53 protein-coding genes (1 of these 53 cut by a window edge) are annotated in these 56,098 nt (G+C 71.8%); 24 read left to right on the plus strand and 29 right to left on the minus strand.

The genetic code is table 11. The features are described 5' to 3' along the window. Positions 1 to 189 precede the first annotated feature (189 nt). Complete coding sequence (locus GA0115234_RS37580; RefSeq protein WP_093550747.1) at positions 190 to 696, minus strand: flavin reductase family protein; 507 nt, start codon at positions 694 to 696, stop codon at positions 190 to 192. Between the two features lie 196 nt (positions 697 to 892). After that, positions 893 to 1,219, minus strand: coding sequence for a TlpA family protein disulfide reductase (locus tag GA0115234_RS37585; protein ID WP_256088911.1), 327 nt, complete (start codon positions 1,217 to 1,219; stop codon positions 893 to 895). Between the two features lie 218 nt (positions 1,220 to 1,437). Here GA0115234_RS37585 and GA0115234_RS37590 point away from each other — a divergent pair, with 218 nt between their 5' ends. After that, positions 1,438 to 2,160 (plus strand): lysophospholipid acyltransferase family protein, encoded by a 723-nt coding sequence (locus GA0115234_RS37590; protein WP_093550751.1) that lies wholly within the window; start codon positions 1,438 to 1,440, stop codon positions 2,158 to 2,160. 77 nt (positions 2,161 to 2,237) lie between these two features. On the opposite strand, the gene GA0115234_RS37595 is transcribed toward GA0115234_RS37590, so the two are convergent. From GA0115234_RS37595 to GA0115234_RS37610, 4 genes are all read right to left on the minus strand, one after another. Further along, complete coding sequence (locus GA0115234_RS37595) at positions 2,238 to 2,837, minus strand: transglutaminase domain-containing protein (protein WP_093550753.1); 600 nt, start codon at positions 2,835 to 2,837, stop codon at positions 2,238 to 2,240. Between the two features lie 75 nt (positions 2,838 to 2,912). Further along, positions 2,913 to 3,992 carry a threonine aldolase family protein gene (locus GA0115234_RS37600; protein WP_093550755.1) on the minus strand — a complete coding sequence of 360 codons (1,080 nt, stop codon included), beginning with the start codon at positions 3,990 to 3,992 and terminating at the stop codon, positions 2,913 to 2,915. Beyond that, positions 3,971 to 4,738 carry an SDR family NAD(P)-dependent oxidoreductase gene (locus tag GA0115234_RS37605; RefSeq protein WP_093550757.1) on the minus strand — a complete coding sequence of 256 codons (768 nt, stop codon included), beginning with the start codon at positions 4,736 to 4,738 and terminating at the stop codon, positions 3,971 to 3,973. The genes GA0115234_RS37600 and GA0115234_RS37605 overlap by 22 nt, the downstream gene beginning before the upstream one ends. Before the next feature lie 26 nt (positions 4,739 to 4,764). Next, entirely contained in the window at positions 4,765 to 6,162 is a 1,398-nt protein-coding gene (locus GA0115234_RS37610; RefSeq protein WP_093550759.1) for a DUF6421 family protein, read from the minus strand. Positions 6,163 to 6,448: 286 nt separating this feature from the next. Between GA0115234_RS37610 and GA0115234_RS37615 the strand changes: the two genes are divergently transcribed. After that, complete coding sequence (locus GA0115234_RS37615; RefSeq protein WP_093550761.1) at positions 6,449 to 7,132, plus strand: glycerophosphodiester phosphodiesterase; 684 nt, start codon at positions 6,449 to 6,451, stop codon at positions 7,130 to 7,132. Between the two features lie 27 nt (positions 7,133 to 7,159). Here the strand turns inward: GA0115234_RS37615 and GA0115234_RS37620 are convergent, their stop codons facing one another. Then, the gene (locus GA0115234_RS37620; RefSeq protein ID WP_093550763.1) at positions 7,160 to 7,711 is read right to left on the minus strand and encodes a GNAT family N-acetyltransferase; all 552 of its coding nucleotides are present in this window, start codon (positions 7,709 to 7,711) and stop codon (positions 7,160 to 7,162) included. Positions 7,712 to 7,789: 78 nt separating this feature from the next. On the opposite strand from GA0115234_RS37620, the gene GA0115234_RS37625 reads away from it, so the two are divergent. Further along, entirely contained in the window at positions 7,790 to 8,176 is a 387-nt protein-coding gene (locus GA0115234_RS37625; RefSeq protein WP_093550765.1) for a VOC family protein, read from the plus strand. A gap of 29 nt (positions 8,177 to 8,205) precedes the next feature. On the opposite strand, the gene GA0115234_RS37630 is transcribed toward GA0115234_RS37625, so the two are convergent. Further along, entirely contained in the window at positions 8,206 to 9,618 is a 1,413-nt protein-coding gene (locus GA0115234_RS37630) for an aminotransferase-like domain-containing protein (RefSeq protein ID WP_161275741.1), read from the minus strand. 106 nt (positions 9,619 to 9,724) lie between these two features. Between GA0115234_RS37630 and GA0115234_RS37635 the strand changes: the two genes are divergently transcribed. From GA0115234_RS37635 to GA0115234_RS37665, 7 genes are all read left to right on the plus strand, one after another. After that, complete coding sequence (locus GA0115234_RS37635) at positions 9,725 to 10,978, plus strand: Tm-1-like ATP-binding domain-containing protein (RefSeq protein ID WP_093550769.1); 1,254 nt, start codon at positions 9,725 to 9,727, stop codon at positions 10,976 to 10,978. A gap of 50 nt (positions 10,979 to 11,028) precedes the next feature. Then, positions 11,029 to 11,853 (plus strand): phosphoenolpyruvate hydrolase family protein, encoded by an 825-nt coding sequence (locus GA0115234_RS37640; protein ID WP_093550771.1) that lies wholly within the window; start codon positions 11,029 to 11,031, stop codon positions 11,851 to 11,853. Between the two features lie 138 nt (positions 11,854 to 11,991). Beyond that, positions 11,992 to 12,573 carry a DUF5134 domain-containing protein gene (locus GA0115234_RS37645; protein ID WP_093550773.1) on the plus strand — a complete coding sequence of 194 codons (582 nt, stop codon included), beginning with the start codon at positions 11,992 to 11,994 and terminating at the stop codon, positions 12,571 to 12,573. An 85-nt stretch (positions 12,574 to 12,658) separates the two neighbouring features. Continuing rightward, positions 12,659 to 13,594: a M56 family metallopeptidase gene (locus tag GA0115234_RS37650; RefSeq protein WP_093550775.1), complete on the plus strand. Its 936-nt coding sequence runs from the start codon at positions 12,659 to 12,661 to the stop codon at positions 13,592 to 13,594. A gap of 33 nt (positions 13,595 to 13,627) precedes the next feature. Continuing rightward, positions 13,628 to 14,320: a phosphatase PAP2 family protein gene (locus GA0115234_RS37655; RefSeq protein ID WP_093550777.1), complete on the plus strand. Its 693-nt coding sequence runs from the start codon at positions 13,628 to 13,630 to the stop codon at positions 14,318 to 14,320. 99 nt (positions 14,321 to 14,419) lie between these two features. Further along, positions 14,420 to 15,121: an HAD family hydrolase gene (locus GA0115234_RS37660; RefSeq protein WP_093550779.1), complete on the plus strand. Its 702-nt coding sequence runs from the start codon at positions 14,420 to 14,422 to the stop codon at positions 15,119 to 15,121. 69 nt (positions 15,122 to 15,190) lie between these two features. Continuing rightward, positions 15,191 to 15,370, plus strand: coding sequence for a hypothetical protein (locus GA0115234_RS37665; protein ID WP_093550780.1), 180 nt, complete (start codon positions 15,191 to 15,193; stop codon positions 15,368 to 15,370). Between the two features lie 177 nt (positions 15,371 to 15,547). Here the strand turns inward: GA0115234_RS37665 and GA0115234_RS37670 are convergent, their stop codons facing one another. Next, positions 15,548 to 17,023, minus strand: coding sequence for an LVIVD repeat-containing protein (locus GA0115234_RS37670; protein WP_202554618.1), 1,476 nt, complete (start codon positions 17,021 to 17,023; stop codon positions 15,548 to 15,550). A 173-nt stretch (positions 17,024 to 17,196) separates the two neighbouring features. On the opposite strand from GA0115234_RS37670, the gene GA0115234_RS37675 reads away from it, so the two are divergent. Both GA0115234_RS37675 and GA0115234_RS37680 read left to right on the plus strand, forming a co-directional pair. Continuing rightward, entirely contained in the window at positions 17,197 to 17,883 is a 687-nt protein-coding gene (locus GA0115234_RS37675; RefSeq protein WP_093550785.1) for a DUF305 domain-containing protein, read from the plus strand. Between the two features lie 78 nt (positions 17,884 to 17,961). Continuing rightward, positions 17,962 to 19,383 carry an FAD-dependent oxidoreductase gene (locus tag GA0115234_RS37680; protein WP_093550787.1) on the plus strand — a complete coding sequence of 474 codons (1,422 nt, stop codon included), beginning with the start codon at positions 17,962 to 17,964 and terminating at the stop codon, positions 19,381 to 19,383. On the opposite strand, the gene GA0115234_RS37685 is transcribed toward GA0115234_RS37680, so the two are convergent. Together GA0115234_RS37685 and GA0115234_RS37690 are read right to left on the minus strand one after the other, a co-directional pair. Further along, positions 19,380 to 19,760, minus strand: a complete 381-nt coding sequence (locus GA0115234_RS37685; RefSeq protein WP_093550789.1) for an ArsR/SmtB family transcription factor — start codon at positions 19,758 to 19,760, stop codon at positions 19,380 to 19,382. The genes GA0115234_RS37680 and GA0115234_RS37685 overlap by 4 nt on opposite strands. A gap of 324 nt (positions 19,761 to 20,084) precedes the next feature. Beyond that, positions 20,085 to 20,501, minus strand: a complete 417-nt coding sequence (locus tag GA0115234_RS37690; protein WP_093550790.1) for an acyl-CoA thioesterase — start codon at positions 20,499 to 20,501, stop codon at positions 20,085 to 20,087. Between the two features lie 271 nt (positions 20,502 to 20,772). On the opposite strand from GA0115234_RS37690, the gene GA0115234_RS37695 reads away from it, so the two are divergent. Further along, a complete protein-coding gene (locus GA0115234_RS37695) occupies positions 20,773 to 23,790 on the plus strand; it encodes a carbohydrate binding domain-containing protein (protein ID WP_093550792.1) in 3,018 nt (1,005 codons plus the stop codon). Here the strand turns inward: GA0115234_RS37695 and GA0115234_RS37700 are convergent. The 5 genes from GA0115234_RS37700 to GA0115234_RS37720 all read right to left on the minus strand — a co-directional run bounded on the left by GA0115234_RS37700 (position 23,783) and on the right by GA0115234_RS37720 (position 29,704). After that, positions 23,783 to 24,793, minus strand: a complete 1,011-nt coding sequence (locus tag GA0115234_RS37700; protein WP_093550794.1) for a LacI family DNA-binding transcriptional regulator — start codon at positions 24,791 to 24,793, stop codon at positions 23,783 to 23,785. The genes GA0115234_RS37695 and GA0115234_RS37700 overlap by 8 nt on opposite strands. Before the next feature lie 69 nt (positions 24,794 to 24,862). Further along, positions 24,863 to 25,900 carry an ABC transporter permease gene (locus GA0115234_RS37705; RefSeq protein WP_093550795.1) on the minus strand — a complete coding sequence of 346 codons (1,038 nt, stop codon included), beginning with the start codon at positions 25,898 to 25,900 and terminating at the stop codon, positions 24,863 to 24,865. Next, on the minus strand, positions 25,897 to 26,871 hold the full coding sequence (locus tag GA0115234_RS37710; protein WP_093550797.1) for an ABC transporter permease: 975 nt from the start codon (positions 26,869 to 26,871) through the stop codon (positions 25,897 to 25,899). The genes GA0115234_RS37705 and GA0115234_RS37710 overlap by 4 nt, the downstream gene beginning before the upstream one ends. Further along, entirely contained in the window at positions 26,868 to 28,505 is a 1,638-nt protein-coding gene (locus tag GA0115234_RS37715; RefSeq protein WP_093550799.1) for a sugar ABC transporter ATP-binding protein, read from the minus strand. The genes GA0115234_RS37710 and GA0115234_RS37715 overlap by 4 nt, the downstream gene beginning before the upstream one ends. 113 nt (positions 28,506 to 28,618) lie before the next feature. Further along, positions 28,619 to 29,704 (minus strand): ABC transporter substrate-binding protein, encoded by a 1,086-nt coding sequence (locus GA0115234_RS37720; protein ID WP_093550801.1) that lies wholly within the window; start codon positions 29,702 to 29,704, stop codon positions 28,619 to 28,621. A gap of 293 nt (positions 29,705 to 29,997) precedes the next feature. Here GA0115234_RS37720 and GA0115234_RS37725 point away from each other — a divergent pair, with 293 nt between their 5' ends. Beyond that, the gene (locus GA0115234_RS37725; protein ID WP_093550803.1) at positions 29,998 to 30,402 is read left to right on the plus strand and encodes a hypothetical protein; all 405 of its coding nucleotides are present in this window, start codon (positions 29,998 to 30,000) and stop codon (positions 30,400 to 30,402) included. Between the two features lie 79 nt (positions 30,403 to 30,481). Here the strand turns inward: GA0115234_RS37725 and GA0115234_RS37730 are convergent, their stop codons facing one another. The 3 genes from GA0115234_RS37730 to GA0115234_RS37740 form a co-directional block, all read right to left on the minus strand. Further along, positions 30,482 to 31,579, minus strand: a complete 1,098-nt coding sequence (locus tag GA0115234_RS37730) for an NADH:flavin oxidoreductase/NADH oxidase (protein ID WP_093550805.1) — start codon at positions 31,577 to 31,579, stop codon at positions 30,482 to 30,484. 169 nt (positions 31,580 to 31,748) lie between these two features. Next, positions 31,749 to 32,138, minus strand: coding sequence for a hypothetical protein (locus tag GA0115234_RS37735; RefSeq protein WP_093550807.1), 390 nt, complete (start codon positions 32,136 to 32,138; stop codon positions 31,749 to 31,751). Positions 32,139 to 32,270: 132 nt separating this feature from the next. Beyond that, entirely contained in the window at positions 32,271 to 33,047 is a 777-nt protein-coding gene (locus GA0115234_RS37740) for a methyltransferase domain-containing protein (protein ID WP_093550809.1), read from the minus strand. Positions 33,048 to 33,207: 160 nt separating this feature from the next. On the opposite strand from GA0115234_RS37740, the gene GA0115234_RS37745 reads away from it, so the two are divergent. Continuing rightward, positions 33,208 to 33,753 (plus strand): GNAT family N-acetyltransferase, encoded by a 546-nt coding sequence (locus GA0115234_RS37745; protein WP_093550811.1) that lies wholly within the window; start codon positions 33,208 to 33,210, stop codon positions 33,751 to 33,753. On the opposite strand, the gene GA0115234_RS37750 is transcribed toward GA0115234_RS37745, so the two are convergent. Continuing rightward, the gene (locus GA0115234_RS37750; RefSeq protein ID WP_093550813.1) at positions 33,741 to 34,457 is read right to left on the minus strand and encodes a cupin domain-containing protein; all 717 of its coding nucleotides are present in this window, start codon (positions 34,455 to 34,457) and stop codon (positions 33,741 to 33,743) included. The genes GA0115234_RS37745 and GA0115234_RS37750 overlap by 13 nt on opposite strands. A gap of 205 nt (positions 34,458 to 34,662) precedes the next feature. On the opposite strand from GA0115234_RS37750, the gene GA0115234_RS37755 reads away from it, so the two are divergent. Further along, a complete protein-coding gene (locus tag GA0115234_RS37755; RefSeq protein ID WP_093550815.1) occupies positions 34,663 to 35,751 on the plus strand; it encodes a WD40/YVTN/BNR-like repeat-containing protein in 1,089 nt (362 codons plus the stop codon). 194 nt (positions 35,752 to 35,945) lie between these two features. After that, positions 35,946 to 38,771, plus strand: coding sequence for a hypothetical protein (locus GA0115234_RS37760; RefSeq protein WP_093550817.1), 2,826 nt, complete (start codon positions 35,946 to 35,948; stop codon positions 38,769 to 38,771). 96 nt (positions 38,772 to 38,867) lie between these two features. On the opposite strand, the gene GA0115234_RS37765 is transcribed toward GA0115234_RS37760, so the two are convergent. Then, positions 38,868 to 39,545 (minus strand): uracil-DNA glycosylase, encoded by a 678-nt coding sequence (locus GA0115234_RS37765; protein WP_093550819.1) that lies wholly within the window; start codon positions 39,543 to 39,545, stop codon positions 38,868 to 38,870. A 122-nt stretch (positions 39,546 to 39,667) separates the two neighbouring features. Here GA0115234_RS37765 and GA0115234_RS37770 point away from each other — a divergent pair, with 122 nt between their 5' ends. Next, complete coding sequence (locus GA0115234_RS37770; RefSeq protein ID WP_093550821.1) at positions 39,668 to 40,786, plus strand: N-acetylglucosamine kinase; 1,119 nt, start codon at positions 39,668 to 39,670, stop codon at positions 40,784 to 40,786. A gap of 72 nt (positions 40,787 to 40,858) precedes the next feature. Continuing rightward, complete coding sequence (locus GA0115234_RS37775; protein ID WP_093550823.1) at positions 40,859 to 41,782, plus strand: sirohydrochlorin chelatase; 924 nt, start codon at positions 40,859 to 40,861, stop codon at positions 41,780 to 41,782. 91 nt (positions 41,783 to 41,873) lie between these two features. Here the strand turns inward: GA0115234_RS37775 and GA0115234_RS37780 are convergent, their stop codons facing one another. The 7 genes from GA0115234_RS37780 to GA0115234_RS37810 form a co-directional block, all read right to left on the minus strand. Continuing rightward, positions 41,874 to 42,947 (minus strand): lactonase family protein, encoded by a 1,074-nt coding sequence (locus GA0115234_RS37780; protein WP_093550825.1) that lies wholly within the window; start codon positions 42,945 to 42,947, stop codon positions 41,874 to 41,876. A gap of 127 nt (positions 42,948 to 43,074) precedes the next feature. Continuing rightward, positions 43,075 to 44,580, minus strand: a complete 1,506-nt coding sequence (locus GA0115234_RS37785) for an FUSC family protein (RefSeq protein ID WP_093550827.1) — start codon at positions 44,578 to 44,580, stop codon at positions 43,075 to 43,077. Between the two features lie 283 nt (positions 44,581 to 44,863). Beyond that, on the minus strand, positions 44,864 to 46,018 hold the full coding sequence (locus tag GA0115234_RS37790) for a glycosyltransferase family 4 protein (protein ID WP_093550829.1): 1,155 nt from the start codon (positions 46,016 to 46,018) through the stop codon (positions 44,864 to 44,866). A gap of 266 nt (positions 46,019 to 46,284) precedes the next feature. After that, positions 46,285 to 46,956, minus strand: coding sequence for a response regulator (locus tag GA0115234_RS37795; protein ID WP_093550831.1), 672 nt, complete (start codon positions 46,954 to 46,956; stop codon positions 46,285 to 46,287). Beyond that, complete coding sequence (locus GA0115234_RS37800) at positions 46,953 to 48,287, minus strand: sensor histidine kinase (RefSeq protein WP_093551074.1); 1,335 nt, start codon at positions 48,285 to 48,287, stop codon at positions 46,953 to 46,955. Before GA0115234_RS37800 ends, GA0115234_RS37795 begins: the two co-directional genes overlap by 4 nt. 25 nt (positions 48,288 to 48,312) lie before the next feature. Continuing rightward, complete coding sequence (locus GA0115234_RS37805; protein WP_093550833.1) at positions 48,313 to 49,476, minus strand: acyltransferase family protein; 1,164 nt, start codon at positions 49,474 to 49,476, stop codon at positions 48,313 to 48,315. Further along, entirely contained in the window at positions 49,469 to 50,446 is a 978-nt protein-coding gene (locus GA0115234_RS37810) for an alpha/beta hydrolase (RefSeq protein WP_093550835.1), read from the minus strand. The genes GA0115234_RS37805 and GA0115234_RS37810 overlap by 8 nt, the downstream gene beginning before the upstream one ends. Positions 50,447 to 50,713: 267 nt before the next feature. Here GA0115234_RS37810 and GA0115234_RS37815 point away from each other — a divergent pair, with 267 nt between their 5' ends. From GA0115234_RS37815 to GA0115234_RS37825, 3 genes are all read left to right on the plus strand, one after another. Beyond that, a complete protein-coding gene (locus GA0115234_RS37815; protein ID WP_093550837.1) occupies positions 50,714 to 51,199 on the plus strand; it encodes an Lrp/AsnC family transcriptional regulator in 486 nt (161 codons plus the stop codon). A 25-nt stretch (positions 51,200 to 51,224) separates the two neighbouring features. Further along, the gene (locus GA0115234_RS37820; RefSeq protein WP_093551076.1) at positions 51,225 to 51,956 is read left to right on the plus strand and encodes an HAD family hydrolase; all 732 of its coding nucleotides are present in this window, start codon (positions 51,225 to 51,227) and stop codon (positions 51,954 to 51,956) included. A 337-nt stretch (positions 51,957 to 52,293) separates the two neighbouring features. Beyond that, the gene (locus tag GA0115234_RS37825) at positions 52,294 to 53,529 is read left to right on the plus strand and encodes a serine/threonine-protein kinase (protein WP_107405845.1); all 1,236 of its coding nucleotides are present in this window, start codon (positions 52,294 to 52,296) and stop codon (positions 53,527 to 53,529) included. A 64-nt stretch (positions 53,530 to 53,593) separates the two neighbouring features. Here GA0115234_RS37825 and GA0115234_RS37830 read toward each other — a convergent pair whose 3' ends face one another. Next, entirely contained in the window at positions 53,594 to 54,484 is an 891-nt protein-coding gene (locus GA0115234_RS37830; RefSeq protein WP_093550841.1) for an aldo/keto reductase, read from the minus strand. 288 nt (positions 54,485 to 54,772) lie between these two features. On the opposite strand from GA0115234_RS37830, the gene GA0115234_RS37835 reads away from it, so the two are divergent. Together GA0115234_RS37835 and GA0115234_RS37840 are read left to right on the plus strand one after the other, a co-directional pair. After that, positions 54,773 to 55,336, plus strand: a complete 564-nt coding sequence (locus GA0115234_RS37835; protein WP_237542076.1) for a hypothetical protein — start codon at positions 54,773 to 54,775, stop codon at positions 55,334 to 55,336. A 243-nt stretch (positions 55,337 to 55,579) separates the two neighbouring features. Next, positions 55,580 to 56,098, plus strand: the start of a protein-coding gene (locus GA0115234_RS37840; RefSeq protein WP_093550843.1) for a M28 family peptidase. Its footprint extends 2,964 nt past the window's final position; only the first 519 of its 3,483 coding nucleotides appear in the window; it begins with the start codon at positions 55,580 to 55,582; the stop codon falls past the right edge of the window.

Raw genomic sequence — 56,098 nt, forward strand, 5'->3', positions numbered from 1 at the left:
TGCATCGTCATTTCCGGGGCTGCCTTGTTGCACGCAGCATAGGCGCCTGATGGGGCGGAATCCGGTCGGGGCGACCGACGCCCCGACCGGAAATATTACTAGCCAGTACACCCAGCCGCTCGCCCATGAGCAAGCGCTTGGAACTGTGATATGCCCAACGTACTGCGCCCCCGTGCCACCCGGGAGGAATCAGTCCCGCAGAGCGTTGAAACGACCCTGGTGATAGATGAGCGGGCGGCCGCCTCCGGCCGGATCGCCGACCACGGCCCGCGCGATCACGATCCGGTGGTCCCCCGCGGGAACACGGGCGACCACGCGGCAGACCAGCCATGCCAGTACGCCGTCGAGCACCGGCACTCCTTCGGGCCCGCTGCGCCAGAAGGTGGACGGGCCGAACCGGTCGGCTCCGCTGCGGGCGAAAGTGGCGGCCAGCTCCTGCTGGTGCTCGCCGAGTATGTGGACGCCGATGTGCTCGGCCTCGGCCATGACCGGCCAGCTGGAGGAAGAGGTACCGACCCCGAAGGAGAGCAGCGGCGGCTCGGCGGCGACGGAGTTGAGGGAGGTGGCGGTGAAGCCGACCGGCCGGTCGCCGGCGGCGGTGATCACGGCCACGCCGGCGGCGTGCTGCCGGAAGACGGAGCGGAGAAGTTCGGGGGAAGCCTGGCGCGGGGTACCGAGCTCGGGCGATGCCGTCATGGAGATGTCCTTCTGCGGAAGAGGCGTACGGGGACGTGGTTGCTCAGACACCCGGACAGCGCGCGCTCGCGTTGCGGGCGAGATCCACGTGGACCCGGCCGTAGAGAAGGAGTTCCGGCGGCATAGCGTCAGACTGACGATGCGTGGTGGGTGCAGTCAAGAGGGTTCCGCGATGTGGGAGATGTGTCACGGTCCGTCACATCGCTTGGCCCAGTGCGGCGACCACGTCCACGGTGCGTGGCTGTCCGGCGGCCCGGCGGACGATCCGGCCGGCGGCGTCGAGGACCAGTACGGTCGGCGTCCGGCTGATCCCCAGCTCCCGTACGAGAGCGAGATGCGCCTCGGCGTCGATCTCCACATGGGCCACGCCGTCCACCGCGCGCGCCACCTCGGCGAGCGTTCGGCGCGTCGCCCGGCAGGGCTGGCAGAACGCGCTGGAGAACTGTACGAGCGTTGCCCGCTCCCCCAGTTCCGCGCCGAGCCGGGTCGCGTCCAGCGACCCCTCCCGCGTCTCCCCGTCCACCCCAGGCCTCCTGTCAGAGCTCATCGCAAGAGGTCAGCACCGTCGGCCCGCGAGACATTCCCGGAGGTTCCACGTGACGAGAATCTCGCGCCCCGAGCCCTCGGAGACTGGCCACCGCGTCGCGCATGGGGCACGATCGGCGCAATGCCGCAAACCTACGGCTGCGTAACTTCCGCCGGGAGAACCCTCCCCAGGCACTGAAGAAGGGTCTTCCCCAGATGGCAGAACTCGTCTATCGACCGGTCATCGGCGCCGCTCGTACGTTTTTCAAGGCGCTTGACCTGAAGATCGACACCCAGGGTTCCGAGCACATCCCGAAGACCGGTGGCGCGGTACTGGTAAGCAACCACATCAGCTATCTGGACTTCATCTTCACCGGACTCGCGGCCCTGCCGCAGAAGCGACTCGTCCGGTTCATGGCGAAGGAATCGGTCTTCCGGCACAAGGTCTCGGGACCGCTGATGCGCGGCATGAAGCACATCCCCGTCGACCGCAAGCAGGGCGAGGACGCGTATGCGCACGCGCTCGCCTCGCTGCGCTCCGGCGAGATCGTCGGCGTGTTCCCCGAGGCCACCATCTCGGAGTCGTTCACGCTGAAGAGCTTCAAGTCGGGCGCCGCCCGGCTGGCCCAGGAGGCGGGCGTGCCGCTGATTCCGATGGCGCTGTGGGGGACGCAGCGGCTGTGGACGAAGGGCCGGCCGCGCAATTTCAAGCGCGACCACGTGCCGGTGACGATCCGGGTCGGCGAGCCGGTGGAGGCGCCCACCGACCAGTACGCGGGCGCGATCACCCGACGGCTGCGGGAGCGGGTCCAGGAGCTCCTGGAGGCGGCCCAGCGCGCCTATCCGGTGCGCCCGAAGGACGCGAGCGACACCTGGTGGGTGCCCGCCCATCTCGGCGGTACGGCCCCGACCCCCGCCGAGGTGCGGGAGAGGAGCTGACGCGGCCGGTCCGCGGCTGAAACGTCACTCCGGGGTGCGGACGGTGGGTCCGTACCCCGGAATGCGGTCGCCGCGGCTCAGAGCGCCGTGGGGAGGGTGCGCCACAGCTGCGGGCGGTCCGCGGCGGACCGCAGGCCGTGCAGCACCGCCGGATGCGGAGCCGCGTAGAGGACCGGGTAGTCCACTTCCCCGAGTTCCGGGCGGACGGGCCAGGCCAGTCGCTCCTCGTCGAGCGAGAACCGCGCGTCGACGCCCGGCTTGTTTCCGCGGGCGTCCAGGCGGTCCCAACGGTCACGGCCGGGCAGCCGCACCGCGATCAGCCCGTGCACGGGACCGGGACCCCCGTCGTCGGCGGCGAGCGCCTGGTAGCAGAGGGCGGTCGGGATGCCCGCCGCGCGCAGCAGGGCGGCCAGGGCGTGGGACTTGGCATGACAGATGCCGGTGCGTGTCGCGAGGACGTCGGAGGCGCGCCAGGTGACCCGCATGTCACCGGAGTCGGCGGAGTGGGCCACGGTGTCGCGCACAAGGGTGTATGCGGCGGCCGCGTATGCATATGCGTCGATGGTGTCACCGCGAAGCTCGGTGACTGTCTCCCGCACCAGCGGATGCTCGTGGTCGATGGCCTCGTCGGCGGCGAGATAGGCGGAAAGTTCGGGGACCTGCGGGATCAGCTCCATGGTCGCCGAGCGTAGATATGCGGTCGGCCGGACGTCAATGACTTTCCGGTTGACCGCATATCTATTCACCTTTGGCTACCTCGCCATCTCTTCCTTCAGGGCGAGGAGGAACGCGTCGACGTCGTCCTCCGTCGTGTCGAAGGCGCACATCCAGCGCACATCGCCGGCCGCCTCGTCCCAGAAGTAGAAGCGGAAGCGCTTCTGCAGCCGTTCGCTCACCTCGCGGGGCAGCCGGGCGAAGACGGCGTTGGCCTGGACGGGGTGGAGGATCTCCACGCCGTCCACCGCGCGCACGCCCTCGGCGAGCCGCTGGGCCATCGCGTTGGCATGCCGGGCGTTGCGCAGCCAGAGGTCCCCGGCGAGCAGCGCCTCCAGCTGTACGGAGACGAAGCGCATCTTCGACGCGAGCTGCATCGACAGCTTGCGCAGGTGCTTCATGGCACGGACGGCGTCCGGGTTCAGGACGACCACGGCCTCGCCGAAGATCGCCCCGTTCTTCGTACCGCCGAAGGACAGCACGTCGACGCCGACGGTGTTGGTGAACGTACGCATCGGTACGTCCAGCGAGGCCGCGGCGTTGGCTATCCGGGCCCCGTCCAGATGGACCTTCATGCCGAGTCCGTGGGCGTGGTCGCAGATGGCGCGGATCTCGCCGGGGGTGTAGACCGTACCCAGCTCGGTGTTCTGGGTGATCGAGACGACCTGCGGCATGGCACGGTGCTCGTCGTCCCAGCCGTACGCCTGCCGGTCGATGAGCTCGGGGGTGAGCTTGCCGTCCGGGGTGGGCACGGTGAGCAGTTTGAGGCCGCCCACCCGCTCCGGGGCGCCGCCCTCGTCCACATTGATGTGGGCCGACTCGGCACAGATCACCGCACCCCAGCGGTCGGTCATCGCCTGGAGGGAGACGACGTTGGCGCCGGTTCCGTTGAACACCGGGAAGGCTTCGGCGGTGGGGCCGAAGTGACTGTGCATCACGCACTGGAGATGCCCGGTGTACTCGTCCTCGCCGTAGGCGATCTGGTGACCGCCGTTGGCGAGGGCGAGGGCCGCGAGAATCTCCGGGTGCGTGCCCGCGTAGTTGTCGCTGGCGAAACCGCGGATCTGCGGGTCGTGGTGGCGCCGCGCGTCGGTCCTTACGGTTGTGGGGTCAGCCACAGGCGCTTTCCGTTCACTTCCGGGGCGGGCCGGTCCCAGACGCCGGCGATGGCATCGGCCAGCTCCTTGACGTCGGTGAAGCCCGCGAATTTCGCATTCGGGCGCTCGGCGCGCATCGCGTCGTGCACCAGTGCCTTGATGACCAGGATCGCAGCCGCGGTCCTCGGCCCCTCCTCGCCCCCCGCCTTGCGGAACGCGTCCGCGAGGGCGAGCGTCCAGGCCTCGGCCGCCGCCTTCGACGCGGCATAGGCCGCGTTTCCCGCGGTGGGCTTGCTCGCCCCGGCCGCGCTGATCAGCACATAGCGACCCCGGTCGCTGCGCTGCAGACCCTCCTGGAAGGCCAGCGAGGTGTGCTGGACCGTGCGGATCAGCAGCTTCTCCAGCAGATTCCAGTCGGCGAGGTCGGTCTCGGCGAAGCTCGGGCTGCCGCGCCAGCCACCGACGAGGTGGACCAGGCCGTCGATCCGGCCGAATTCCTTCTCGGTCCGGTCCGCCCATTCGCGGGCGGCGCCGAGGTCCAGCAGATCGACCGTGTCCCCGGTGACGGTGGCGCCGCCGTGGGCGTAGCGGGCGGCGTCGACCGCCTCGGCCAGGCGCGTGGCGTCCGCGTCGGAGGCGACGACGGTCGCACCGGCCTCGGCGAGCCTCATCAGCGCGGCTCGGCCGGCCGGGCCCGCGGCCCCGGCGACCGCGACCACGGCGCCTTCGAGAGCACCGCTCCCGTTGCCCCTGCCGTTTCCGTTCATGGCCACCGCCTCCTCAGACCCGGCGCTCACGCGGCTGCCCGCTCGGCATCCGCGGCGGTGATCCCCTTGGTCGAGGCGATCACGTTCTTCAGCTTCTTGGACAGCGCCTCATAGAACATGCTCAGGGGAAACTCGTCCGGAAGCACGTCGTCGACGAGCTTGCGCGGCGGCTGCGACAGGTCCAGGGCGTCCGGGCCCTTGGCCCAGCGGGAGCCGGGGTGCGGGGCGAGGTAGGTCGAGACCAGGTCGTACGCGGCGAACCAGTGGACGAGCTTGGGGCGGTCGATGCCGTCGCGGTAGAGCTTCTCGATCTCGGCGCAGAGCTGGTTGGTGATCTGCGGGGCCCGGTCCCAGTCGATCTTCAGCGTGTTGTCGGTCCAGCGGATCACATCGTGCTTGTGGAGGTAGGCGAAGAGCAGCTGGCCGCCGAGGCCGTCGTAGTTGCGGACGCGCTCGCCGGTGACGGGGAAGCGGAACATCCGGTCGAACAGCACGGCGTACTGCACGTCACGGCCCTGGCCGAAGCCGTCGGCCTCCAGCTTCACCGCCTCCTTGAAGGCGGTGAGGTCGCAGCGCAGCTCTTCGAGGCCGTACATCCAGAACGGCTGGCGCTGCTTGATCATGAAGGGGTCGAAGGGCAGGTCGCCGTGGCTGTGCGTCCGGTCGTGGACCATGTCCCAGAGCACGAAGGCCTGCTCGCAGCGCTGCTGGTCGGCGACCATCTCGCGGATGTCGTCGGGCAGCTCGACGCCGAGCAGCTCGACCGAGGCCTCGGTGACCCGGCGGAAGCGGGCCGCCTCGCGGTCGCAGAAGATGCCGCCCCAGCTGAAGCGCTCGGGGGCCTCGCGCACGGCGATGGTCTCCGGGAAGAGTACGGCGGAGTTGGTGTCGTAACCCGAGGTGAAGTCCTCGAAGGTGATGCCGCAGAACAGCGGGTTGTCGTAGCGGGTCGCTTCGAGCTCGGCCAGCCACTCGGGCCAGACCATCCGCAGCACGACCGCTTCGAGATTGCGGTCCGGGTTGCCGTTCTGGGTGTACATCGCGAAGACGACCAGGTGCTGCAGCCCGTCGGCGCGGTCCTTGGCCGGCTGGAAGGCCAGCAGCGAGTCCAGGAAGTCCGGCACGCCGAAGCCGTCCGTGGCCCAGCGGTGCAGGTCCGCGGCGAGGGCGCGGTGGTACGCGGCGTCGTGCGGGAGAAGCGGGGCGAGCTCCTCCACCGCGGCGATCACACGGTCCAGCGTTGAGCGGGCGGCTTGCGGGGACGGCGCACCCTCGGCCTCGAAGTCGATGGAACCATCCTTCGACTGCCAGGGGCGGATCTCCTCCACGGCATTCTTGAGCGCGGGCCAGGCGGGATGATCGACCACCCGCTGGTCCGTGGTTATGCCGCCGTCGGCGGCGTCGTGCACAAGAATTTCCGTCATAACACTTCCTTCACGGGAGAACCTCGCGTTAAGCAACCGTATCCATGTGCGGTTCCTTGAGACAAGTGGGCCCCAGAAAATTATCCTGCCGACCCCCCATGGTCACCGTGATTCTTCCTGTGCAGCACCTCCTCGGCGACCACTTCCGTCGGCGGGGCGCGTACCGCCGGTGTCCGCCCTTCACATCGGCCCGGAGGCCGTTAGGCTGCCGGACTGCCGTAATGCCGTAGCGCCTCGTGGGCAGGAGCCGCATGCGGGAAGACACCGACGACGGAAGCGGGTTGCCATGTCTTTTCTCACCATCGGACATCGCGGAGTGATGGGCGTCGAGCCGGAGAACACCCTGCGCTCGTTCGTCCACGCGGAACGGGCCGGAATGGACGCGATCGAGCTGGACCTTCATCTGAGCAAGGACGGCGCGCTGGCCGTCATGCACGACGCCGATGTGGACCGTACGACGGACGGCAAGGGGCCGATCAACGAGAAGACCCTGTCCGAGCTGCGTGAACTGGACGCCGGGCGGGGCGAGCGGGTGCCGGTCTTCGAGGAGGTGCTCGACGCCGTGCGGTCCCCCGTGCAGGCCGAGATCAAGGACGCGGCGGCGGCCCGCGCGCTGGCCGAGGTGATGGTGCGGCGCGATCTCGCCGACCGGGTCGAGGTGTCCTCGTTCCACGACGAGGCGGTGGCCGAGATCGCCCGGCTGGTGCCGGGAGTGCGGACCGTGCTCATCGCCAGCCGCTGGAAGGGCGATGTGGTGGACCGGGCGAAGGCGGTGGGGGCGGCGACGCTGGCCCTGAACATCCGCCGCCTCACCCTGGAGGTGACCGAGCAGGCGCATGCCGAGGGGCTGAAGGTCATCGGCTGGGTGGTGAACACCCAGGACCATCTGCGGCTGGCGCGCGCCCTGCGGCTGGACGGCGCGACCACCGACTACCCGGAGATCCGCCGCGCCGGCCGCTTCACGGCCTGATCAGGGGCCCCGGAACCGCCGGGCGGGTCAGACCAGGTCCTTGACCAGCAGTTCGAAGGCGAGATCGTCCCGCTGCGGAACACCGAAGCGCTCGTCGCCGTACGGGAACGGGCTGAGCTTTCCCGTACGGCGGTAGCCGCGCCGCTCGTACCAGGCGATCAGCTCCGCGCGTACCGAGATCACGGTCATGTGCATCTCGCTCACCGCCCAGCTCTCCCGGACGGTGCGCTCGGCCTCGGCGATGATCACCTTGCCGAGCCCGGCCCCCTGGAGTTCGGGACGGACCGCGAACATCCCGAAGTAGGCGGCGTCGCCGCGGTGTTCGAGCTGGCAGCAGGCGACGAGCGCACCGTCGCGCTCCACCACGAGCAGTCGGCTGCCGGGCGCTTCGAGGACCCGTCGCACACCGTCCGGGTCGGTCCGCTGCCCCTGGAGGATGTCCGCCTCGGTGGTCCATCCGGCCCGGCTGGAGTCCCCGCGGTACGCCGATTCGATCAGATTCACCAGCGCGGGGACATCGGCGTCGACCCCGTCGCGGAAGGTCAGCTGTCCCGGGTCCTGGGCGGGGGCTATGTCCATGGCGATGGCTCTCCGTTTCTGCGCTGTGGCCGTGCCGGAGCAGCGTAACCCGGGTGTCCCGGAACTAGAGTCGGGCGCATGGTTCATGTGCTGAGCAGCCGGATCCTGTTGCACCCGGCCGATCCCGAACGCTCGCGGAACTTCTACGGGGAGTTCCTCGGGCTGCCCGTCTACCGGGAGTTCGGCACCGGCCCCGAGCGGGGCACGGTGTACTTCCTCGGCGGGGGCTTCCTGGAGGTGTCCGGACGCGCCGCCGCGCCGCCGGTCCCGTGTCTCGAACTGTGGATGCAGGTCGCGGACGTGCGGGCGGCGTACGACGAGCTGTCGGCCCGCGGCGTCGAGGTGCTCCGGGAGCCGGTGCGCGAGCCGTGGGGCCTGATCGAGATGTGGATCCGCGATCCGGACGGGCACCGGATCGTCGTGGTGGAAGTACCGGCGGACCATCCGCTGCGGTATCGGCCCTAGGACCAGGGCATGGTCGGTGCGGGGCGGCTTCAGTGCGCGGCCCGGCTACGCTCCGCGCAGTCGACGAGCACGGGCAGGGCCCTCGCCAGGCCGCCGTCGTGATCGGCGAACGGGAGTCGCACGTGGTGGCGGAAGCCGTCCACGGCGGAGAAGGCCGGGCCGGGGACGATCAGTACGCCCGCGCGGCGGGCCAGCTGGGCGGTGGCCTCGGCGTCGGCGCCGGGGATCTCCACCCAGAGGGCGGAGCCTCCGTCGGGCCGGTCCCATCGCCAGCCGGTGCGCTGGTCCCGCAGCAGCCGTTCGGTCTCCGCCAGACGTGCGCGCAGCCGGGAGCGGCGTCGGGCGCGGGCCTCGGGCAGTTGCCGGAGCAGACGCACCGCGAGCAGCTGGTCCACCACCGGGCAGGACAGGTCGACGGACCTCTTGATGTCGGCCAGGCGGCGGACGACCGGGGTGGAGGCGCGGATCCAGCCCAGCCGCAGGCCGCCCCAGAAGAGCTTGGACAGGGTGCCGACGGTGGCCGTGGCGGCGGGCGGCAGCAGTCCGGCCAGGGCGACCGGCGCCGCGTCGTGGTGCAGGGACAGTTCGGCGTAGGCGTTGTCCTCCACCGTGTACAGGCCCTGTTCGGCCAGTACGGCGGCCCAGGCGCGGCGGGTGGGCTCGTCCATGCCGCGCCCGGTGGGGTTGTGGAGGGACGGCTGCAGATAGACGAGGCGTGGCCGGACGTGGCCGGACAGCCGGGCCAGTGCGCGGGCGCCGTGTGCCCCGTCAGCGGGCAGCGGGACCAGCCGGGCGCCACGGGCGCGGAGCGCTTCGAGGGCGCCCCGGTAGGTCGGGTCCTCCACGATCACCGTGTCGCCGGGCTCCACCAGGCCCTGGGTGATCAGCCAGACGGCCTGCTGGGAGCCCGCGGTCACCAGGATCTGTTCCGGAGAGGTCGGCAGCCCCGCCGAGCGGTGGTACTCGGCGATCGCCTCGCGCAGGTCGGGCAGCCCGTACGGGAGGTAGCCGTCGCCGGTCAGGGCGGCGGTGAGGTCGTCGGCGGACAGCTCGCCGACCGCCGCCGCGACCGAGGGCAGCCCGTCCAGCGCGCCGCTGGAGAGGTCGATGCCGCCGTCCCTGGTCCCGAAGCTGGCCAGCCGGCCCTCGGTCGCGGGCTCGCCCACGCCCCCCGAACCCCGCAGCCGGGAGCCGCTGCCCTGCCGGCTCTCCAGCCGCCCCTCGGCCTCCAGGAGGCCGTACGCGGCCGTCACCGTGGAGCGGCTGACCCCCAGCGCCGTCGCCAGGGCGCGCTGCGAGGGCAGCACCGTGCCCGGTGCCACGTCCCCGCGCTGCGCCAGCTCGCGCAGCGCCTGTGCCAGCAGCAGCGGAAGCGCGCCCGTGCCGTCCCTGGACCACCCGGTCAGCAGCCGGGACAGCCGGGTGGGAGGAATCCGGTCCATGCCCTCCATCATCGCCCGCCGCAGGCCAATTGCCGTCAAGTGGTCTTTGCCGCCCTCGGGCGGCTCGCACATGATCGGGAGAACGCCGTTGCAAAGGAGCAAGAACATGGCGACCGTGGTGCTCGTCGGAACGCTGGACACCAAAGGGGCGGAGTACGCGTGGCTCACGGCGCGGATCCGTGAATCGGGATGCGACGTGGTGCTCGTCGATGCCGGGGTGATGCCCTCGCCCCTCGGCTCCCCCGCGGGCGACATCGACGCCGCAGCCGTCGCGCGCCGCGCCGGGCACGGCCTGGAGGCGCTGCGCGCCGCAGGGGACCGGGGTGCGGCGGTGACCGCCATGGCCGAGGGCGTCGAACGGATCGTCGGTGATCTGCACCGTGAGGGGCAGGTGCACGCGGTGCTGGCCGTGGCCGGGAGCGGTGGGTCGTTCATCGCCGCGCGTGCCATGCAGGCGCTGCCCATCGGCGTGCCGAAGGTGCTGGTCTCCACCATGGCCAGCGGGGACGTGTCGCCGTACGTGGGCAGCAGCGACATCACCATGATGTACAGCGTGGTCGATGTGGCGGGCATCAACTCGGTGTCGTCGCAGATCCTGGGCAACGCGGCGGCCGCGGCGGCCGGCATGGCCATCCACCGCGAGCAGAGCCTGAAGCGGTCGGAGCCGCAGGGCCGTCCACTGATCGGCGCCAGCATGTTCGGCGTGACCACCGCCGCGGTCGACGCCGCCCGGCAGCGGCTGGACGAGCTGGGCTACGAGGTCCTGGTCTTCCATGCCACGGGCGCGGGCGGCCGGGCGCTGGAGAAGCTCGCCGCGGGCGGGTTCCTCGCCGGTGTCCTGGACCTCACCACCACCGAGCTGGCGGACGATCTGGTCGGCGGCGTGCTGAGCGCCGGCCCCGACCGGCTCACCGCGGCGGGCCGGGCGGGTGTGCCGCAGGTGGTCGCGCCCGGTGCGCTGGACATGGTCAACTTCGGCGCCGCCGACACCGTCCCGGAGCGGTTCGCCCGGCGCCATCTCCTCGTGCACAACCCCACCGTCACGCTGATGCGCACCACGCCCGACGAGATGACCGAACTCGGCGCCTCCATGGGGCGGAAGCTGGCCTCGGCGCACGGCCCGACGGCGGTCCTCTGGCCGCTGGGCGGCGTCTCAGCCGTGGACGCCCCGGGCGGCCCGTTCCACGATCCGGAGGCCGACGCGGCGGGGCTGGCGTCCCTGCGCACGGCCCTGCGGGGCAGCGCCGTCGATCTGCGTGAGATCGGCGCCCATCTCAACGACCCGTCGTTCGCCGTCGCCGCCGCCGACCATCTCCACCAGCTGATCACCGCTCGGAGCCGTTCCCACCCGGACGTCTGAGTCCCGACCCCCGAGCAACGCGAACACATCCAACGAACAGGAGCCCATCCGTGAACCGCAAGCAAGCCCTGGCCCGCCTGACCGAGCAGGTCCGGGCCGGCCGGGCCGTCATCGGCGCGGGCGCAGGCACCGGCCTGTCCGCCAAGTGCGCGGAGGCCGGCGGCGTCGATCTGCTGATCATCTACAACTCCGGCCGGTACCGGATGGCCGGCCGGGGTTCGCTGGCGGGTCTGCTGCCCTACGGCGACGCCAACGCCATCGTGCTCGACATGGCGGGCGAGGTCCTGCCCGTGGTGCGGGACGTCCCCGTGCTCGCCGGGGTGTGCGGCACGGACCCGTTCCGGATCATGGGCAACTTCCTCGACCAGCTGAAGGCCGTCGGCTTCACCGGCGTACAGAACTTCCCCACCGTCGGACTGTACGACGGCAAGTTCCGCGAGAACCTCGAAGAGACCGGGATGGGCTTCGGTCTGGAGATCGACATGATCCGCCAGGCCCACGAACGCGATCTGCTCACCGCGCCCTATGTGTTCGACCCCGAGCAGGCCGCCGAAATGGCGCGGGTGGGTGCCGATGTGCTCGTCCCGCATGTCGGGCTGACCACCAAGGGGTCCATCGGCGCCTCGACCGCGCTCACGCTCGATGAGGCCGCCACCGCCGTGCAGGCGATGCACGACGCGGCCAAGCGCGTCAATCCCGACATCATCGTGCTCTGCCACGGCGGGCCGATAGCCGAGCCCGAGGACGCCCGCTACGTGCTGGACCGCACCTCCGGGATCGACGGATTCTTCGGAGCCTCGTCGATGGAACGGCTGCCCACGGAGCGCGCCATCACCGAGCAGGCACGCGCCTTCAAGTCCCTCACGCTCGGCTGACGAGGGGCACGAGCACAGCGCGCGGCGGGAACACTCCCTCCGCGCGCTCCCCTTCCACCTCAGTGCGCCGCGTACGGCGGTATCCGCGCGGGCATCGCTCTGGAAGGACCGCGTCCTACGGCCAGGGGGAGGTGCGGTGTGCACGGACCGGCGATGTCGGGCTGGCTGCTGATGGCGCTGTGCGCGGTGACGGGTGGGTACTGCCTGCTGCGCAGCAGCGGCGAGACCGGGGAGGGGCGCAGAACCGCGCGTGCGGAGGCGCTGATGGGCTTCGGCATGGCCGCCATGGCGGTGCCTGCGGCCGTCATGACACCCCCGGCGTGGGGGTGGGCGGTGTATGCGGGGCTGTTCGGCGTGGCCTCCCTGCGCGCGCTGTGGTCCTTGCGGCGCAGCGGGCACCATCTGCATCACCTGGTCGGTTCCTCGGCGATGGTCTACATGGCTCTGACGATGGCACCGGGCGTTGGCGCGGCGCACGGCGGTCATGCGGGCCACGGGGTCGCGGTGGCCGGGGGCGTGCCCCTGCTGACCGGGCTGCTGCTGGCCTACTACGCGGTGTACGTGCTGTGGTCGGGGTCCCGGTTGATACCCGTGGCCGCCACCGCCACGGCGGGTGGCGGCGGCCCCGCCGGGGGCGGCTGGAGCACACGGCCCGAGCTGGCGCTCGCCTGCCGGCTGACGATGGGGCTGGCCATGTTCGCGATGCTGCTCACCCTGTGAGACAGCGGGCGGGCAAACCGTGGTGTGCGTCACTTGCCGTGCACAGCCATACCCGTGGGTACCGCCCCCCTCATAGGCTGACGCCATGTTGGTCTCCCTCGCACTGCTGCTGCTCGGTGCACTGGCCGCCGTCCTGACCCCACGGCTGATGGCCAGGGCCCGATGGCCGGAGCGTGAGCCCGTCGTGGCGCTGTGGGTGTGGCAGTGCGTGGTGGCCGGGGTGCTGCTCTCCTTCGCGCTCTCCATGACGTTCAGTGCGGCCGCCGCCTGGCAGGCGGTGCGCGGGCATGTGTTCGCACCGGCGCCGCGCGCCGTGGTGGAGGCGTACGCGTTGGGCGGGCACGGACGGTGGTCGGCCGCCATGGCCGTGCTGCTGGCGCTGGGCGGGGTGTGGTCGGCGGTGATGCTGACCCGGGAGATCCACCGGGCCCAGGTCCGCCGCAGGCGGCGGCGTGCCGAACTCCTGGTGCGCGCCCCGCTGATGCCCGGCGAGAAGCCCGGCGGCGGACGACTCGTGGTGCTGGAGGGAGAGCGGCCCGATGCCTGGTGGCTGCCGGGTGCCGCGCCCCAACTGGTCATCACCACCACGGCACTCCGGCGCCTGAAGGGCCGTCAGCTGGATGCGGTGCTGGCCCATGAACAGGGGCACGCGAACGCGCGCCACGACTGGCTGCTGCACTGTTCCGGCGCGCTCGCGACCGGGTTTCCGCAGGTGCCGGTGTTCGCGGCGTTCCGCGACGAGATGCACCGACTGGTCGAACTGGCCGCGGACGATGTGGCGTCGAAGCGTTTCGGCCGGCTGACGATCGCGCTGGCCCTGGTGGAACTCAACGAGGACCGGGGCGTGTTCGGCCCCTGCCCGGCGCCGGACGCCCAGCTCCCGCTGCGGGTGAACCGGTTGCTGACCCCGGCGGACCGGCTCACCGCGGGCCGTCGGCTCCGGCTGACCGCCGCGGCCGCGCTGGTGCCGGTGGTCCCGCTTCTGGTGGCCTTCATCCCGGGACTCAGTGCGCTGCGATAGCCAGGGCCACCGGCCTTCCGCCAAGATCACCCCATGGCGTCCCCGCAGCTCTCCCCGCCGGTCCGTACCCGTTCCCGTGTCACGCCCTTCGGGGCGGGCGCGGTCTGCGCGTTTCTCGCACTGGTCGTACTGATCCTCGTCGCCGTGCGCTGGTCACCGCTGATGTCGCTGGACCGCACCGTCGCGGAGGCCCTGCACCGCCGGGCGGTGACCGAACCCGGTCTGGTCCATGCCAACCGGATCCTGACCGACTGGGCATGGGATCCATGGACCATGCGCGCCCTGACCGCCGTGGCCGTGGTGGTGCTGTGGTGGCGCGGGGCGCGGCTGCTCGCGGTGTGGGTGGCGGCGACGAGCCTGCTCGGCACGCTGGTGCAGCAGGGGCTGAAGTCCGCGGTGGGCCGGGAGCGGCCGCGGTGGCCCGACCCGGTGGACTCCGCCCATTACGCGGCGTTCCCCTCCGGCCACGCGATGACGGCGATGGTGACCTGCGGCATGCTGCTCTGGCTGCTGCATCGGTACGGCGCCGGGCCCCGGCTGTGGCGGGCGGCGCTGGTCGTGGCGTGCGTCTCGGTCGTGGGGGTGGGCCTGACCCGGCTCTACCTGGGCGTCCACTGGCCGAGCGATGTACTGGGCGGGTGGCTGCTGGGCGGGGCCCTGGTCGGCTTCTCGATCGCGGGATACGCCCGGTCCGAGCGGCGCGGCGGGCCCAGGCCGTGCCCGTAGGCTCCCGTCCGCCCCTGCTCTGCGCTCCCTGAGCCAGGACCGGCGGCCGGAACCGGCCCGGCCTTGTCGCGCCGCGCCCCGGGCTGGAAGATCGCAGCCATGCAGATCAAAGGTGTGCTCTTCGACTTCTCCGGGACGCTCTTCCGCATCGAGCCGGTCCGGTCCTGGCTGCGCGCGGTCCTCACCGAGCGGGAGGTGACGGTGGACGAGGCCGACTTCGAGCGGTACGTGAGGGAGCTGGAGGCCGCCGGGGCGCTGCCGGGCGGTCCGCCTCCCCGGCAGGTCCCCGCCCGGCTCGCCGCCGTGTGGGCCACCCGTGACCAGAGCGCGGAACTGCACCGGGAGGCGTTCACCACCGTCGCCCGGCAGGTGGCCCTGCCGGATCCCGGTCTGTACGACGCGCTGTACGAGCGGCACCGGACACCCGCCGCCTGGCGGCCCTACCCGGACGCGGCGGAGGTAGTCGGCGCGCTGCGCGACAGCGGCATCCGGACCGGCGTGGTCAGCAACATCGGCTGGGACCTGCGGCCGGTCTTCCGGGCACACGGCCTGGACTCCTCGATCGAGTCCTACGTCCTGTCGTACGAGCACGGCATCCAGAAGCCGGACGCACGGATCTTCCACACGGCCTGCACATCTCTCGGGCTGGATCCGACGGATGTGGTGATGGTCGGCGACGACCGGCAGGCGGACGGCGGAGCCGCCGCACTAGGCTGTGATGTGCGGTTCGTGCGGCATCTGCCGGTGGAGGAACGGCCCGACGGGCTGCGGACGCTCGGACTGGTGCCGGGCGTTGCCTGACAGACATGTGAGAGATGTCCCTGACGCCCAATGGGTCTGATTGTCACATCGGGGCCTTAGCCTGTATGTATGTCCCGTTCTCCGCGCTCCTCCGATTCCACGCGCACCGCCGCCGTGGTGAACAAAGAGATCCGTGACCTGTGGCAGCGCTCGGGCGGCTGCCTGTCCCCGGAGGACGAGGAGCAGTACCAGCGCCTGCTGGTGGAGTGGGCCGCGGCGACGGGCGGCACCGCCAGGTCCGCCGCCTGACACGCCCCCGTCCCCGGTCCCGGCCCTCGGCCTCGCGTCCGCACACGAGGTGCCGACGCGAGCACATCGGGTGACAGACGCCGTGGCGTCCCGCGGGGCGGGAAGATCCGCTCCGCGGGACGCCTTCGGTGGTCGGTGGAGCCTGCTGCCGCCGGGCGGGTGGAGGGTTCGGCCCGGTCAGTGGCCGAAGTACTCCGGCTGCGTCTGCACATTGAGTTCGTCCAGCCGCACCCGCTTCGCCGGGTCGGTCCGCCGGTCGTCGAGTTCGAGGACGTCGAAGCCCTTGGCGATGTCGTTGGAGTAGATGTAGCCGTTGTAGTAGTACGCCGACCAGGAGCCGGCCGTGGTGACGGCGTCGGTGCTGACCGGCCCGCGCTCGAAGTAGCCGATCTCCTTCGGCTTCGACGAGTCGGTGAAGTCCCACACCGACACTCCGCCCTGGTACCAGGCCTGGACCATCAGGTCGCGGCCCTTGACCGGGATGATCGAACCGTTGTGGGCGACGCAGACCTCGGTGTCGGCCTGCGGGCGGTCGATCTTGAAGTAGCTGCGGAAGACCAGCTTGCGGTGGTCGCCCCTGCCCACGATGTCGTAGATGCCGTTGGCGCCGCGCTTCGGGCCGATCTCCTCGTTGCAGGTGGCCGCGCCACCGCCGCCGAGCTCATCGGTGAAGACGACCTTGTCCGTCGTCCGGTTGAAGGTCGCCGAGTGCCAGAACGCGAAGTTCACATTGTCCTGCACCCGGTCGATGATCTTCGGGTTCTCCGGGTCCTTGATGGAGAACAGCAGGCCGTCACCCATGCAGGCACCGGCGGCCAGGTCCTTCGAGGGCAGCACGGTGATGTCGTGGCAGCCGGTGGTCCTGGAGACGCCCGGGTTCTCCGGAGCGCCGGGGTTGCCGCCGTCCGGGAAGAGCACCGGGAAGTTCACGACCGCGGCCCTCTCCGGCGCGTTGCGCGGCACCTTGATGACGGAGATCCCGTCGTGCGGCGGCTGGCAGTCGGGGAACGTCGCGCTGGGCGCGTACGAGGAGACGTACACGTACACGTTCCTGCGCTCGGGGACCAGGGTGTGGGTGTGCGATCCGCACGCGGTCTCGACGGCGGCGACGTACTTCGGGTTGCGCTTGTCGCTGATGTCGAAGATCTTCATGCCCTCCCAGGAGGACTTCTCCGTGGCGGGCTGGGTGGTGCTGGCGCAGGAGTTGTCGCTGCGCGAGGAGTCGGTGGACAGGAAGAGCAGGTTGCCCGAGACCGAGACGTCGTTCTGCGAGCCGGGGCAGAGGACCTGTGCGACCGTCCTCGGGGACCGGGGGTTGCTGATGTCGAAGATCCGGAAGCCGTCGTAGTTTCCGGCGAAGGCGTACTTTCCCTGGAAGGCCAGATCCGTGTTGATGCCCTTGAGCGCGTCCTTCGGGACGTTGGCCAGATGGGTGATGTTGGCACTGTGGACGATCTCGTCCACGCCGGGTACCTCGCCGCTGTTGATGGCCGCCCTGGCTTCTGCCTCCTGGGCGGCGGAGACACCGGTCCGGGCCGTGGCCGTGTCACCGGGGTCGGGCGTCGCGGCCGCGGGTCCGGCCATCAGCAGCGTGGCCAGCAGGCCGGCGGCCGCCGTCGCCGCGCCCAGGCGTCTGCGCCGTACCGGGCTCATGCGCAACGAAATCACTGCGTCCTCCCATGCATCCGAACGTAGTTGAACGGTTCACGGTCTTCGGCAGTATCGTCCTTCCCAAGGTGATCCCAACAGATGGCAACGGAGACGTATGGAGAGATTCTGATCGCTGATGTGCGGAAGCGTGTGAGAACGGCTCGGCAAACCCCCATATGGCCATGGAGGTCCACGTGTTGATCCACCGTCAGAACGGGTTGGTACACAGATCCGCCCTCGTCGCGGCAGCCGTGTCGGCCGCTCTCGTGCTCGCCGCGTGCGACGCCGGGGACGGTGACAGCCGCACGAAGGCACAGACGGGCGGGGGGCCTTCGGTGGTGGCGCCCGGAAGGCCGGGCGAACCCGCACGGACCCTCTCCGCCGAGGAGGCCGCGAAGGCCGCCGGGGACGACACCCCCAACTCGGCCGACTTCCGCTATGCGCAGATGATGATCCAACACCACGCCCAGGCCCTGGAGTTGACCGCTCTGGTCCCGTCCCGCTCCGGATCACCCTCGGTCAAACGGCTCGCCGAGCGCATCACCGCGAGCCAGAAGCCGGAGATCGGCGCCATGGAAGGCTGGCTCACGCACAACGGCGGCGAGCGGCGCACCTCCGCCCACGATCACTCGGCCATGCCCGGTATGGCGACCCCGGCACAACTGAAGCGGTTGCGCGAGGCGGACGGGCCGGCCTTCGACGAGCTCTTCCTGAAGTTGATGATCACCCACCACCAGGGGGCGATCACGATGGCGACCGAGGTGCTCGCGGAGGGGAACAACGTGCAGATCGAGGAGATGGCCGGGGACGTCGTCGCGCAGCAGACGGTGGAGATCAACCGAATGCGCACGATGCCGTCCTGACCAGGCCCCGGGCACACCACCGCCCCCGCTCCGCCCACCGGTGCCATGCTGGAGACATCCTCCGGGAAGAGGTGCACCGTGCTCCGTGTCGCTGTCGTCGGCTCCGGCCCCAGCGGGGTCTACACCGCCCAGACCCTGGTCGCACAGGACCGGGTTCCCGATGTCCGGGTCCATGTGCTGGACCGGCTCCCCTGCCCGTACGGACTGGTGCGCTACGGCGTCGCCCCTGACCACGAGAAGATCAAGTCGCTGCAGAACAGTCTGCGGACCGTTCTGGAGCATGAGCGGATCACCTTTCTCGGGAACGTCGAGGTGGGCGGCGACGGCATTCCGCCCGAGAGGCTCGGCGAACTCTACGACGCGGTGGTCTACTGCGTCGGGGCCGCGACCGACCGCGCGCTCGGTGTCCCCGGCGAGGATCTGCCCGGCAGCCGCTCCGCCACCGAGTTCGTCTCCTGGTACAGCGCGCACCCCGACGCGGTCATGGACGGCTTCGCGCTCCGGGCCCGTTCCGTCGTGGTGATCGGGGTCGGCAATGTGGCGGTGGACGTGACGCGGATTCTCGCGCGCAGCGGTCAGGAGCTGCGCCCCACCGATGTGCCGCACGGTGCGCTGGGCGCGCTGGCCGACAGCCGGGTGCACGAGATCCACATGGCGGGCAGACGCGGACCTTCGCAGGCCAGGTTCACCACCAAGGAACTGCGTGAGCTGGGCGGCCTGCCGGGGGCCCGGGTCGTGGTGGACGAGGCGGAGCTGGCCCGCGATCCGGCGTACGCCGATCCGTCCGCCCCGGTCCCCGCCCTGCCCTCTCCTCCGAACGCGCCGCCCCCGACGGCGGCGGCGCGGCGCAATGTCGAGGTCCTGCGCGGATGGGCCGCGGCCGGCGCCACGGGGGCGGGCGCCGACGGGCCTCCGGTGCGCACCATCCACCTGCGGTTCTTTCTGCGCCCCGTCGAGCTGCTGGAGCGGGACGGCCGGGTGGCCGGGGTGCGGTTCGCCCGTACCGTGCCGGACGGCAGCGGGGGCGTGCGCGACGCCGGCACGTACGAGGACATCGCCGCCGGGCTCGTACTGCGGGCGGTCGGCTATCGCGGAACCCCGCTGCCCGGTCTGCCCTTCGACCCGGTGCGCGGGACGGTGCCGCATCTGGCGGGGCGGGTACTGCGCGACGGGCTGCCGTCTCCCGGGGAGTACGTCGCCGGGTGGATCAAGCGCGGGCCGACCGGAGTGATCGGCTCGAACCGGTCGTGCGCCAAGGAGACGGTGGCTTCGCTGCTCGACGACGCGCCACGGCTCGCCGGGCGCCGGTCGGTACCCGACCCGGTGACGGCGCTGCGGGCGTGGGGGCTGCGCCCGGTGGAGTGGGACGGCTGGCTTTCCATCGAGCGGGCGGAGGCGGCACTGGGCAGGTCGCTCGGCCGGGAGCGGGTGAAGATCCCGGACTGGACGGGGCTGCTGAGCGCCGCGCACGGTGGCGGCCGGGACGGATCGGGAGGCTAACGGCCCTCGCCGATGCGCTGGACCTGGCGGTTCGCCGCGTCGAGGACGCGGTCGAGCAGGCCGGGGAACAGCGCCTCCAGATCGTCTCGCCGCAGGCCGTTCATCTTGGCCGTGCCTCGGTAGATCTGCTGGACGATCCCGCTCTCGCGCAACACCCGGAAGTGGTGCGTGGACGTGGATTTGGACACCGGCAGGTCGAAACAGGAGCAGGTGAGTTCGGATTCGGCGGCGGCCAGCTCACGGACGATGCGCAGCCGCATCGGGTCGGAGAGCGCGTGCAGCACCCCTTCGACGCGGATCTCGTCCCGCGCGGGGTGGTCGAGCACACGACCGCCGGCCTCGGCGGCGCTTACTGCGGGGGCGCTGGCGGGGGTCACGACGGCTCCACTTCCTGGGGTTGTTCCGGTCTGCTTCGCGGGGCTGTTCCGGCCTCCATAATACGAGACTCATCGTAGTTCGAGATGCGGCGGGCGGCGGGGCCCGCCGCGCCTCACTCCCTACGGTCCCCACGTGAGGCCGACTCGCGGGCTTCGGCGAGCCGGTCCGTGTGGGCCTCCGCCCAACGGCGCGCCGGGGCCGCCGGGCCCGAAGGTCCGGGTGACTTCGCCGTCGCCCTGCTCGACGAGGTCGATGTCCCTCGCCACCACCGCACGCACACCGGGATCGCGCGGGCCCGACCCGACCGGCCCGGCGCCCTTCCCTCACTCGCCGAGCAGGCCGGGGTTGTCGGCGAGCGAGGCGAGGTGGCCGGCCGGATCGGCGATCAGTCTGCGGGTCGTCAGATCGAGCATCCCCGCCACACCCGTGACCTCCGCCGCGACGGTGCCGTCCTCCTTGAGGATCTGCTGCGCGACCGTGAACGTCTTCCCCTCGCCGTACACGAACCGGCAGGTCACCCGGGCCAGGTCGCCGCCGCGGAGCTCCCTCAGGAACTTCACGGTCGTCTCCAGCGCGACCGGCCCGACGCCACTGGCCAGCAGCTTGTCCTGCGGCAGGCCGGCGGCGCGCAGGAGCTCCCAGCGCGCGTGCTCGGCGTACTGGAGGTAGACGGCCTGATTCAGATGCCCCTGGGTGTCGAGCTCGTAGCCCCGGACGGTCACATCAACAAAGAAGGTCATGAACGTCCCAACCCCGTTGCACAGTCCGCCATTCCCCGCCTCCGCACCACCGTCGGCGCCACACCTCTTTACGTACCTGTCATGCCCAGGTAACTTCCTCACCGCAAGTGATTGCAGCAAAATTCCGACAGATCTTGCCTCTCGGAATGGACTGCTCGCCCGAACCCCGAGGCGCGTCAGGGTTCTCCGGCGGGACCTCGCAGGTGGCCATCGAGTGCCTGCGCTGCCGGCTGCCGCGGCCGTTGGCCGTGGCCCTCCCCTGGAGACACGAATGAAACGCTCCCCACGCTCCGTGCCGAGACGGTCCTTGGCCGCGGCCGTGGTGGCCGCCGGGCTTCTGGGCCTCCTCACCGCCGTACCGCAGACCGCCGCTCCGTCCACCGTCCCGGCCGCGGCGACGGAGAACACCGCGACGGTCTTCTACTACACGAAGACCCGCAACTGGTCGGCGTACGACCTGCATTACGCGCCCGAGGGCGGAGCGTGGACGACCGTGCCGGGGGTCCGGATGGAGGCCGCCTGCACCGACTGGGTCAAGAGGACCGTGAACCTGGGCAGCGCGACCGGACTGGCCGCGACGTTCAACGACGGCTCGGGCACCTGGGACAACAACGCCGGGAAGAACTACGCGCTGGGCACCGGCGACATCGCCGTCAGGGACGGGGTCGTGGCCCACAGCGACCCGTGCGCCGGCACCGGCCCGGACCCCTCGCCCTCCCCCACGGACACCCGCACCGCCTCGGTCTACTACTCCACGACCACCGTCGGCTGGTCCACCGTCAACATCCACTTCCAGCCCACAGGCGGATCGTGGACGGCCGTTCCGGGCGTGGGCATGGAGGCGGCCTGCACGGGGTGGGTGAAGCGTTCCGTCGATCTCGGCACCGCCACCTCCATGCAGGCCGCGTTCAACAACGGCAACGGGGTCTGGGACAACAACAACGGCGGCAACTACACCATCCCGGCCGGTGTCTCCACGGTGAAGGACAAGGCCGTCACCGCCGACGCCGCGGACCCGTGCGCCACGGAGCCCGCCGACACCGAGGCCCCCACCGCGCCGTCGAGGGTGCACGCCGACGCGGACGGCGTGTCCACCGTGCTGACCTGGGACCCGTCCACCGACGACCGTGGCGTCGTCCGGTACCAGGTGACCCGGACCGGCGGTACCAGGGGCACGACGGTCACCGATGTCGGCTCCACGGTCCACTCCGACACGAACCTGGAGGAGCGGACCGCCTACAGCTACACGGTGAAGGCCGTGGACGCGGCCGGCAACGTGTCCGCCGCGTCGGCCGCCGCCACCGTCACCACCGGCGACAGGCCCGCCACCCCGGCCACCGGGAAACCACTGGGCACCGACCCACGCAAGGACCCGATCTACTTCGTGCTCACCGCCCGGTTCGACGACGGCGACAGCACCAACAACCGGGGCGGCAGCCAGCATGTGAAGTCCGGCAACGCGGCCAACAACGACCCGATGTTCCGCGGCGACTTCAAGGGCCTGGTCGACAAGCTCGACTACATCAAGGGGCTGGGCTTCTCCGCGATCTGGATCACCCCGGTCGTGCTGAACCGGTCCGACTACGACTACCACGGCTATCACGGCTACGACTTCTACAAGGTCGACGGCCGCCTGGAGTCCGCCGGCGCCTCGTACCAGGACCTGATCGACGCGGCCCACGCCAAGGGCATGAAGATCTACCAGGACGTCGTCTACAACCACTCCTCGCGCTGGGGCGCCAAGGGCCTGTTCACACCGACGGTCCACGGGGTCCGTGACGACCAGTGGAGCTGGTACTACGACGAGAAGAACGAGGGTTTCGAGTACGACGGTGTCACCGTCGAACCGAAGTCCGGGAAGTCGTACTACAACGGCGATCTCTGGTCCACCGCCGAACCGTCCGGCAACACCTGCCTCGACTGGGGCAAGCCCACCGGAGGAACCTCCGCCGAGGGCTACAAGCTGTACAACTGCCAGTGGCCCAGCCCGACTTCCGGCATGTTCCCCAAGACGTACTACCACAACTGCTGGCTCGGGAACTGGGAGGGCGAGGACTCCCGCAGCTGCTGGCTGCACGAGGACCTCGCCGACTTCGACACCGAGAGCACACCCGTCCAGAACTACCTGATCGGCGCCTACGACAAGTACATCGACATGGGCGTCGACGGCTTCCGGATCGACACCGCCGTCCACATTCCGCGCACCACCTGGAACCGCCGGTTCCTGCCCGCCATCCAGGAACGCGTCACCTCGCGGTTCGGCGCCGGGGCGGCGAAGAACTTCTTCGTCTTCGGCGAGGTCGGAGCCTTCGTGAACGACAAGTGGAACCGCGGCTCGGTCAATCACTCCGCGCAGTTCTTCACCTGGAAGGAACGCAAGGAGTACGACGCCGACGACACCAAGGCCGCGTTGGAGATGTACGACTACGAGGAGCGGCTGGGCACCGGTTCCCAGCCCGCCTCCACCAACGCCTTCCTGGACGGGAACACCTATCACACACCGGATCACAGCCGCTTCTCCGGCATGAACGTCATCGACATGCGGATGCACATGAACTTCGGGGACGCCGGCAACGCGTACAACAACGGCAAGGACTCCGACGACAGTTACAACGACGCCACCTACAACGTCGTGTACGTCGACAGCCACGACTACGGGCCCAACAAGAGCGGTGAGCGCTACGCGGGCGGGACCGATGCCTGGGCCGAGAACATGTCGCTGATGTGGACGTTCCGCGGCATCCCGACGCTCTACTACGGCTCCGAGATCGAATTCCAGGCGGGCAGGAAGATCGACTGCGGGCCCAGTTGCCCGCTGGCGAGCACCGGTCGCGCCTACTACGGCGACCATCTCGCCGGAACGGTCGAGGCGTCCGACTTCGGCAAGGTCTCCTCGGCCACCGGCGAGGTCGCCGACACGCTCGGCAAGCCGCTGGTCAAGCACCTTCAGCGGCTCAACGAGATCCGGCGCGCCGTGCCCGCGCTCCAGATGGGCCAGTACTCCACCGAGGGCATCTCCGGATCGATGGCGTACAAGCGCCGCTACACCGACGCCGCGAGCGGAATCGACAGCTTCGCGCTCGTCACCGTCACCGGCACGGCCGACTACACCGGGATCCCCAACGGCACCTACAAGGACGCCGTCACCGGGGACACCCGGGTGGTGTCGGACGGCAGACTCTCCGTCGCCGCACCCGGCAAGGGCAACCTCCGCGTCTACGTCCTCGACCTGGGCGGCAGGAACGCGGCGCCCGGCAAGATCGGCGCGGCCGGTCCGTACCTCAAGTAGTGGCGGTGGATTCGCGGACGACGAGCCGGTAGCCGGGACGGGGCCGCCGCGGCTCGGCCACCGGGCTGCCGGAGAGCCGTTCGACGAGGCTGTCGACGGCGAGCCGTGCGATCGCCTCCTTGTCGGGGGCGACGGTGGTGAGCGTGGTGGCCCCGTACAGGCTTTCCTCGATGTTGTCGAAGCCGACGACGGCGACGTCCTCGGGGATGCGCAGCCCGCGCGAGCTGAGGGTGCGCATGGCGCCGATGGCGATGAGGTCGTTGTACGCGAACACCGCGTCGGGCCGCTCTCCCCGGTCGAGGAGGGCGGCCATGGCGCTGGCGCCGTCCTCGCGCCCGTAGCCGTCGGTGACCACCACCAGCGACTCGTCGGGCTCGATGCCGGCCGCGGCGAGCTCCTCGCGCCAGCCGCGCAGCCGCAGATGGGCGGGCTGGCGCTCGCGTCCGGTGCGGGAGCCGAGGAAGGCGATCCGGCGGTGGCCGCGCTCCACGAGGTGGCGTACGGCGTCGCGGGAGGCGGCCACGTTGTCGATGGCGATGTGGTCGTAGGGGGCCTCGTACTCCCGCTCGCCGAGCAGGACCAGGGGCGCGGTCTCGGTGCGCGCCATCAGGTCCTCGGTCTCCAGGTGGATCGGGCTGAGGATGAGGCCGTCGATCACATGGGACCGGAAGCCCTGGCTGACCAGGAGTTCCTTCTCGCGCAGGCCTGCGGTGTGGTCGACCAGGACGGTGTAGTCGTGCCGGGCGGCCGCGTCGACGACCGCGCCGGCGAGCTCCGCGAAGTACGGGTTGCCGAACTCGGGCACGGCGAGGGCGATGATGCCGGTGCGGCCCTTGCGCAGATGGCGTGCGGTGAGGTTCGGCCGGTAGCCGAGCTCGTCGATGGCCTGCTGCACCTTGGCGCGCATCTTCGGTGTGACGTGCTGATAGTTGTTCACCACGTTCGACACGGTCTTGATGGACACGCCCGCCCGTTGCGCAACGTCCTTGAGGCTGACGCCCACGGCACTCCCTGCTTCGGCTCGATGCGCACCGGTGCGCACTGGATCGGCCCGGCTCCCGTCCGGCACGGTTCAGGTGGTTCTGCGGCCGCGCGCCAGAAAGCGCTGGGCCACCACGACAACGATAAGGAACCCGCCGCTGACCACCGACTGGTAGGAGGAGTTCAGCGAACCGATCTGGTTGATGAGGTTCTGGATGACGGCCAGCAGCAGGACGCCCCAGAGGGTGCCGCCGACCGATCCGGCGCCGCCCACGAGCAGGGTGCCGCCGATCACGACGGCGGAGATGGCGTCGAGTTCCATCCCCACGCCGACGATGGTGACGCCGGAGGACAGCCTGGCCGCGTTCAGCGCACCGGCGAGTCCGGCCAGCAGACCGCTGAGCGTGTAGACGAGGAGCTTCGTACGGGCGACGGGCAGGCCCATCAGGGTGGCCGCGTCGCTGCTGCCGCCCACGGCGAAGAGGGTCTGACCGAACGAGGTGCGCTGGAGCAGCAGTCCGCCGGCGCCGAACAGCGCCAGGGCGACGAGGACCGGGTGGCCGAAGCCCCCTACGCTGCCCTGCCCCAGCTCGGCGAAGGCGGAGCCCTTGGGCACGAGGTAGGTGGTGGCGCCCTCGTCGGTGAAGGCCAGGAGCATGCCGCGGGCCGCCAGCAGGGTCGCGAGGGTGACGATGAAGGGGGCCATTCCGGCGCGGGCGATCAGGAATCCGTTGAGCAGACCGATCGCACCGCAGACCGCGAGCGGTACGAGCAGCGCGGGCAGGAGGCCCCACTGCGAGGCCCAGGCGGCGAGCACCCCGCCGAGGGCGAAGACGGAGCCGACGGACAGGTCGATGCCTCCGCTGATGACGACCAGGGTCATGCCGAGGGCGACCACGGCGAGGAACGACGCCTGCACGGTCACACCGCGGGCGTTGTCCAGGGTGGCGAACGTCGGGTAGACGAACGAGGCCACGATCACGACGGTCAGCAGGACGGCGAGCACGCCCTGGCGCTGGAGGAGTCCGGCGAGCCGCCGCGCAGCCCCGGACCCGGCTGCCGGGCGGGGTGCGCCCTCTCCGGACGGCGCGGGGGCCTGGGCCACCGCCGCGGGTGTGGTTTCGTTCATCGGGACCGACGCTCCCGTGCGACGTAGACGGCGGCGATGATGATGGCCGCCTGGGCGATCTGTGCGGTGGAGTCGGGCAGGTCGTGCTTGACGAGCGTGGCGCGCAGCAGCTGCATCAGCAGGGCGCCCGCGACGGTACCCAGCACCCGGACGGAACCGCCGTCGAGAGGGGTGCCGCCGACCACGACCGCCGTGATGGCGGAGAGTTCCATGAGAGTGCCGAGCGAGGAGGGGTCGCTGGCGGTGAGCCTGGCAGTGGCAAGGACGCCGGCGAGGGCGGCCAGTACGCCGCAGATCACGTAGACGCCGATGAGTACGCGCCGCACGGGCAGTCCGGCGAGGACGGCGGCGGAGCGGTTGCCGCCGACGGCGACGATCTGGCGGCCGAAGGTGGTGCGCCGGACGAGAAGGGTGACGGCCACGGAGAGGACGGCGGCGATCAGTACGACCAGCGGGATGCCGAGGAAGGAGCCGGTGCCGAGCGAGAGGAGGCCGGGATTGACGATCTGCTTGAGCCGGCCGTCGGCCATGACGAGGGCGAGTCCCCGGCCGCCGACGAAGAGCGCGAGCGTGGCGACGATCGGTTGCAGTCCGACGACCGAGACCAGGGTGCCGTTGACCGCCCCGACGACCGCGCCCGCGAGGAGTGCGACGGCGAGTGCGGGCAGCAGCCCGTATCCGAGGTAGAGCGGCAGCAGCGCGGTGGCGAGCGCCATCGTCGAGCCGACGGACAGGTCGACGCCCTCCGTCCCGATGACCAGGGCCATGCCCAGGGCGACGATGACGACGGGGGCGACCTGGACGAGCTGGGTGCGCAGGTTTCCGGCGGTCAGGAAGTGCTCGGTGAACAGGGCGTTGAAGAGGAGTACCGCCGCCACGGCGACATACACGCCGTACTCCTGGTACCAGGCGGGGTCGCGCAGCCGGGCCAGGGGGCGGGCCCGGACGGGGAGGGCGGCCCGGGTGGTCATCGGGGGTCCTCCTGAGCGGCCGGGTCCGTTCCGGCGGGCACCGGTGAGTGGTCGGCGAGCACGTCGAGCAGATGGCTCTCGGTCACCGTGTCGCCCGCGAGTTCGCCCGCCACCGAGCCGCCGCGCAGGACGACGATGCGGTCGGCTCCCTCGATGAGTTCTTCGATGTCGGAGGAGATGAGCAGGACGGCGAGGCCCTCCCGGGCGAGTTCGTCGATGAGGCCCTGGACCTCGGCCTTGGCGCCGACGTCGATGCCGCGGGTGGGCTCGTCGAGCAGCAGCACCTTGGGTTCCAGGCAGAGCCAGCGGGCGAGGAGTACCTTCTGCTGGTTGCCGCCGGAGAGTTCGCCGACCTTCTGCTCGGGGCTCGCCGCCTTGATCCGCAGCCGTCTCATGAAGATGTCGACGACGCGGTCCTGTTTGCGGCGGGAGACCACACCGAAGCGGGAGAGCCGCGGCATGGCGGCCAGCACGATGTTCTCGCGCACGGAGAGGCCGGGCACGATGCCTTCGGCCTTGCGGTCCTCGGGCAGCAGGCTGATCCCGGCACGGATGGCACCGGCCGGACCGGTGCGGCGCAGTTTCCGTCCGCCGACCGTGATGTCACCGGAGTCCAGGCCGAGCACTCCGGCGAGGGCCTTCGCCGTCTCGCTGCGGCCGGAGCCGAGCAGCCCGCCGAGCCCGAGCACTTCGCCGCCGTACAACGACAGGGACACATCGTGGAGTTGGTGGCGCCGGTCGAGTCCGGTGGCGGTGAGTACGGGGGTGCGCGCCGTGTGGTGCTCCGCGCCGCCGAGGCCGGTGGGTCCGGTGCGGCGGGCCTCGGACAGATCGCGGCCGAGCATCATCGAGACGAGCCGCGTCCGGGCGAGGCCGGCGAGGTCGCCGGTGTGGATGTGGCGGCCGTCGCGGAGCACGGTGACGCGGTCGCAGATCCGGTAGAGCTCGTCCATGCGGTGGCTGACGTAGAGGACGGCGACGCCCTGGCCGCGCAGGCTCCCGATGACGCGGAAGAGGGTCTCGACCTCGCGCGGTTCCAGTGAGGAGGTGGGTTCGTCCATGATGACGACCTGGGCGTCGACCGAGACGGCTCGGGCCAGGGCGACCATCTGCCGGGTGCCGATGCCGAGCGTGTGCAGGGGCTTGCGGGGGTCGACGCGTAGGCCGAAGCCGTCGAGCAGTTCGGTGGTCTCGCGGTGCATGCGGGCGAAGTCGATGAGGCCGAGGCGGTTCCTGGGCTCGCGGCCGAGGAAGACGTTCCGCGCCACGCTCATCAGCGGGACGAGGTTCACCTCCTGGTGGATCGTGGAGATCCCGGCCCGCTGGGCCTCGGCCGGACGGGCGAAGGAGACGGGTCGTCCGGCGAGCCGGAGCTCTCCCCCGTCGGGCCGGTGAACACCCGTCAGGGTCTTGATCAGGGTGGATTTCCCGGCGCCGTTCTCCCCCACCAGCGCATGGGTCTCCCCGGCGCGCAGCGCGAAGGACACGTCGTCGAGTGCGACGACGCCCGGGAATCGTTTGCTCACCGAGCGGGCTTCGAGGACGGCGTCCCCGGTGGGCGGAGCGGTCACCCCCTCGGGGCGGGCGGTCCGCCCCTGCGCCGGTGCGTGCGGTACTGCTTCGGATGGTGCCATGGGGCGTCCTGGCCTTCCGCTGTTCCGGAGTGGAGGCCGGTGGCGGCCGCGGCGGGGTGGTGTGCCACGGCGCCACCGGACCGGTGGTCGCGGGTTCCTGCCGATCGGTGCGGTCAGTACGCCCCGCCGAGCGAGGCCTTGGCGTTGGACGCGTCGTACGCCCGGTCGGAGATGATGACGTTCTCCGGGATCTCCTCGCCGCCGTAGAACTTCCGGGCGGTCGCGAAGGCGAGCGGCCCGAAGCGCGGGTTCGACTCGATGACGGCGTTGTACTCGCCGTCGGCCAGGGCCTGCACGGCGTTGCGGGTGCCGTCCACGGAGACGATCTTCACGTCCTTGCCGGGCTTCTTCCCCGCCGCCTTCAGCGCGGTGACGGCACCGAGACCCATCTCGTCGTTCTCCGCGTAGACGGCGGTGATGTCGGGTTTGGACTGGATGAGCTGCTCCATGACCTGCTGGCCCTTGTCGCGGGCGAACTCGCCGGTCTGCCGGGCGACGATCTTCAGGCCGGGCGCCTTGGCCGCGACCTGGTCGACGAAGCCCTTGGTGCGGTCGGTGGTGACGTTGTTGCCGGAAGCGCCGAGGAGGATGGCGACCTTGCCCGTGCCGCCGGTCGCCTTGATCATCGCGTCGGCCGCGCGCCTGCCCTGCGCCACGAAGTCGGAGCCGAGGAAGGCCACGTGGTCCTTGCAGACGGTGGAGTTCACCTTGCGGTCGATGGTGAGGACCGGGACCTTCTTGGCCGCGGCCGCCTTGAAGGCCGGTTCCAGACCCTCGGAGTTCAACGGGGCGACGATCAGGAACTGGGCACCCTGGGACAGCATGTCCTGGATGTCGCTGATCTGTTTGGAGAGCTGCGACTGCGCGTTGGTGGTGAGCAGCTTCTTCACGCCGGTCTTCGCGGCTTCGTCCTTGATGGACCGGGTCTCGGCGATCCGGAACGGGTTGGCCTCCTTCTCCGACTGCGAGAAGCCGACGACCGCGTTCTTCAGATCCAGCTGCGGCGCACCGTACGTCCGCAGCGAGCACCCCGGACCGGAGCTGCTGTCGGGGGACTCGGCCGCCTGGGCGGCCTGGCTGCTGTCCCCGCCCGCGTTGTCCGGGGTCTCCGACTTGGCGCAGCCGGAGACGGCCAGCGCTGCGGTGGCGGCGAGGAGACCGGCCGCGGCGAGGGTACGGGATCGACGCTGGATCATCATGCGCGGGACGCTCCTTGGCGGGAGGACGGCACGCTCGCCGGCGTGCGGTGGGGGCATGGCGGCTCGATTTACAACGTTATATAGGTGGTGCGAGGCGAGCGGCAAGACGTCGTCGGGTTGTTTCTGCGCGATGCCGGACCCACCTGGGACGGCATCCCCGGTGAACGCCGAATGGATGAACAACCCTTACGGATAAGGGTGTTGGGTGCCCGCCGCGCGCACCGAGCCCTTCGTCCGGAGCGGCGACCGGCCCGCCGAGGCCCCGGCCGCCGGAGTCTGGGACGATCGGGCGCGTGAGCGGATGGACAGGACGCGCCCCCCGGTGGGTGGTCGCACTCGTGGCGCTGTACGTCGCGGTCCTGGTCGCCGTCGGTACCGTCTCGCACCTCGCCGACCTGCTCCGCAACGGTCCGCACCCCTACGACTGGGCCCCTGACTGGCTGAACCTGTACTGGACCTCGCTGACGGTCCTCGACTCGCTGGCAGCCCTGCTCCTGCTCCGCGGGAGGCGGGCCGGCGTGGACCTCATGTGCGCGGTCATGGTGACCGATCTGGCGGCCAACTGGTATGCGGCGTACGGCATCCAGCACGTCGGCGCGTCGGACCGGCCGGGGCTTTGGCGCCTCGCCGCCTTCACCGCCCTCGCTCTCGCGACGGGCCCCTTCGTCCGCAGCCGCCTGACGCGCGGCGGCGGGTGAGAGGCGGAAGGGGGCGGCCCACCCCGGGCCGGGGCCCGCGCACCGCACGGGACCGGACGGGCCGGGGTGGGCCGAGTGGTCAGACCGCGCGGAGATACTGCTCCGGCTTGCGGAGTTCACCGCCCAGTTCGCGGGCCGCTTCCTGGGCCCACGACGGGCTGCGCAGCAGCTCGCGCCCGAGGAGGACGGCGTCGGCCCGGCCCTCGGTGAGGATCTTCTCGGCCTGCTGCGGCTCGGTGATCAGGCCCACCGCCGCCACGGGGAGCGAGGTCTCGGTCCGGACCCGCTCGGCGAAGGGGACCTGGTATCCCGGCCCGGTCCCGATGCGGGCGCGCGGGGCGTTTCCACCGCTGGACACGTCCAGCAGATCGACCCCGTGCGTCTGGAGCAGCGCGGCCAGCCGGACGGTCTCGTCGACGGTCCAGCCCTCGCGCTCGTCCTCGTCGTTCTCCGTGAGCCAGTCCGTCGCGGAGATCCGGAAGAAGACGGGCAGTTCCTCCGGCCAGACCTCGCGCACCGCGTCGACGACCTCCAGGGCGAGGCGGACGCGGTTCTCGAAGCTGCCGCCATACTCGTCGGTGCGCCGGTTGCTGTGCGGGGAGAGGAACTGCCCGATGAGGTAGCCGTGGGCGCCGTGCACCTCGGCGACCTCGAAGCCCGCGTCGAGGGCGCGGCGCGCGGCCTCACGGAACTGGTCGACGATGCCCCGGATCTCGTCCGTGGTCAGCTCGTGCGGCACGGGGTGGCCCTCGTCGAACGGCAGCGGACTGGGGGCGACGGGCGTCCAGCCGTGCGCCTCCGGCCCGACCGGATGACCGCCCAGCCAGGGGGCGGCCGTGGACGCCTTGCGCCCGGCGTGGGCGAGCTGGACGCCGGGGACGGATCCCTGGCCCTTGATGAACGCCGTGATCCTGCGGAGCGCGGCGACCTGGGTGTCGTTCCAGATGCCGAGGTCGGCGGGGCTGATCCGGCCCTCGGGGCTGACCGCCGTCGCCTCGGTGAGGATGAGCCCGGTCCCCCCTATGGCGCGCGCCGCGAGGTGGGCGAAGTGCCAGTCGGTCGCGACACCGGCGTCCGGCCCCTCCGGTGCGGCGCTGTACTGGCACATGGGCGCCATCCAGACCCGGTTGGGAATGACGAGCGACCGCAGGGTGTAGGGCTCGAAGAGGGCACTCACGTCGGACTCCGTTTCGACGGGTACGGAAGGATCGCTAGTACGATACATCCCGTACTACGACACCCGTCAAATTACGATGACCTTCGTACAAGGCCCCGGGCCCCGACGATCTGCCTCACGGACACCCGGCAGGGGTGCCCGCGCTCCCGAGAGGGGCGGCCGACGGGGATCAGCGGCCCCCGTCCCGCCGACGGAGCGTGATGTCGGCGTCCGCGTCATAGCCCTGGGTCCAGCTGCGCCCGGCACCCGATTTCCAGGTGACATGGGCGGTCGCCCCGTCGACCCTGATGTCGTCCACCGTCATGGCCCGGTCGCCCTCCCGGACGTCCCCTCGGCGCAGCTCGCGCGCCTTGACGGTGACGGGCCGCGCCGACCGTGCGCTGTCGGCCTCGTCCGCCGCGAGGGTGAGCGCCGCCGCCAGCTCCCGGGCACGGGCCGGGGTGCAGATCAGCGTCAGCCCGCCCGGCGGTGCCGCGGCCCTGATCTCGACCCGTGCACCCACGGGGTTCACCTCCAGGGCCGCCCCGCGCCCCTCGATGTCCTCGATCCCGCTCGTCATCGCTCCACTCCTCCCCCGCCCGGCCGGTACGTCGGCCGGTACGGGTACATCGGCCGGTTCCTCGGCCAGTACGGTACGTCGGCCGGTTCCTCCGCCTGGTACGCCCCGGTGCTCCCGGGCCGACGGCGCGCCCTACGCCTCGGCCACGACGATGAAGAGCGTCACGGCCGCCAGGAAGGGACCGTCGACGAGGTGGTCCAGCCAGCGTCGCACCGCCTCCTCGGTGAAGTATCCGGCGTCGGCGGCGCGGCGCGCGGTGCGCTCCAGGCCGAGAATCCGGTCGGCGGCCCGGACGTCCCGGAAGACGGGGGTGACCGGGACGACCGTGGGCACGGCGAATCCCGCGTCCGCCGCCAGCCGGGCCAGCCGGCTGCCGATGCGGGCGTTGCGGACGGCCTCGTCCGTGACGTACCGGGTGTAGGCGCGCGACAGGCCGCTGTCCGGATGGTCGACCGTCAGGGTTCCCCAGTCGGGCTCGCCCATGACGAGCCGCCCGCCCGGCCTGAGCACACGCCGGGCTTCGCCGAGCGCGCGGGCGGGATCGGCGACGTGCTGGAGAACCCGGTCGGTACGGGCCCGGTCGGCGGAGTTGTCCGGCAGCTCCAACTCATGGATGTCGCCGAGCCGCACGGTCACATTGCCCCGCCCCGCGGTGCGTTCCGTGGCGGCGTCGGCCGAGGCCCGGTCGTGGTCGACGCCGATCACCGTGCCCGTCCCGGTGACGGCGTCGGCCAGCGCGGCGAGGTCCGTGCCGGGACCGCAGCCGAGGTCGAGCACCGTCTCACCCGCGCGGATGGCGAGTTCGTCGAGCATCCGCAGCTTGTAGGACCGGCCCAGATCGGTTGAGGCGACCCGGTCGAGGTAGGCGAACGCGTCGGGAGTGATGGTCTCGAACACCGAGGAGGTCATGGGCGCCAGTCAACCAAATCCGGCGAACCGGCGGCCTTTCTTCGGCGGGTTCACGGATCGGACCGGGCGTGCCGTGGGTTCGGCCAGGACCGAGCCGCCCTCGCCGGGCCGTGGGTATTGCGTTGCGGGGCGCCCGGGGCCGTGCGTAGCGTCGTCGGCCATGACGACCCCCGCCCTGCACACCGCGCGACTGCGCCTGGAGCCGTACACGCCCTCCGACGAGGAGGACTTCGTCGCACTGTTCCAGGACGCCCGGGTGTCCCGCTGGATGGGGGCAGGACCCACGACCGAGGCCGAGGACCGCGCCCTGTTCGGACGGATCTTCAGCAAGGTGTACGCACAGGACCTGTTCGATGTCTGGGCCGTTCGCTGCGGCGGCCGGTTCGTCGGCCATGCGGAGATCAAGCCGTCCTCGGACCCGGCGGGCCACGAGATCGTCTACGCACTGGCCGCCGCCGCGTGGGGCCAGGGGTTCGGCACCGAGATCGCGCGGGCGCTGACCGGGTACGGATTCGGCACGCTCGGGCTCACCGAGGTGCATGCCACGGTGGCCGCCGAGAACGCCGCGTCGCTGGCGCTGCTGGGCCGGATCGGCTTCCGGCACGTCCGGGACAGGGCGGAGGACGACGGCGGCACGACCCGGGTCCTGACCCGCTCCGCCGCGTTGGACGCCGACACCGCCCACGCCGCCGGTCAGCCCCGGTAGACGTCCAGGCGGCCGCACATGCCGAACTTCCCGTACGCGGCTGGCTGTTCGGCGTGCACACGGGCGTCGGCGAGATGGCCGCCGTCGCCGCGTGCCACGGCGTCGAGCTGCTCGCCGGTCGCCTCGGAAGCGGCGACGGCCCCCCGCCGCCAGCGCCCGCGCCAGTCCTCGGCCCTCGGGCGTACGAGTGCGGCGGCGGCCCGGTGGAACGCGGCGAGCGGCTCGGGGTCGCCCGCTTCGGTGGCCCGGCGCAGGGCGAGAAAGCCCTCGACGGCGAGATCGCGGCGGGCGCGGGCGGCCCGTTCCTGATCGGCCTCCGAACCGTCGGCGGGCAGGATGGCCGCCGCCCGGTAGGCATCGGGGTCCATCAGGTGATCCGGCGGCAGGGTGAGTACGGCGTCGCCCGCCTCCGGCAGCCCGCTGTTCTCCATGAGGACGACGATGCGCAGCCCGTCCTCGTTGACCAGTCGGTGGATCGTGCCCGGCGTGAACCACACCAGCGCCCCCGGCGCCAGCGGCGTCTGGCGGAATCCCGACGCGGTGAGCGTCTGCACCGAGCCCGTGCCCCCGACCACCACGTATCCCTCGGAACAGGTGAGATGGAGATGGGGCGTTCCGCCGCGCAGCCCGTCCGCGGTGGGCCAGTCGTACACCCGCAGGTGGGACACGGCGACGGCGCCGGGCAGCCCTTCGAAGGTCGGCACAACTGCTCCTCGGTCTCTCCGCCCCTGCGACCCGCAGGGGTTCGCAGCGGGCTCGGCAAGCGCTTTCCACGCCTGCTGCACGGTACCCGCGCCGGCCGCGACCGCAACAGGGACCGGGTGTCAGCGACTGCCCTGCGGGCCACTGTCAGTGGTCGGGGGCAAACTGTCCGGTATCCGGCACAACGGCGTTTCGGGAGGTTCGGTCATGTCCGACGTACTGCTCACCGTGGGCACCCGCAAGGGACTCTTCATCGGCCGCAGGCGCGGTGACACATGGGAGTTCGGCGGCCCGCATTTCAATGCCCAGGCGATCTATTCCATCGCCGTCGACACCCGCGGGCCGGTCCCACGACTCCTGGTCGGCGGCGACAGCGCGCACTGGGGCCCGTCGGTCTTCCGCTCCGACGACCTGGGCGCCACCTGGGTCGAGCCGGGACAACCGGCCGTGAAGTTCCCCCGGTTCACCGGGGCGTCGCTGGAGCGGGTCTGGCAGCTGCATCCGGCCGGCCCCGAGGCGCCCGATGTCGTCTACGCGGGGACCGAGCCCGCCGCGCTGTTCCGTTCCGAGGACGGCGGGGAGTCGTTCGAGCTGGTCCGCCCGCTGTGGGAGCATCCGACGCGTTCGCGATGGGTGCCGGGCGGGGGCGGTGAGGGCCTGCACACCATCCTGACGGACCCGAGGGACGCCCGTGCCGTGACCGTCGCGGTCTCCACGGCCGGCGTGTTCCGCACCAAGGACGGCGGTGCGAGCTGGGCTCCGTCGAACAAGGGCGTGTCCGCGGTCTTCCTCCCCGGCCCGGCCCCGGAGTTCGGTCAGTGCGTCCACAAGGTGGCGCGGGACGCGGTCGATCCGGACCGGCTCTACCTCCAGAACCACTGGGGAGTCTTCCGGAGCGACGACTCGGGGGACCACTGGACCGACATCGGGCAGGGGCTGCCGTCGGACTTCGGTTTCGCCGCGGCGGCGCACCCGCACCGCGCGGACACCGTGTACCTCTTCCCGATCAACGCCGATGCCGACCGGGTGCCCGCCGGACACCGCTGCCGGGTGTTCCGTACCAACGACGCGGGGAGCACCTGGGAGCCGCTGACAACGGGCCTGCCCGAGGAGACGCACTACGGCACGGTGCTGCGCGACGCGCTCTGTACGGACGACGCCGATCCGGCGGGTGTCTACTTCGGCAATCGCAACGGCGAGGTGTACGCGAGCGCGGACGACGGGGACAGCTGGCAGCAGCTCGCCTCGCACCTGCCGGACGTGCTGTGCGTACGGGCGGCGGTGATCGGCGACTGACCACCGCCCGGCGGTGCGCCGGCAGCCGGCTCGTTCCGGCCGGTCATCGGCCCAACTCTTCTCCCCGAACTTTCAGTTCCGCACAGTGTGACGCGGTCCGAGGCAACCCCTGGGCTTCACTCTCCGTCCTCCGGAAGCGGGGGCCCCAGGGATCTCTGGGGTGTTCGAGAAGGCCGATGACCAGGAGGACCACCTTGATCCGTGTCTCGCGCACGGTTACCGCCGCGCTGGCGGTACTCACCCTGACCATGGGATGGCCGGAGCTGGCGCGCGCGTCGCCGCAACCGGCACACCCGCAGCGTTCCGCCGATTCCATATCCCTGCCCGCTTCGATGGCCTCCGCTGCGCGGGAGGAGCCGGACGGCCGGCTTCCGGCAGGCTGGCGGATCACCGGTGCGGGAACCGCGAAGCAGCTCGTCTGGACCTCGCCCGAGCGGGTGCCGATGGGCGATGCCCGGGTCGAGTTCTACGCCGGGGACAAGCTTCTGGGCCGGCCGGTGGCCGGCCGGGACCGGCGGGCGTTCCGGCTGAAGCTCGGCGACGCGCATATCGGAGCGGCGCCGGACCTCAAGGCCCTGGCGGGCGGACGTCGTCTCGACGCCGCCGGGGCCGGCCGGGCCCCGGACGCCCGGCGTGCCACCGAGGCGGCACCGCCGTCGACTCTCCCGCCGGCGAACCCGGTCGACCCCGGCGTGGCGGGAAAGTACCGGACCGTCAGCGGTGAGTACGCCCTGAAGTCGGTGCGGCTGCCCGGCTTCCCCGCACCGGTGGAGATGCGGGCCGTGGTGGTGTCGCCGGTCGGCGCACCGGGGCGCCGGCCCCTCGCGCTGTTCCTGCACGGCCGTCACTACACCTGCTACAACGCCAAGGGCGACCAGGGCATGTCCTGGCCCTGCGAGGCGGGCACGAAGCCGGTGCCGAGCCACCGGGGCTATCTGCGCGACCAGAAGCTCCTGGCCTCGCAGGGATACGTCACGGTGTCCATCGCGGCCAACGGGATAAACGGGCAGGACGACAACGCCGAGGACGGTGGCGCCCAGGCGCGTTCGTCCCTGGTGCGGCTGCACCTCGCCCGCTGGGCCGAATGGGCCGCCCATCGGGCCGGAGCGCCCGCGGCCGTGCGCGCCGCCCCGCCCGCCGACATGGAACGGGTGCTGCTCGTCGGCCACTCCCGGGGCGGCGAAGGCGTCAACCGGGCCGCGCTCGACAGCCTGTCCCGGCCGCCCGCGGACCAGGACGGCTACCGCGGTCCGGTGCGCTGGCACATTCGCGGCACCGTCCTGATCGGCCCCACCGTCTTCGGGCAGAACCCGGTTCCGGACGTACCGTCCACGACCATCCTGCCGGGCTGCGACGGCGACGTGTCCGATCTCCAGGGCCAGATCTATGTGGACGGCACCCGTGGCGTCAGCCGCGGCGCCGCACTGCACAGCGCGGTCTACATGGTCGGCGCCAACCACAACTTCTTCAACAGCGAGTGGACTCCGGGGCAGGCGGCGGCCCCCGCCGACGACGACTTCTGGGACGGCGACACCCCTGACCCGGTGTGCACCCCGGGCAAGAAGGCCCGGCTCACCGCCACACGGCAGCAGACCGCCGGGGCCACGTACATCGCCGCGGCGGCCCGGCTGTTCGTCGCGGGTGACGACCGCGTACGCCCGCTGCTGGACGGCTCGGACCGGCGCGCGCCGTCGGCCGGCCCGGTCCGCGTGCTCACCCACGCCGTCGGCGGCAGGCGCACGCCCGCGTTCCTTCCCGACACCTCGGTGTCCGTGACCGGCGGCCGGGTGTGCGCCCAGGTGGATCCCGATCCGCGCCGCGCCTGTCTGCCGCCCGAGGGAACCGCCGTCTCCCCGCACTTCGCCCTGTGGGAGACCTCGCGGGAGCCCGGCCGTCACGCGGTCGCCATGCGCTGGTCGAAGCCGGGCACGGCGGTGAAGATCCGTCCCGCCCATCCGGTCTCCGTGGCGGGTTCCGAGTCGCTGGCGCTCCGGGTGATCGTGCCGCCCAACACCACCGGCACCCGCCTGGACATCGCCCTCACCGACACCAGGGGCCGACGGGCGGTGCTCGGCACGGCCCGGATCGACGGGCTGCCGGGCAGCGACCGGACCGCGTCCTACTGGGGCCGCGAGATCCGGGTGCCGCTGTCCGCCGCCGCGCGGAGCAAGGTGGATCTGAAGCAGGTGAAGGCCCTGGAGCTGACCCCGCGCAGCGGTTCGGGGCAGGCGTGGCTGGTCGACGCCTGGGGCTGGCGCCCCGGCACACCCGCGGTCCGGGCGGCTTCGCTGCCGCGGGTGGACATCGGGCGGCTGACGGTCCAGGAAGGTGACTCCGGGGTCCGGAACTACCGCATTCCGGTGCGGGTCTCCGGGCACGGCAGCGGCCAGGTACGGCTGTTCGTCGCCGAGCCGGGCACGGACGAGGTCCGCTACCGGACGGTGACGGTACGTCCGGGCAGCCATGACGTCGACGTGCCCGTCCAGGTGCGGGGCAACACCCGCTTCTCCTACGACGTCATGCACAACGTGTTCGTCAAGGCCGTTCGCGGCGCGGTCGTCGGCTCCTACAGCGGCGGGCTGACCGTGAAGAACGACGATCCGATGCCCACGGTCGAAGTGAAGCCGGTCGCGGACCACGTCACCGAAGGGCAGAGCCTGCGCTGGCGGATCTCGCTCTCCGAAGCCGCCGATGTCGACATGGACTCGGTCGGTTTCGAGATCCTGCCGGTCGAGCAGGGGGCGGAGCTGTCCACCCTGGACGTCGACGGGTCGTGGCTGCGGGACACCTTCGGCGAGTCGCCGAAACCGGCCCGGCCGCTGTCCAAGGTGGTGGAGACGCCGTATCTGCCGGTCAGCGTGCCCGCCGGGAAGCTGAGTACCGAGTTGACCGTGCCCACGGTCGCCGACGGGCTCAAGGAGCCGGAGGAATCGGTGCGGTTGCGGATGATCACCTACGACGACTCCTGGGAGCCGCACGAGGGGCCGGTGTTCACCGGCACGGTGCGCGACGCGTCATGACCCGTCGCGCATGATCCGAGGACGTGGCACCGGTCCCGCGAAGGGGCCGGTGCCACGTCCGGTACCGACGCGGTGCGCGGTGCCCGGAGCGCCGCGCTACGGCAGCCGCCAGTCGACTTCCTGGGCTCCCTGGCGCAGCAGGAGTTCATTGGTACGGCTGAACGGGCGCGAGCCGAAGAAGCCGCGGTCCGCCGACATGGGCGAGGGGTGCGCGGACTCGATCGCCGGGAAGCCGTCGAGGAACGGCCGCAGGTTGCGGGCGTCACGCCCCCACAGCACGGAGACCAGCGGCTTGCCACGTGCGGCCAGGGCCCGGATCGCCTGTTCGGTGACCTCCTCCCAGCCCTTGCCTCGGTGCGCGCCCGGTTTGCGGGGCGCGGTGGTGAGCGCCCTGTTCAGCAGCAGGACGCCCTGCCGCGTCCAGGGCGTCAGGTCGCCGTTCGACGGACGCGGCAGCCCCAGGTCCGTATGCATCTCCCGGAAGATGTTCTCCAGACTGCCGGGCACCTGGGGCACCTCGGGGGCCACGGAGAAGCTCAGCCCCATCGCCATTCCGGGCGTCGGATAGGGGTCCTGACCGACGATCAGGACGCGTACGTCGTCGAAGGGCTGCTGGAACGCGCGCAGCACGTTCGCTCCGGACGGCAGATAGGTGCGTCCTGCCGCCACCTCCGCGCGCAGGAAATCGCCCATCGCCGCGATGCGTCCGGCCACGGGTGCGAGTGCTTCGGCCCAGCCGGGCTCGACTACTTCATTCAACGGTCGTGGTGCCACAAAACGTCACTCTACCGGCGTACACGGCCCGCTCCCGCCTCCGAGTCCGCCCTCCCAGGACCGGGGCCGGGTCCTGGGGATAGGCTGCCGCCGTCATTCCTCTTCCTTCCTGGAGCCGGCCCATGAGCGCACCGCGGCGATCACCGGAAAGCACCGCCGCCCGGGCGGGTGCGGAGGGGGCGGCGGTGTCGGGGCCGTATGTGCTCGGCGTGGACTCGGGAGGTTCGGGGCTGCGCGTGGCGCTGGGCGCCGTCGGCGGGTCCGCCCCGGTGGCGACGACGGACTGCGGGGGTCCGGTGCGCACCGGACCGGCCGGGATCGACGCGGGCCATCTGCTGGAGCAACTGCTGCCCGCCGCCCGCCTGTTGCTGGAGCAGCGCGGCGCGGCAGGTTCCGGGATCGAGGCCGTGGCGATCGGCGCGGCCGGCATGGCGACGCTCGGCGGACAACTGCGCGCGGAGCTGCCCGCCGCCCTGGAGGACGCCCTCGGGGTACGGCGGCTGGCGCTCGCCGGCGACGCGGTGACCGCGTACGCGGGGGCGGTCGGCCAGCGTCCGGGGGCGGTCGTCGCAGGTGGCACGGGCATGATCGCGCTGGGTACGGATCTGACGAGCTGGCGCCGGGCCGACGGCTGGGGCCATCTGCTGGGCGACAGTGGCGGCGGAGCCTGGATCGGCCGGGCCGGGCTCGACGCGGCCATGCGCGCCCATGACGGGCGGCGCGGCGGATCCGCCGCTCTGCTGTCCCGGCTGGAGGCGGTGTTCGGGCCCGCACCGGAACTGCCCGGACGGCTCTATCCGCGGACCGACCGGCCTGCCGTACTGGCCTCGTTCGCGCCCGAGGTCGCCGCGTGCGCCGGGCACGATCCGGTGGCCGCGGGCATTCTGCGCGAGGCCGCGGCGCATGTCGCGGAGGCGGCCGAGGCGGTCTGCCCCGAGGCGGGGCGCGACGGCGAACCGTGCGAAGTGGCGCTGACGGGCGGCTTGTTCCGGATGGGCGATCCGCTGCTCGTACCATTGCGCGAGGAGTTGTCCCGCCGTCTCCCGCAGGCGCGGATGGTCCCCGGTTCGGGTGATCCGCTGACCGGGGCGCTGTCCATCGCGCGGGCGCTGGCGACCGGGGACCTACGACTGCCCCGCCACCCGACGCTGCTTCGGGTGCCTGGTGAGGGGCCTGAGTGGCAGTCCGGCCAGGTGGCGACAGAGCAGGACCAGTCGGCCGGTAAGCCTCTGATCGGATAAAAGTGGACAGATAACGCCTGTCTGGGCCCTCCCCGAACGGAGCCGCACCCAAAACCAGTAGCATGCGGCGCCATGAGCACCCCCACTGGGCCCGCTTCCGGCCTGCCTGTACGAATGCCGCGACCTCGCCAGTCCGGACGGCACCGCCGCCCGGAGCCCGTGGTCGCGCCCGAGGGCGCTGCCGCGCTCGTTCTCGCCGTTCCCGGTACCCCCTCCTCGGCCACGCGCAGTCTGGCCGAAGAGGTGATCAGCATCGCCCGTTCCGAGCTGCCCGGCCTCAACGCCCGGATCGGCTACCTCGACGGCGACGATGCCGAGTACCCCGCGCTCTCCGCCGTACTCACCCACTGCGCCGCCGAGCGCGTCGCGCGCTTCGAGCAGGCGCGGGCCGCAGGCCGTGAGGTTCCCGAGCCCGAGGGTCCGTCCGCCGTCGTGGTGCCGCTGCTCGCGGGGCCGGACAGCTCGCTGATCCGGCGGATACGGCAGGCCGTGATGGACAGCGGTACGCAGGTCGAGCTGACCGATGTGCTCGGCCCGCACCCGCTTCTCGCCGAGGCGCTGCACGTACGGCTGTCCGAGGCCGGTCTGGCCCGCGCGGACCGGGCCAGGCTCTTCACGGTGGCCACCGCCGCCGACGGCATCGTGCTGGCCACGGTGGGTGGCGACGAGGCCGTGCAGGCGGCCGGGATCACCGGCATGCTGCTGGCCGCCCGGCTCGCGGTACCGGTGATGGCCGCGGCGCTCGACGTCGAGGGTTCCGTCGCGTCGATCGCCGAGCAGCTCACCGGCTCCGGCTCGGTGCAGCTCGCGGTGGCCCCGTATCTGGTCGGCCCGGAGGTGGCCGAGGGGCTGCTGGACGCCGCCGCGAAGGAGGCGGGCTGCGCGACGGCCGAGCCGCTCGGCGCCTACCCGGCGATCGGCAAGCTCGTGCTGTCGCTGTACATGACGACGCTCGGGATCACGCCGGTCGCACCGCAGGGCGCCCAGGCGCACTGATCCACTGCCGGGTACGCCCGGCAGTCCACGATCGCCGGACGGGCCGGGAGAACCGGGCCCGTCCGGCGATCGTGCTGTGCTCGGCGCGAGGTCAGGCGAAGATCACGCAGGAGGCGGCCGGGACCTCCAGCGCACCCGCGCGACGCGGGATGCCGGTCACCGGGTCGACGTCGAACCAGCTGACGTCGCCGGAGCGCTCATTGGCCGCGTACAGCCGGCGTCCGGCGGGGTCGAGGGCGAGGTCGCGCGGCCAGCGCCCGCCGCAGTCCACGGTCGTGACCAGGGTCGCCTGCTCGCCGGTCGCGTCGAGCGCCAGAACCGAGATGCTGTCGTCGCCCCGGTTGGCGGTCCAGAGGAACCGCCCGTCGTGCGAGACGACGATCTCCGAGGGGTAGGTCGCCGTGTTCTCACCGTCCGCCGCCGGTTCCACGGGCAGCACGAGCGTCTCCCCGACCGGCTCCAGGACGCCCGCGGCGGCGTTCCACCTGCATACGGTGACGGTCGGTTCGAGCTCGTTCAGGACGTAGGCGTGGCCGCCCGCGGGGTGGAAGGCCAGATGGCGCGGGCCGGCGCCCGGCCGCAGGGCCGTCTCGCCGTGCAGCCGCAGCGTGCCGGTCGTGGTGTCGAGCGCGCAGATCCGTACGGAGTCGGTCCCGAGGTCCACACTGAGTACCCAGTTCCCCGACGGGTCGGGCAGCACCTGGTGGGCGTGCGGGGACCGCTGCCGGTCGGTGTTCGGGCCGCTGCCCTCGTGCCGGAGCACGGAGGCGACCGGGCCTGGGGAGCCGTCCGCCCGGACGGGAAGGGCGCTGACGCTGCCCGAGCCGTAGTTGGCGGTGAGCAGATGGCCGCCCGCGAGCGCGAGATGGGTGGGGCCGGCGCCGTCCACCGGACTGATCTCGCCGATGAGCCGCGGCTCGTCGCCGGTGATGTCCAGGGCGGCCGCCGCACCGTCCTCGGTCTCGCTGACCGCGTAGAGCGCGCCGCCGCCCGGCCCCGGTCCATGGCCCAGGGCGAGATACGAGGGATCGGGGACCGTGTCCGTGGCGCCGAGGGCGGTCAGTGCCCCGGTCTCCCGGTCCACGGCGGCGACGGTGATTCCCCGCCCGCCCGCCGAGGTGAACGACCCGATGAATGCCCGTACCGCGCCGTCGTCGCTGCTCACCGCATTGCCCCTCTCCGCCGACTGATCACGACGGCTCGTACCGCCGTGATCTTCCGGGGCGACGGTAGCAGTCACCCGTCAGGTCCAGACCAGTGCCTCGGCCGCCGGGCCCGCCCGCGCGGGCGCCTCACGCGGTGATCAGCGGGGCACGCGGATCGCTGTGCAGTGGTGCGGCGAGTTCGGCCAGCGCCCGCTCCAGGCCGTGCAGATGGGCGAGGGCCGGCTCGGCGGCGGCCGGGTGCGGCGGTACGCCCGCCACGCCCGCCCGGTGCCGTGGGTCGGGGGCCGTCAGGGCCTCCACGGATGCCTCGACCCGCCAGCAGGCGGCGGCGAGGCGGGCGTCGTGGGACGCCTCCGGGTCCGCCGCGACGGAGGCCAGTCCGCGCACCTCGCGCGCACAGGCGTCCAGGAGGGCGAGCACCTGACCGGCGCGGGCCCTGCGGGCGCGCAGCGGGCTGAGCGGGTGGACCAGCGGGGCCAGGGACATCCGCACCCGGCCGAGCAGCGCCTCCAGCTCGGCGATCCGGGGTGCGGGGTCGGCGGTCGGCGAACCCGAGAGCCGTGCGGCGGCTTCCGCGGTGCAGGCGTGCACACAGCGCAGGGCCCGCTGGATCCAGGCGTCGGTCGTGGCGTGCGTGGTGACCGGCAGCACCAGCAGCACCGCGAGCATCGCGCCGAGCGCGCCCGCGCCGGTCTCCGTCAGCCGCAGCACGAGCAGGGCCGGGTCCAGCACCCCGAGCAGTCCGTAGAGCGCCCCGGCCATCACCGTCACCGAGAACACCATCCAGGTGTAGGAGACCGCGGCGGTGTAGAAGATCCCGAAGACTCCGGCCGCGACCACGACCGCGGTGGGCACGGGCGCTCCGTGCAGCGGGACGACGACGGCCAGGCCGACAGGGACGCCGACCAGTGTCCCCAGGACTCTGCGGAAGCCGCGCACCAGCGTCTCGCCGCGTGAGGCGGTGTTCACGAAGACCCACCAGGTGGCGCCCACGGCCCAGTACCAGCGCTCCTCGGAGAGGACGAGCCCCGCCGTCAGCGCGAGGGCCCCGGCCGCGGTCGCCTGGATCGCCTGGCGCGTGGTGGCCCGGCCCAGCCCCGTGCCGGTCACGGGGGCGGGTACGACGGCGGCGGGCTGCCGCCGCTCGTAGCACCACAGCCCGAAGCGGACGGCCGACGAGACGAGCAGGGAGAGGGCGACGGCCGAGTACAGCTCGGGCAGCCGGCCGGGCAGGGTGTGCAGGAACTGTGTGGTGAAGAACGCCATGAACGCGAACACGCCGAGCGAGTGGCCGCGCGGCCCCCATCGCCGGGCGTACACACCCGCGCCGACGACGGCGAGAAAGGCCGCGTCCCGGGCCACCGGGTGGTCGTGCAGCACGGCGGCGAGGGCGAGCACGGGGAAGCCGACGACAGGCAGCAGCGCCGTGGTGATCGCCTGGCCGCGCACCGTGGTGTCCAGCACCGTGAACAGGGCCAGCAGCGCGGCGAGGCCACCGGTGACGGCCGCGACCAGGGAGTGGCCGACCAGGCCGCACACCGCGACGGCCAGTCCGATGCCGAGGACGGCCCGGATCCCGCTGCGCAGTCTCATCCGGCCCGGATCCGGGGCGACGAACATCCTCTTCAGCACCAACACGCTCCTGCTTCCGCGCACCGGTCCTGTACACCGGCATGAAAAAGGCGCCGCGGAGATCCGCAGCGCCATCGACGGGTACATCACAACATCATCGCAGCCCATGGCTCAACCGGGGCGGACATCACTGGGCCATTGGCACAGTGATTACCGGACCGACTGCGCCATGAGTAAGCCAACGGACCGGCACCGCCCCGGACCCCGGCCGACGACCCTGCCGGCCCCGTCCCGCACGTCGAAGCGGCGGCCGGGGACGGCTCTCCGGTCCCGCGACGGCCCGCTACTCCTCGCCCGGCAGGGGCACCGGCACCTGCTCGACGGGGGTCAGAAGCTCCGTCAGATGACGGGCCGACGCGTCCCAGGACCAGGCCTCCCGGACCCATTCCCGGCCCGCGGCGCCCATCGCGGCCCGGTCGGGGGCGAGGAGTATCCCGGTCAGCGCCCCGGCGACGGCCGCGGGGTCGGTGCCGTCCACGACCCGGCCGGTCCTGCCGTCGAGGACGGTGTCCGGGGCGCCGCCCGAATCGCCGACGACCACGGGCAGTCCGCTCGCCGCCGCCTCCAGGAACACGATCCCGAGCCCCTCCGCCTCCAGACCCGCGCGCCGGGTGCGGCACGGCATCGCGAAGACGTCCGCCGCGGCGTAGTAGGGCGGCGTGTCGGCGTGCGAGACGCCGCCCGCGAAGTGAACGGCCCCCTCGGCGTGCCGCGCCGCCAGTCTGCGCAGCCGCGCCTCGTCGGGCCCCTGGCCGACCACCACCAGCACCGCGTCGGGCACCTTGCTCCGGATCAGTGGCAGAGCCCGGATGAGGGTGTCCTGGCCCTTGCGGGGGACGAGCCTGGCCACGCACAGGATGACGCGCTTGCCGTGCAGCGCGAGGCCGGTGAGCGGGTCGGACCCGGCACCGGTGCGGGGCCGGTACACCTCGGCGTCGACCCCGGGGACCAGCCGGCTCATCCGCGCACGCGGGCCGAGAGCGGGCTCGATCCGGGCGCGGGTGTACTGCCCCAGATAGGTCACCACGTCGACGCCGCTGCCTATCCGGCGCATGAGCCCGCGTGCGCCGGGTGTCCTCGCCCACCAGATCTCATGGCCGTGGGTGGTCGCCACGATGCGTCGTACGCCGCCGCGCCGCAGGGCCGGTGCCATCAGGGCCAGCGGGGCGGCGGCGCCGAACCAGACCCGGTCGCAGCCGTGGGCCCCGGCGATCTCGACGGCCCTGCGGGTCACCCGGCCGGTCGGCAGCAGCATGCGGCTCGGGTCCCGTACGACGGGGAACGGGAGGCTCGCGTCGTAGGCGGTGTCACCGGGCTCGTGCGAGGTGTAGACGACCACGTCGTCGTCCGGGACCCGGGTGGCCATCGCGTGCACGAACGTCTCGATGCCGCCCTGACGCGGCGGGAAGTCATTGGTGATGACAAGGGTGGAGCCCATGGAATTCTCGGTTCCTTCGGTTGGTCGTAATCGGTCGGACCGCGAGGAGGGGGCGGCCCGATGCCCGGTCGCGGGCACTGCGGCTCACCGCGCGGGCCTCCGTGGCCCGGTCGGTGCCGGTTTCGTACGTGTCGGAGACGTGCCGCTGCTGCCGCTTCCGGGCGTGCGGGAGCGGATGGCGGGTGCGGACGCGGTGTTATGCGGGTGACGGGGCCGGGCCGGGGTCCTTCGCCTGGATCAGCACGGCGTGATCCGAATGGACAGCCTCAGTAGCCGGCCGGGCGCACCAGACCGGTCTCGTAGGCGTGGACCGCCGCCTGGGTGCGGTCGCGAAGCCCCAACTTGGAGAGGATCCGTCCGACATGGGACTTCACGGTCTGCTCGGCCACCACGAGGCGCGCGGCGATCTCGGTGTTGGACAGGCCCTGTGCGATCAGGGCCAACACCTCGGTCTCACGCTCCGTCAGATCACCGGTGCGGTCCTTGAGCGCGGCGCGCGGACCGGCGCTCACCCGGGCGAACTCGGCGATCAGCCGCTTGGTGATGTTCGGGGCGAGCAGGGCCTCGCCTTCCGCCACCACCCTTACCGCATGGGCGAGTTCGTCGGCCGAGGCGTCCTTCAGAAGGAATCCGGACGCGCCCGCGCGCAGCGCCTCGTAGACGTACTCGTCGAGATCGAAGGTGGTCAGGACGAGGACCTTGACGGTGGAGCCGTCGGCCTCGGTGACGGCGCGGGTCGCCTCGATGCCGCCGACCCGGGGCATGCGGATGTCCATCAGGACGACGTCCGGGGCGAGTTCGGCCACCTTCTCGATGGCGTCGGCGCCGTCCACCGCCTGGCCGACGACCTCGATGTCGGGTTCGGCGTTCAGCAGCACCGTGAGGCCCTGGCGGACCATCATCTGGTCGTCGGCGATCAGTACGCGGATGGCCGTCATCGGGTGTCCTCGGCAGGGTCGGTGGGCACGGCGGGACCGGTGGGCTCGGCGGGGGGCAGTGCGGGCAGTGTCGCGGTGACTTCGTACCCGCCGTCGGGGGTCGCTCCGGTGGCGAGTTCACCGCCCAGCATCGCGGTGCGCTCACGCATGCCGAGCAGGCCGTGGCCGATACCCGAGGTGGGCGGAGCGGCCCGGTCCGGTGCGGTGTTGGTGATCCTGACCGTGACCCCGGAACCCTGGTGGCGGATCTCCACCCGCACCCGTGCGCCCGGCGCGTGGCGCATCGCGTTGCTGAGCGCCTCCTGAACGATGCGGAACGCCGACAGCTCGACGCCGGGCGACAGCGGGTGCGGCTCCCCGGTGGTCTCGGCGGTGACCGTGAGCCCGGCGCCGCGTGCGTTGTCGATCAGCTCGTCCAGCCGTTCCAGGGTGGGCTGCGGGGCGTGCCGCGCGGCGTGCGGGAGGGGGTCCTCGGAGCGCAGTACGCCGAGCACCCGGCGCAGTTCGGTGAGCGCGTCGACCGCGTTCCTGCGGATGCCCTCGACGTTCTCCCTCAGCTCGTCGGACGGGTTCTCGACCAGGTGCGGAACGACCTGCGCCTGGATGGAGACGACCGACATGTGATGGGCGACCACGTCGTGCAGCTCGCGTGCGATGCGGTTGCGCTCCTCCAACAGGGTGCGCCTGGAACGCTCTTCGGCGGTGAGTTCCTCCTGCACGACCAGCTGCGTACGGGCGGCCATCAGACCGCGCAGCGCGACACCCATCGCCACCGTGATGGCGAGCGCCGCGATGGCGAGGCGGATGTCATGGGCGCTCTGCAAGGGGTTTCTCGCTCCGCAGACGAGCCCGGCCAGCACGGTGATCACCAGGGTCTCGACGGCGATCCGGGGACGCACCCGCAGCGCGAGCAGGTACAGCACCCCGGCCTGCATGGCGATCCCGACCCCGCTCCAGGGGAACGCGCCGCTCCACGGAATCCGCATCCCCGAAGCGGCGTTCACGGCGAACGGGGCGACCATCACCATGACGAGCATGGTCGCCCACCAGGCCTGGACCGGGCGGTACAGGGCGACGACGATCGCCGCCGACTGGGCCCCGGCGAACAGGATGCCGAGCTGTATGCCCATCCCGAAGTCGAAGGCGTACTGGTTGGCGCCGCCGATGAGCAGTCCCACCGCCAGCATCACCAGCGGCACCATGATCACCGGCCGCCAGTCGAGCCAACGCGGACGCCCGGCCTGTCCGTTCGGGTCGGCCTCCCACGTCACGAGGTCCCCGCGCAGGATGCGGGGCCAAGCCCGCAGCACCTGTGCCGAACGCTTCACCATGTCCCCCCGGTTCACAACTCGCACCTTAGACACGTCGCGCCGCCGCCGACCGGGCGGGGCGGCCCCCGCGGACGATCCGGCTCCCGTTCCGCGGCCGCCGCTGTTCGTGACCGCGGAAGGCCAGCCAGCAGATCAGCAGCGCCGCGGCGAACGCCGGCAGCCAGGCCAGCCGGGCGAGTACCCAGCCGGGTCCGTCGGGCACCGTGTGCAGGCCCGGCAGGGTCTCACCCGCCGTCAGACCGATCGCGGTGACCGCGATCATGGCCGTCTGGTGCCACAGGAAGACGGTCATCGCCGAGAGGTTCACCGTCGCCACCACGGCCCAGAGCGCGGGGCGCCGCAGCAGCCGACGCAGCGGACCGAGCAGCAGCAGCGCCGCCCCGCACTGGGCGAGGCCGAAGATGACCACGGCGAGGGTCGGCGGGTCGAGGTTGGAGATCTCGCCACCGGGCACCCCGACCATGGCGGCGGGGTACCCGGCCCACAGGACCAGTCCGGCGGTGGCCGCCGCTCCGCCGAGCAGCAGCGCCCAGCCGGTCCGGCGGCTCCGCAGTCCGCCCCGGGACCACGCCGCGCCCAGGCAGTACGGGACCAGCCAGCCGGCCACCACGTTGACCTCGGCGAATCCGCCGGGCTCGGCCAGGCCGAACCGGTAGACGTCGACGAGCAGCACGACGGCGAACGGCCACAGCGGATGCAGCCTCGCCACCAGCGGGGTCGCCGCCGTCAGCGCCGCGAAGACCACGATGAACCAGAGCGGGGACCAAACCAGTTTGCCCAGTGCGCGCACGGTGTCCTCGTCCACCCCGGAGGCGAGCATCACGCACGCCGCCACCGCCCACACGGCCAGGACCACCGCCATCGGGCGCAGCAGCCGGCTCATCCGGGCACCGAGCCACCGGCCGTAGCTCTCGCCCCGGGCGCGGGCCGCGGCATGGCTCCTCGCCCCGACCAGTCCGCCGACCAGGAAGAAGACGGCGAGGGTCTGGAGCAGCCAGGAGACCGGGGTGAGTCCCGGCAGGTAGTGGAGCGGGCTCGCTCCGTGCAGGGTGCCGCTGTCGACGACCAGGGCGGTCACCAGCCAATGGCCGAGGACGACACCGAGGATGGCGAGGGCGCGCAGTGCGTCGACGGCACGGTCGCGGTCGGCGGGGGTGGCGGATTCGATCCGCCGGGCGAAGTCACGCATGGTGCTCTCCCGGGGTCTCCGCGGATCCGGCCGCGCCGGCCACGATCCGCGCGATGTTCCTCAGCGGTACGGAACCGGTCTTCAGGTAGTCGCTGTGGCCGCCGGAGCCTGCCGCGAAGATCTCGGCGCCGAAGGCGGGCGAGACCGGGTCCGTTCCGAATCCGATGTCCACGAAGGGAAGTTGTAGTTCGATGTGCGGTACGTCCGCGATCCAGTCGTCGGCGGCGCGGCCCGCCCAGACGGTGGCCGGGGTGTGCAGGGCGGCGGCGTTCCGGTAGCCGGTGCCCGGACTCCCGTACAGGACGATGTTCGCGACCGGCAGTCCGTGCGCGGCCCGCGCGCAGACGACGGAGCCGTAGGAGTGGCAGAGCAGGGTGGTGCGCGCCTCGGGCCGCATGCGGTTCAACTCCTTCATGAATCGCGCCAGTTCGGGTGCTGCCTCGGCGGCGCGCCCGGAGGTGACCGAGGTCGGGCTCACCGTCGTCGGTGTCCGGTACCCGAGCCAGGCGACCACGGCCGACCGCTCGCCCAGTTCCTCGCTCAGGGCGAGCGAGCCGTTACGCAGCCGCCAGTAGTGATCGATGCCGATGCCCGCGCCGGGGACCAGCACGGCGATCCGTTCCGCGCGCGAGAGATCGCCGAAGATCTCGACGCCGCGGCCGCCGTCCCGGCCGTCGAAGGCGAGGAACCGGCGGGCGGGGTCGGCCATCTCGTGCAGCGCGGCGGCCCGCTTGCGGTCGCCGTGGCGGGCCGCCGTCCGTTCGGCCGCGCCGATGTCGGCCCGTGTCGCGGCGTACCGCTCGGCGAGGGCCTCGGGTGCCGCGGTACGCAGCGGGCCCCGGACGGCAGGAGCGGGTGCAGGTACGGCCGTGGGACCCGCCGCGCCCGAGACCGGCACGGCCACCGAGGCGGCCACCAGCGCGGCGAGCAGGCCGCGGCGCAGGCGGGAACTGCGCGGATGGGACGGCATGACGGGGTGTTCCTTCCGTACCTGACGGCTGGGGGCGTCGACACTTGGGTCTTCGGCGCTTGGGTGCTTCGGCGCTTCGGTACAGAAGCTATGGACGGGGCTCCGTAGTCGGCGTCCCACCGGGGTGTGAACCTTCTCCGTAGCTCTCAGGGACTACAGGTATGACACGCGGTCAGGGCCGGGGCCGAATCGTCCAGGCCGGGCCCGGAGTGGGCCGTTGGTACAGTCACAGCCCGGATCGTCGTACCAGGAAGAGGCCAGCGGACCATGGCGGTGGACGCCCTCGACACCCGTATCCTCCGGCTGCTGATCGAGCAGCCGCGTACCAGCGTCCGTGAGTACGCGCGCATCCTCTCCATCGCCCGGGGCACGCTCCAGGCCCGCATCGACCGGCTGGAGCGGGACGGTGTCATCACCGGTACCGGTCCCGTCCTGTCCGCCGCGGCGCTGGGCCACCCGGTGCTGGCCTTCGTCCATCTCGAAGTGACCCAGGGGCATCTCGACGAGGTCGGCGAGGCGCTCGCCGCCGTGCCGGAGATCGTCGAGGCCTTCTCGACCACGGGCGGCGGGGATCTGCTGGCGCGGGTGGTGGCCCGCGACAACGGGCATCTGGAGGATGTGATCCAGCGGCTGATCCAGCTGCCCGGAGTGGTCAGGACACGTACCGAGGTGGCGCTGCGGGAACGGGTGCCGCACCGGCTGCTGCCGCTGGTCGAATCGGTGGGCCGGACGGCGGCGGGCCACCGGAAGTGATCACGGGCTTGGCATGCTGGATGCCATGACCTCTCCGTACTTCCCCGCACCGGCCGTCGTCTTCGATCTCGACGCCACGCTGGTGGACAGCGAGCCCACCTACTACGAGGCGGCACGCCGTCTGCTGGCGGATCACGGCGCGCCCGGCTTCACCTGGGCCGAGCACCTCGCGTTCATCGGCATCGGCGTCCACGAGACGCTGGCGGCGCTGCGCGCCAGGTACGGGATCGAGGCGCCCGTCGCCGAACTGGTGGCCGCCCAGGACGTCCTGTATCTGGAGCTGGCCAGGACGTCGACCGAGGTCTTCCCGCAGATGCGGCAGTTCGTGGAGCTGCTGCACCGGCGGGATGTCGCCATGGCGGTGGCGTCGGGTTCGTCGCGGGCGGCGATCGAGGCGGTGCTGGAGGGCACCGGACTCGACGCGTATCTGACCACGTACGTCTCCGCCGAGGAGGTGGCGCACGGCAAGCCGGAACCGGATGTGTTCCTGGAGGCGGCCCGGCGCCTCGGTGCGCCACCCGCCGGCTGTGTGGTGCTGGAGGACTCCGCGCCGGGCGCGGCGGCAGCGCATGCTGCGGGGATGCGCTGCATCGCGATTCCCTATGTGGCCGCGACGGCCGGCGATCCGGCCTTCGCGGCGGCCGGTCTCCTCTTCCCGGGCGGGCAGGGCGAGTTCACCGCACAGGCCGCGTACGACTGGCTGTTCCCGCGGGCCGGAGCCCGGCCCGCGCCCGCTCGGCGCGATCCGTCCTCCTGATCCGGCCGGGGCGGTCACCGGTCAGGCTCCGACCGGCCCGGTCCCGGGGTGCGCGAGCAGGACTTCCGGGCGGGGACGGCCTTGCCGTACGGGCACGGCAAGGCCGTCGGCGCGGTGATCGCCCCGGTGGACACGCGGTCTGGGGACGGCGGGGCCGCTCCACGGAACCGCGAGGTCCGGCGGCCCGATATCCTGATCTTGCCGCGCGCCCCCCACCCCGCCCCGACCCAGGTCGGGGCGGAGCCGTGGCAGCAGAAGCGGCCCACAATTCGAGATTGGTGCACAGGTGCTGGTAGCAGGTCGGTACCGGTTGATATCCCCTATCGGCCGCGGCGGCATGGGCGAGGTGTGGCGTGCCGCCGACGAAGTGCTGGGCAGAGCGGTCGCCGTGAAGCTGCTGCTGGGCGGCCACGCGGACGAGTCGGCGACCGCCCGGTTCCGGCTGGAGGCGCAGACCGCGGCCCGCCTGAGCCACCCTCATCTGGTGGCCGTGTTCGACTTCGGGGCCTGGGAGGACCGCTTCTACCTCGTGATGGAGCTCGTCGAGGGCCGAAGCCTGGGCGATCTCCTCGCTGCCGAGGAGCGGCTCGGCGCCGCACAGGTCGCCCGGATCGCCGGGCAGGCTGCCGCGGGGCTCGCCGCCGCCCACCGCCAGGGCATCGTGCACCGTGACATCAAGCCCGGGAACCTGATGCTCGACGCCGAGGGGTCCGTCAAGATCGGCGACTTCGGGATCGCCCAGTTCGTCGACGACCCGTCCGCCGCGCTGACCACCACAGGACAGATCGTCGGCACCAGTCTCTATCTCGCCCCGGAACGCGCCCTGGGCCGTACGGCCGGTGCCGCGTCCGACATGTACTCCCTCGGCTGTGTGATCTACCAGCTCCTGCTGGGCGAACCGCCGTTCCGCTCGGACACGGCGACCGCCACGCTCTATCAACATGTCGACACGGCACCCGTGCCGCTCAGACAGCGCGGCGTCGACCTCTCCCCGGCCTTCGACTCCTATCTGCTGGGGCTGCTCGCGAAGCAGCCCGAGGACCGGCCCGGCGCCCAGCAGGTCGCCGAGTGGTTCCAGAGCGATGCCTGGCGGGGACAGCCGGAGCCGCTGCCGATGTACGCCCCGGCTCCGCCCCCGACGACCGGTGTTCCGCGCTCCCCCGCAGCCGCTCCCGCAGCGACCGGCATTCCGCGTGCCCCGGCAGGCGCTCCCGCCCACGGCCCCGGCCCGACGCCCCACTCCGCCGAGCAGGGCGCGGGCATGGCGACGTACCGGCTGCCGCAGGCCGGCGGCCACCGACGCCGCGCGGCGGAACGGGCCGTCCCCGCCCGGCGGGGAGCCGTCGCCCGGGACGCGATCAGGCGTCGACCCAGGGTGGCGAGCGCCATCGCCGGTACGGTCGCCTTCATCGCGGCCGTGTACCTGGGGATGACCCTGTTCTCCCCGGACTCCGGTGGATCCGATACCCCTGAATCCGGTTCGACGGCCACCACCGGACCGCGGTCCGACTCCCACTCGCCCGCGCCGGAGCAGCCGGCCCAGGGCGAGGAGGGGGACGACGACGAGGACTGACCCCGCCACCGCACCTCGGCCGGACGGCGGCACAAGGCCCTGGGACCTGGCCCAGGCGCAGGTCCTAACCCAGCAGGGCCATTTCCTCCGGCGTGAGCCGAAGCGCGCCGGCGGCCACATCGTCCTCCAGATGGGCAGGATTCCCGGTGCCCGGGATGACGAGCACGTGCGGGCCCTGTTGCAGCGTCCACGCCAGCCTGACCTGGACGGCCGAGACCCCGTGCGCACGGGCCACCTCAAGGATCTCCGGCCGCTCCGAATCACCGGCCCCGGCCTCGCGCCGCTCCCCCGCTATGGAGTAGAAGGGTACGAAGGCGATCTTCTCCTCACCGCAGATCCGGAGCATCTCCGCAGATCCGGGACGGAGCGAACCGACCGCGAACCAGTTCTGCACGCAGACGACGGGCGCGATCTCCCGGGCCTCGGCGAACTGCTCCGGCCGGACGTTGGAGAGACCGAGATGGCGGATGAGCCCCTTCCCGCGCAGCTCGGCCAGTGCGCCGAAGTGTTCGGCGATCGGGCCGGGCCCCTGGGTGCGCAGGTTCACCACGTCCAAGTGGTCACGGCCGAGCTGACGGAGGTTCTCCTCGACCTGCCCCCGCAGCTGTTCGGGCCGGGCCCAGGGCAGCCACTCACCGGACGCGTCACGGCTCGGCCCGACCTTGGTGACGACGACCACGTCGTCCGGGCGGGACCCCAGCGCCCGGTTGATCAGCTCGTTCGCGGAACGCAGCGACGAGAAGTAGAAGGCCGCCGTGTCGATGTGATTGACACCGAGCTCCACCGCGCGGCGCAGCACGGCGATGGCCCGGTCGCGGTCGCTCGGGCCCGCGGCGTCGTCGAACGCCGCGCCCTTCTGCGTCAGGCGCATGGCGCCCAGTCCAATGCGGTTGACCGTCAGGTCGCCCAGCTCCCAGGTGCCCGACGCCGCCGCCGAGAGGGTCCTCGTGGTCATACCGCGCACCCTTCTGTCCGTATCGCGCGGTCGGCTCCACCGAGGAGGAAGGCCCTCTCCCACCCGATTGACTTGCAATCAATCGCTCTCTGTGAGAGAGTAGTTGTGAGCTCTGATTTACTGTCATGTTTTGCCATGTGTGCAGGATAATGGCGGCCATCTGTTCTGTACAGCCCCGCGCCCGTTCCGGTGCCCTGCGTCAAGCAACCGTCAGGACCCCCCACCCCGACGTCAGCGGTTCGTCAACAGGCTCCGACGGACCCGGCGGTCGCGCTTAGCGTCACTGCCATGCGACGCCACATCACCCGGAGCGTTCCCGGCCCTCACCTCGGCCTGCGGCCGCCTCCCTCCGGCATGACCGCCGACGACCACGGCTGGGCCGCCGATCTGCGTTTCGCCGTCCACTGCTCGGTGACACTCCTCGGGCTGCTGTCGGCCGTCGACGCGGCGGCCGGCCACCTCACCTGGCCCCGCGCCCTGCTGTGGACCGGGCTGTCCGCACTGCTGTGTGCGGTCCTGGTCCCGCCCCGGGTCCGCGCGGGCGCCGGATGGCTCTCCTGCCAGGGCCTGTTGCGCCGACGGACCGTCCGCACCGACCGGCTCGTCTCGGTGCGCTGGTCGGACGGCGTCGCCCAGCGCATGGTGCTCCGTGACACCGAGGGCGGCCGGGTCGAGGTCGACCCGGAGGTGTTCCTCGCGAATCCGGCGCTCTGGCACCGACTGGACGAGGATGCCCGCGGCTCTGTGGAGCGCGGGACGCTGCGGTGCGGGGTGACGGCGCTGCGGCAGCTGTCCGACCGTATCGACCGCAGGCACGCGCGCACGGTGTTCACGATCTCCGGACTGGAGTAACCACCGCTCGTACCAACGGCGTTGTGCGATCCCACCACCGCGGCTTGACCAAACTTGCCAAGTCCCCCGGCATCCTTCGCAGTTCGTTGACGAGTCCATGACGACGTGTGAGTGTTCGGTCGCTCGATCACGGACACCGGGGGGCGCGGGCGGCCGGCGACGGCCGGGGCAAGCGCGTCATGGTACGCGGCTGCCCGTGATCGAGGCCCCCCGAATCAAGGAGCCTCGATGAAACTCAGACCGATGACGGCCGGGACGACCCTGGCCGTCCTCGCCTCCATGCTCGTCGTCACCGGCGCGCAGTCGGCATCCGCCGAACCGTCACCGCCCGCCCCGAGCGCGCTCTCGGCCGCCGTGTCGGCGGCCGACCGGGCCGTCGCCAGTGGTCTCGACACCCTGGCGAAGGGGCCCGAGGAGCGGTACGAGCGGCAGATGGTGACCCCCTGGGTCAAGGGCCTGTACTCCGTCGCGTACCAGCGCACCTACCGCGGCCTGCCGGTCGTCGGCGGGGACGCCGTCGTGGTGGCCGACTCGAAGGGCCGGGTCCGCGGCACCCAGTCCGCGGTCTCCCGGCGGATCAACGTGCCGACCACGCCGACCGTCTCCGCGAAGGCGGCCGAGACCACCGCCCGCAAGAAGCTCCGCACGGTGCAGCGGGTGGAGTCGCGGCGGCTGGTGGTCCGTGCCACCGAGAAGTCCTCCCGGCTGGCCTGGGAGACGGTCCTCACCGGACGCACCGCCAAGTCCCCCAGCCGGCTGCAC

It is taken from the genome of Streptomyces sp. DvalAA-43 (genome assembly GCF_900091725.1).
GTDB lineage: Bacteria > Actinomycetota > Actinomycetes > Streptomycetales > Streptomycetaceae > Streptomyces > Streptomyces pulveraceus.

Coding starts and splice junctions, on each gene's coding strand:
- GA0115234_RS37580 (WP_093550747.1), bottom strand. CDS start 696: ATGACGGCATCGCCCGAGCTCGGTACCCCGCGCCAGGCTTCCCCCGAA.
- GA0115234_RS37590 (WP_093550751.1), top strand. CDS start 1,438: ATGGCAGAACTCGTCTATCGACCGGTCATCGGCGCCGCTCGTACGTTT.
- GA0115234_RS37595 (WP_093550753.1), bottom strand. CDS start 2,837: ATGGAGCTGATCCCGCAGGTCCCCGAACTTTCCGCCTATCTCGCCGCC.
- GA0115234_RS37605 (WP_093550757.1), bottom strand. CDS start 4,738: ATGAACGGAAACGGCAGGGGCAACGGGAGCGGTGCTCTCGAAGGCGCC.
- GA0115234_RS37610 (WP_093550759.1), bottom strand. CDS start 6,162: ATGACGGAAATTCTTGTGCACGACGCCGCCGACGGCGGCATAACCACG.
- GA0115234_RS37615 (WP_093550761.1), top strand. CDS start 6,449: ATGTCTTTTCTCACCATCGGACATCGCGGAGTGATGGGCGTCGAGCCG.
- GA0115234_RS37620 (WP_093550763.1), bottom strand. CDS start 7,711: ATGGACATAGCCCCCGCCCAGGACCCGGGACAGCTGACCTTCCGCGAC.
- GA0115234_RS37625 (WP_093550765.1), top strand. CDS start 7,790: ATGGTTCATGTGCTGAGCAGCCGGATCCTGTTGCACCCGGCCGATCCC.
- GA0115234_RS37630 (WP_161275741.1), bottom strand. CDS start 9,618: ATGGACCGGATTCCTCCCACCCGGCTGTCCCGGCTGCTGACCGGGTGG.
- GA0115234_RS37635 (WP_093550769.1), top strand. CDS start 9,725: ATGGCGACCGTGGTGCTCGTCGGAACGCTGGACACCAAAGGGGCGGAG.
- GA0115234_RS37650 (WP_093550775.1), top strand. CDS start 12,659: ATGTTGGTCTCCCTCGCACTGCTGCTGCTCGGTGCACTGGCCGCCGTC.
- GA0115234_RS37655 (WP_093550777.1), top strand. CDS start 13,628: ATGGCGTCCCCGCAGCTCTCCCCGCCGGTCCGTACCCGTTCCCGTGTC.
- GA0115234_RS37660 (WP_093550779.1), top strand. CDS start 14,420: ATGCAGATCAAAGGTGTGCTCTTCGACTTCTCCGGGACGCTCTTCCGC.
- GA0115234_RS37665 (WP_093550780.1), top strand. CDS start 15,191: ATGTCCCGTTCTCCGCGCTCCTCCGATTCCACGCGCACCGCCGCCGTG.
- GA0115234_RS37670 (WP_202554618.1), bottom strand. CDS start 17,023: ATGAGCCCGGTACGGCGCAGACGCCTGGGCGCGGCGACGGCGGCCGCC.
- GA0115234_RS37675 (WP_093550785.1), top strand. CDS start 17,197: ATGGCCATGGAGGTCCACGTGTTGATCCACCGTCAGAACGGGTTGGTA.
- GA0115234_RS37690 (WP_093550790.1), bottom strand. CDS start 20,501: ATGACCTTCTTTGTTGATGTGACCGTCCGGGGCTACGAGCTCGACACC.
- GA0115234_RS37695 (WP_093550792.1), top strand. CDS start 20,773: ATGAAACGCTCCCCACGCTCCGTGCCGAGACGGTCCTTGGCCGCGGCC.
- GA0115234_RS37705 (WP_093550795.1), bottom strand. CDS start 25,900: ATGAACGAAACCACACCCGCGGCGGTGGCCCAGGCCCCCGCGCCGTCC.
- GA0115234_RS37710 (WP_093550797.1), bottom strand. CDS start 26,871: ATGACCACCCGGGCCGCCCTCCCCGTCCGGGCCCGCCCCCTGGCCCGG.
- GA0115234_RS37715 (WP_093550799.1), bottom strand. CDS start 28,505: ATGGCACCATCCGAAGCAGTACCGCACGCACCGGCGCAGGGGCGGACC.
- GA0115234_RS37720 (WP_093550801.1), bottom strand. CDS start 29,704: ATGATGATCCAGCGTCGATCCCGTACCCTCGCCGCGGCCGGTCTCCTC.
- GA0115234_RS37735 (WP_093550807.1), bottom strand. CDS start 32,138: ATGACGAGCGGGATCGAGGACATCGAGGGGCGCGGGGCGGCCCTGGAG.
- GA0115234_RS37740 (WP_093550809.1), bottom strand. CDS start 33,047: ATGACCTCCTCGGTGTTCGAGACCATCACTCCCGACGCGTTCGCCTAC.
- GA0115234_RS37745 (WP_093550811.1), top strand. CDS start 33,208: ATGACGACCCCCGCCCTGCACACCGCGCGACTGCGCCTGGAGCCGTAC.
- GA0115234_RS37755 (WP_093550815.1), top strand. CDS start 34,663: ATGTCCGACGTACTGCTCACCGTGGGCACCCGCAAGGGACTCTTCATC.
- GA0115234_RS37770 (WP_093550821.1), top strand. CDS start 39,668: ATGAGCGCACCGCGGCGATCACCGGAAAGCACCGCCGCCCGGGCGGGT.
- GA0115234_RS37775 (WP_093550823.1), top strand. CDS start 40,859: ATGAGCACCCCCACTGGGCCCGCTTCCGGCCTGCCTGTACGAATGCCG.
- GA0115234_RS37790 (WP_093550829.1), bottom strand. CDS start 46,018: ATGGGCTCCACCCTTGTCATCACCAATGACTTCCCGCCGCGTCAGGGC.
- GA0115234_RS37795 (WP_093550831.1), bottom strand. CDS start 46,956: ATGACGGCCATCCGCGTACTGATCGCCGACGACCAGATGATGGTCCGC.
- GA0115234_RS37800 (WP_093551074.1), bottom strand. CDS start 48,287: ATGGTGAAGCGTTCGGCACAGGTGCTGCGGGCTTGGCCCCGCATCCTG.
- GA0115234_RS37805 (WP_093550833.1), bottom strand. CDS start 49,476: ATGCGTGACTTCGCCCGGCGGATCGAATCCGCCACCCCCGCCGACCGC.
- GA0115234_RS37810 (WP_093550835.1), bottom strand. CDS start 50,446: ATGCCGTCCCATCCGCGCAGTTCCCGCCTGCGCCGCGGCCTGCTCGCC.
- GA0115234_RS37815 (WP_093550837.1), top strand. CDS start 50,714: ATGGCGGTGGACGCCCTCGACACCCGTATCCTCCGGCTGCTGATCGAG.
- GA0115234_RS37820 (WP_093551076.1), top strand. CDS start 51,225: ATGACCTCTCCGTACTTCCCCGCACCGGCCGTCGTCTTCGATCTCGAC.
- GA0115234_RS37825 (WP_107405845.1), top strand. CDS start 52,294: ATGGGCGAGGTGTGGCGTGCCGCCGACGAAGTGCTGGGCAGAGCGGTC.
- GA0115234_RS37830 (WP_093550841.1), bottom strand. CDS start 54,484: ATGACCACGAGGACCCTCTCGGCGGCGGCGTCGGGCACCTGGGAGCTG.
- GA0115234_RS37835 (WP_237542076.1), top strand. CDS start 54,773: ATGCGACGCCACATCACCCGGAGCGTTCCCGGCCCTCACCTCGGCCTG.